Raw genomic sequence first — 56,203 nt, 5'->3', positions numbered from 1 at the left:
GCGTCGCCGCAGCGCGGGCACGGCACGGGGGGCGCGGCGGCGGTCGTCGGCGCGGCCACGGTGGTGGGCGCGGTCGCGGTTCCGGTGCGGGTGGTACCGAGGGTGAGCGCCACCGGTCCGGCCGCGGCGACGGCGGCGGTCGGGCGCGGCGGAGCGATGCCCGCCTCGGCGAGCTTGCGACGGCCCTCGGCGGTGATCAGGTCGGTGGACCACGGCGGGTCCAACCGCAGCCGCACCCGGACGTCCGGGTACCCGGCCGCGCGCAGCCGACGGTCCACGTCGGCGGCCATCTCGGCGACGGCGGGGCAGCCCGAGTAGGTCGGGGTCAGCCACGCGGTCACCGTGCCGCTGCCGCCGTCCACCCCGACCTCGGCGAGGACGCCCAGGTCGGCCAGGGTGAGCATGGGCAGCTCCGGGTCCGGCACGGCCGCGGCGACGGCCCAGGCCAGCTCGCGGGCCGTCGGGTCCGCAGTGCCCGTCCCGACCGTCGCGACCGTCCCGCCCGTCGGCTCCGCGGTGCCCGTCGGCCCCGGGCCCGTCACGACGTCGCCGGTCACCACGTCGCCCCCGGGTGGGCGCGGGCCAGCACCTGGAACTCGGCGAGCAGCGGGCCGAGCGCCTCGGTGTGCACACCGTCCCGGCCGGCCAGGCCGAGGACGGTGGCCAGCGGCGGTACGTCCGGCACGGTCAGCCCGGCCTCGGCGAGGACGGCGCCGAGCGAGCGCAGCACCGGTTCGCGCAGCGCCGCCGGGTCGACGCCCGCCCGCAGCTCCACCGGGTGCGCCGTGAACAGCTCCTCCAGCAGCGGCCAGACCGCGTCCACCCCGGCCTGCATCCGCCCGGCGGAGTACGGCGTGCCGTCGCCCAGGCGCAGGGTCCAGGCGGTGGCGTACTCCCGGTGGTAGGCCAGCTCCTTGACGCCCCGGGCGGCGACCGCGGCCAGCACCGGGTCGGGGTGCGCGCTCAGCGCCTCGTACAGGGCGCCGCGCGCGGTGGCGAACAGCAGCAGCCGGGCGATCGAGTAGGCGAAGTCGCCGTTCGGGGCCTCCACCAGGCGGACGTTGCGGAACTCGTGCTCCTCCCGCCAGTACGCCAGGTCGTCCTCGGTGCGGCCGGTACCGTCCGCCTGACCGGCCCGGGTGAGCAGCAGGCGGGCCTGGCCGAGCAGGTCGAGGCCCAGGTTGGCCAGCGCGACCTCCTCCTCCAGCTCGGGCGCCCGGGTGCACCACTCGATCAGCCGCTGCGCGAGGACCAGGGCGTCGTCGCCCAGCATCTGGCAGTAGGCGGCGAGGTCGGCGCCGTCCAGACCGGGGGGCAGCGCGGTGTCCACGCCGAGCAGGGGATCGGCGAAGCCCGTCCCGTACGCCCAGCGGCCCTCGCCCTCGGGGCCGGGGGCGGCGTCGGCGAGGCTGAGGTAGACGTGGTCGTCCTGGCCGGTGTTGGCGGTGGAGGTGGTGGAGGTGGTGTGGTCGTGCACGGTGGCTCCCCCGTCAGATGTGCGGGACATCCTCGGGGATGTCGTAGAAGGTCGGGTGGCGGTAGACCTTGTCGCCGCTGGGCTCGAAGAACGGGTCACGCTCGTCCGGGGTGGAGGCGGTGATCGCGTCCGAGCGGACCACCCAGAGGCTCACGCCCTCATTGCGGCGGGTGTAGAGGTCGCGGGCGGCGAGCAGGGCCATTCGGTCGTCGGCGGCGCGCAGCGAGCCGACGTGGACGTGGTTCAGCCCGCGCCGGGGACGCACGAACACCTCGTACAGCGGCCAGCCGGCTTTGGAACCGGCCTCGGGCCCGGCCTCGGACCCGGACGGGGAGCCAAGCTGGGGGTCGGTCACTTTCCGTTCTCCTGTTCGGTCACATTGGTGGCTTCGGAGGCTTCGGTGGCTTCCGTGGGCCCGGCGGCCTCGGCTGCGCGCTTGGCCGCGTAGGCGACGGCCGCCTCGCGCACCCAGGCACCGTCCTCGTGGGCGGTGCGGCGGCGTTCGACCCGCTGGGCGTTGCAGGGGCCCTGGCCGTGGATGACCCTGGTCAGCTCGGACCAGTCCGGCTCGCCGAAGTCCCAGCCGCCGCGCTCCTCGTTCCAGCGCAGCTCGGGGTCCGGGAGGGTGACGCCCAGGTGCTCGGCCTGCGGGACGGTCATGTCGACGAAGCGCCGGCGCAGCTCGTCGTTGCTGTGCCGCTTGATCCGCCAGGCCATCGAGCGGGCGCTGTTCGGCGAGTCGGCGTCCGAGGGGCCGAACATCATCAGCGACGGCCACCACCAGCGGTCCACCGCGTCCTGGACCATCCGGCGCTGGGCCTCGGTGCCGCGCATCAGCGTCATCAGGAGCTCGTAGCCCTGGCGCTGGTGGAAGGACTCCTCCTTGCAGATCCGCACCATCGCGCGGGCGTACGGACCGTAGCTGCAGCGGCAGAGCGGGACCTGGTTGCAGATCGCGGCGCCGTCCACCAGCCAGCCGATCACGCCGACGTCGGCGAAGGTGAGAGTCGGGTAGTTGAAGATCGAGGAGTACTTCTGGCGGCCGGAGATCAGCTTCTCGGTGAGCTCGGCGCGGTCGACGCCCAGGGTCTCGGCGGCGGCGTAGAGGTAGAGGCCGTGGCCGGCCTCGTCCTGCGCCTTGGCGAGCAGGATGGCCTTGCGGCGCAGGGACGGGGCCCGGGTCAGCCAGTTGCCCTCGGGCTGCATGCCGATGATCTCGGAGTGGGCGTGCTGGGCGATCTGGCGGATCAGGGTGGCCCGGTAGGCGTCGGGCATCCAGTCCCTGGGCTCGATCCGCTGCTCGGCGGCGACGACCGCCTCGAACCGGTCCTCCAGCGTCTGCGCGGGGACCGTCTCGGCCACCTCTGCTGTCACCACAGTCCCCTCTCGTGTCCTGCCCGGCGGCCGCCTGGAGCACCGACCAACCGACTGACCGTTCGGTCGGTACCATTCTGCGCGGAGGGGCGGAGGGATGGCAAGGTGCGCAACAGATAACAGCTGACAGATTCTGAAATCTGTCAGCTGTTATCCGTCGGCTGTCTTCTGTTCTCTGTTCGCTGCTCTACGTTCGCTGCTCTACGTCCGCTGTCCGCTGTCCGCCGTTCTACGTTCGCCGCCGCCGACTGCCGGGGGCCGGCGACCGACTCCCGGCCGTCAGCAGCTCACCGCCGGCTCAGCCCTCCGCGCGGTCGCGCAGTCGCGGCAGCGGCACCGCGAGCAGCGCCGCCAGCAGGGCGATCCGGGGAGCGATCTGGTCGACCCGGATGTGCTCGTGCCGGGCGTGGGCCCCGGCGCCCACCGCGCCGAAGCCGTCCAGGGTCGGAAGCCCGCGCGAGCCCGGCAGGTTGGTGTCCCCCGCCCCGCCCGCCGGAGCGCCATCCAACTGCTGCCCGAGCACCGCGGCGAGCGAACGCACGTGCCGCAACAGCGGGTTGCCGGTCCGCTCGGGCCAGGCCGGACGGCTGGACAGCACCTCCGTACGCACCCGGGCGCCCGGACGCAGCGCGGTGAGCCGGGCGAGGTTGTCCAGCGTACGGCGCTGCGCCTCGACGGTGGCAAAGCGCAGCCCCAGCTCGGCCTCGGCCCGGCCGGCGACCACGTTGGCGCGCGAACCACCGCTGATCCGACCGGCGTTGAGCTCGGTGCCGGGCTGACCGGCAAGGTCGCGCACCAGCACGAGCTGGTCCACCAGCTCGTCGACCGCGGACACCCCGTCGTGGGCGTCGTTGCCCGCGTGCGCCTCGCGGCCGGTCACAGTGAGCCGCACCCGGGTGCTGCCGCGCCGCGCGGTCTTCAACCGACCGTCGGGGTGCGGCGGTTCGAGACCCAGGACCGCGGCGGCTCCGCGCAGCTGGCGCTCGACCAGGCGGCGTCCGTCGGGGCTGCCCACCTCCTCGTCGGAGACCACGACCAGGCGGACGGTCCGGTGCGGGCGCTCACCCAGGTCCGCGAGCAGCGACAACGCCCCCTCCAGGATGGCGAGTCCGCCCTTCATGTCGACCACGCCGGGCCCGGTAAGTCGGCCGTCCTCCTCCGTCACCGGCCAGTCCGCGAGGGTGCCGACCGGCCACACGGTGTCGTGGTGCCCGACGATCAGCAGGTGCGGCAGGGACTCGTCCCGACCCTCCCACTCCAGTACGAGGTGGTCGCCGGCCGGTCCGGGTTCACGCCGGGCGGTGGCACCGGTGGCACAGAAGCCGGCCGCCAACTCCTCGGCGAGCGCGTCGAGTCTGGGGGCGTCCCCACTGGGCGACTCGATCCGCGCCAGGTCGACGCAGCGACGCCGGACGGCCCCGGCGAGGGTGCGGGCCCGGGTGCTGAGCGCCTGCGGCACACCGGGCAGCGCCGTGGTGACGGCGGCGGCCCCGTGGGAGGCGGTGGCGGCCGGGCCCGTCGCGGGCTTCGCGACGACGTTCTTCGCCACGACGTTCTTCGTCACAGGGCTCTTCGTCACGGGGCTCTTCGCCGCCGCGGCCTTCGCGACGACGGGTTTGGTGAGGGCGGATTTCGTGAGGGCAGACTTTGCGGCTGCGGTCGTGGTGACGGCCACCTTGGCCACGACGGTCTTCGCGGCACCGGACGCGGCCGCAGTGGCCTGGACCGAAGCGGCGGGAAGCGCAGGGGCCGAGACCGTAGTGCCCGGATCCGCAGCGGCAGTTGCGGTGCCGGCGGCGGTGCCGTTGGTGGTGGTAGCGGTGGCTGCGGCGGTAGCGGCGGCGGCGGTCGCAGTGGCCGTGGCGGCGGCAAGGGCCTCACCGTCGGTGGCGGCCGGGACGGCGACCGACGTCGGGGCGGGTTCCGCGGCGGCGCCCGGTGCGGCGGGCGACCCGACGATCTGGGGACTCAACGCTCGCCTCCGCGGCCGCCGCCGGTATACAGCGGCCGTGCCGGCCGACCGCTCCCGCCCGGGTACCAGGCCCGGCCGGACCGCACCGGCCGCCCGGGATGATGAGCGGCCCACCGAATCGGCCTGTCTGGCCCAAGTACGGTGGAACGGTTGGGCGGCGTGCTTGGCATGTGCGTCCTCCTCGCTCGATCCGGTGGCCCCGGTCCGCCCGGAGCCCCGTGGACGGCGGCTTCGTGGCGGTGGGCGCAGTGGCCGGACCGCCGCAGGGAAGCCGAGATGTGAGCCTAGAAGAACCGTTCGGTTTCCTGCGAGGTGGCCCTGTTCCCAGCGTGCCGGTACCGGGCCCCGCTTCGGACAACACCCGTCCGCTTTCGGCGCGGGCGCTCGGCGCGCGGGCCTGGATCGGCGCGCGGACGCGGTCGCCGGATCGCGCCCATCTCCACCATGGACCCGCCGCCCGAGTTCGGCAGCGCAAACGGCCAAGGCACGGCATTTCCACGCCGGATGGGTGACAGCGGCTCAGCACGCGATACGAACCGGGAGCACGCGGCGGCTCATGGAAGCCCGCTTCGACGTCCGCCCCGACTCCGGAGGAACGTCCGGGGAACGCCCGGGTGAACACCGGCCGATGCCGTGCCCCGATGTGCCCCACCGAGCCCCACCGAGCCCCGACGTGCTTCGGCTGCAACCCCTGGCACGACAGGGCGGCACCCCGGAACAGCGGGACAGCGCCCGGATATGCGCGTGCGCGAACGTTCGCGAACGTACCCGCGGGTGCACGACCGATCGGCACCCGGGCCCCCCGGCACCTGGGCACCCGAACCCGGGCCCGGCCGATCCCAGCCGTCCGTCCTCAGCCGCCGTCGCCCATCAGCCCGGCGTCGCGCGCGAGCAGCGCCGCCTGGACCCGGTTGGCGACTCCGAGCCCGGTCAGGATCCGACTGACGTGCGCCTTGACCGTGCTCTCGCGCATCCCGAGCACACCGGCGATCTCGGCATTGGAGAGCCCGTCGGCGAGTTCGCGCAGTACGTCCGTCTCCCGCGGGGTGAGTCCGGCGGCCCGGCTGCGGGCGGCCACCGACCGGGGCGCCCCGACCCGGTGGTAGCGGTCGATCAGCCGCCGAGCGGCCGCCGGGTGCAGCATCCCCTGGCCGCCGGCGACGACATGGACGGCCCGGGCGATCTCCGCGGGCGGGGTGTCCTTCAGCAGGAAGCCGTCCGCCCCGGCCGCGAGCGCCTGGTACACATACTCGTCCAGGTCGAAGGTGGTGAGGGCGATGACCCGCGGACCGTCGGGGAGTTCGCGCAGCCGCCGGGTGGCGGCGATCCCGTCGAGCCGGGGCATCCGGATGTCCATCAGCGCGACGTCGATCCGCCGACCGGCGGCGAGCTCGACGGCCTGCAGCCCATCGGCGGCCTCGGCGACCACGGTGAGCTCCGGGTCCTGGGCCAGGAGGTCGACCAGGCCGAGACGGACCAGCGCGTCGTCGTCGACCACCATAGTTCGGATCATGCGGCGTCCTTCGGCTGCGGCTTCGGTTCCTGCTCAACGTGCTTCGCCCGCGTCGGTTGCGTCGCTTGCGTCGATTGGTTCGGCTGCATCGGTTCCTCCGGTCGCTTCGGTGGCTCCGACTGCTTCACTCCTCGCGCCCCCTGCGCCCCTTCCTGCGATTGTCGCGCCCCTGGCGTCCCCTTCCCCCGCTCCGGCCGCGGCGACGCCCGCCCGGGGTGCGCCACCGCGCGCGCCGACTGTGGATCCGGACCGTCGCCACGGAGCCGGACGGAAGCCTCGTCCGGCACCGCCTGCGGCGGGCGGTCCGGCGCGGGTAACCGGGCGGAGAGCCGGAAGCCGCCGCCACCGTCCGGACCGGCGTCGAAGTGGCCGCCGAGGGCGCCGACCCGTTCGGCCAGCCCCACCAGCCCGTACCCACCACCGGTGCCCGGCCCGCCCAACGGCGCCTCGCCCGGGCCGTTGCGGACCTCGACCGTCGTCGCCGGCGCCCCGTAGCCGACCCGGACGGTGACGGGCGCAGCGTGCGCGTGCTTGCGGGCGTTGGTCAGTGCCTCCTGCACCAGCCGGTGCACGGCCAGCCGGTGGGTGGTCGGGATGGTCTCCGGCTCCCCGGAGAGGGTGAGTTCGACCCGTTGGCCGGCCTGGGTCGCCTCGCCGACGAGCTCGGTGAGGTCGCGCAGCGCGGGCGCCGGGACGCGCCCGGCCTCGACGGGCACGGACGGCTCGCCTCCCGTGGCGGGCGGGGCCGACGGGTCGGCCCGCAGCGCGCCCAGGACGTCGCGCAGGTCGTCGAGCGACCGGGCGGCGGTGGTGCGCAGCAGTTCGAGGCGGTGGGTGAGCCGGTCGGGGTCGTCGGCGACGGTGCCGGCCCTGGCCTGGTCGCGCAGCACCCCGGCGTGCAGGACCAGGAGGCTGAGCCGGTGGGCCAGCACGTCGTGCATCTCCCGGGCGATCCGGGCCCGTTCGGCGGACCGGGCCTGTTCGGCGCGCAGCTCGCGCTCGCGGCGCAGCGCGTCGACCTGCTCGTGCAGGGTGCGGATCAGCACCCGTCTGCCCCGCAGCCACAGGCCGACCGCCATCGTGGCGGCCTGGACCAGGAGTTGGGACCCGGCGGTACCCGCCCGGCCGACCAGTGAGTCCACACCCACCGCACTGGCCACCGCGATGACCGAGCCGCCCGCCATCGCCAGGCCCGGCCGGCCGAGGTAGGCGAGGTGGAAGACGCTGAACAGGCCGGGGACGGCCCGGTTGAACAGCCCGCCCGTGAGCACCGGCAGCACGGCCGAGGCCACCGGGTGGCGGCGGGCGAAGAAGAGCGAGACCGCGGCGAGCGCGGCGACGACCGTGCGCGGCAGGCGCAGCGGACCGTCGGTCTGCGTCCACTGGGCGAGGGCCTCCTCGATGGTCAGGCCGAGCAGGCCGAGCAGCAGCAACGTGTCCGTCCCGGCCCGGTGGTCCGGCCCGTACCAGCCGAGCACACTCCGGCGCATGGTGCTCCTCCTTTCCGCTCTCCTCGGCCCGAAAGCCTTCCGTACGTCCACCCTTGGGCACCTCGGGCTCGATGCTAGGGGCGCTCGGCCGCGGAGCGCCTCTGTCTTCCGGGTAACCGCACCCTCGACTTTCGTCGGGGGTCGGCGCCGCTGACCGGCCGATTCGCGGCGGCTCCGCCCTGCCTAGCGTCGACGGCATGACCAACGAACGGCTCCACCACCGTCCGGACCCCCCTTCCCCCCTGTACAGTTCGCCCGCCGGTGGCGACCACCTGCTGTTCCTCGCCGAGGCCCTGCGCACCTTCCACGACACCGGCGCGCTGGCCCCGAGCGGCCCGGAGCTGGTGAACGCCCTGGTGGTACCGGTCACCAGCCGCCCGAACCGTCCGATCTCGGTGCTGGAGGTCGGCGCCGGCACCGGCGTGGTCACCCGCCGACTGGCCCAAGTGCTGCGCCCGGGCGACCGGTTGCACGTCGTCGAGGCCAACCCGCGGTTCGCCGAACGGCTGCGGGAGGACCCGGTCCTCGCCGCACGCCACCCCGGGGTCGGCCTGCGACTGTCGGCCTGCCGGGTCGAGGAGCTGCCGGAGTGCCGTCGACCGGCGCCGGAAGGGGCCCGGGCGGAGGACCGCGGGCAGCGGTACGACGTGATCGTGTCCGGGCTGCCGTTCACCAACTTCGAGCCCGCACAGGTGCGCGACATCCTCGACCTCTACCTGCGGCTGCTGGCGCCCGGCGGCGAGCTGACGTACTTCGGGTACCTCGGCACGACGACGGCGCGCAGCCTCACCTCCGGCCCCCGCCGGGGCGCCCGCCACCGGGCGGTGGTCCGGCTGCTGCGGCGGTTCGAGGAGGCGTACGGGCTGGGCGAGCGCACGGTGTGGCGCAATGTGCCGCCCGCCCGCGCCTGCCTGCTGCGGTCGCCGGGCGGCCGCGAGACCTGGGCGCCGACCGGGAGCCCCGCTGTCGAACCCGCTGTCGGGCCGGCGGTCGAACCGGCGCCCCCGAGCAAGGCACCGAGCACGACGACCGCCACGGACACGGCAACCGGATCGGCGGGCGGGGCGGCCCCGGTCCCCCGATGATGGACCGGGGCCGGGCCCGGCTCCGACTCTCCCGCAGTGAGGAGCCGCGATGACCATCTCGGTACGTGACGTGGAAGCCCGGAACCGCTTCGAGGCCTGGGAGGACGGGAAGCCGGCGGGCTTCGCCGAGTACCTGCGCAGCGACCAGCTGGTGGTCTATCCGCACACCGTGGTCGAGCCCGCCTTCGAGGGCCGGGGCATCGGCAGCGCGCTGGCCCGCGCCGCCCTGGACGACGCCCGCGCCCGCGGCCTGTCCGTGCTGGCCACCTGCCCCTTCATCAAGGGCTGGATGCTCCGCCACCCCGAGTACACCGACCTCGCGTACGAGAACCGGAGCCGGGTCGCCGACTGATGTCGGCTTCGGTGCGGGCGTCTGCCGCCATGCCGCAGTCGCCCGCCCGTCCGCCCGTCCGCCCGTCCGCCCGTCCGCCGAACAAATGACAGTCGACAGATTTCAACTTTCAGATAACAGACGACAGCGAACAGATTTTGAAATCTGTTCGCTGTCGTGTCACAGTGAGACCCGGGTCACCCTGCTCCTGCCCCTCCGGCACCGCACCCGCCCCCTTGGAGTCACCCGTGTCCTCCCACACCCGCCCCGCCCGGCGCACCCTCGGCACCACCGGACCGGTCACCTCGGCCCTCGGCCTCGGCTGCATGGGCATGTCCGACCTGTACGGCCCGGCCGACGAGGCCGAGAGCATCGCCACCATCCACGCCGCCCTCGACGCCGGGGTCACCCTCCTCGACACCGGCGACTTCTACGGCATGGGCCACAACGAGCTGCTGATCCACGAGGCGCTGCGCGGCCGCGACCGCGAGAGCGTGCAGATCAGCGTGAAGTTCGGCGCCCAGCGCGGCCCCGACGGCCAGTGGCTCGGCTACGACGCGAGCCCCGCCGCCACCAAGACCGCGCTCGCCTACACCCTGCGCCGCCTGCGCACCGACCACGTCGACGTCTACCGCCCGGCCCGCCTGGACCCGGGCGTCCCGGTCGAGGAGACCGTCGGCGCCATCGCCGACCTGGTGAAGGCCGGCTACGTCCGCCACATCGGGCTCTCCGAGGTCGGCGCCGACACCCTGCGCCGGGCCGCCGCCGTCCACCCGATCAGCGACCTCCAGATCGAGTACTCGCTGCTCTCCCGCTCGATCGAGGCCGCCGTCCTGCCCGCCGCCCGCGAGCTCGGCATCGGCATCACCGCGTACGGCGTGCTCTCCCGCGGCCTGCTCGGCGGCCACTGGGACCGGGAACGGGCCCTCGCCGGGACCGACTTCCGCAGCCACAGCCCGCGCTTCCAGAGCGAGAACCTGGCCCACAACCTGGCACTGGTCGAGGCCCTGCGCGAGATCGCCGCCGCGCGGGGCGCCACCGTCGCCCAGGTCGCCATCGCCTGGGTGGCCTCCCGCGGTCAGGACGTCGTCCCGCTGGTCGGGGCCCGCCGCCGGGACCGCCTGACCGAGGCCCTCGGCGCCCTCGACGTCGCGCTGACCGAGGCCGACCTCGCCGCCGTCGAGGCCGCCGTACCCGCCGGCTCCGCCGCCGGTGACCGGTACGCTGCCGCACAGATGGCCCACCTGGACAGCGAGCGCTGACCGCACCACCAGCGCCGTCGCCGCACCACCGGCGCCATCGCCGCACGACCCGACCGCACGACCTAAGGACGGACCTCCCCGTGACCACGGACACCACACTCACCGCCGAGCAGATCCTGAGCGCGGCGGAGGACGTCCTCCGGCGGTTCGGCCCGGCCAAGGCCACCGTCGTGGACGTCGCCCGCATCCTCGGCGTCAGCCACAGCAGCGTCTACCGCCACTTCCCCAGCAAGGCCGCGCTGCGCGAGGCGGTCACCCAGCGCTGGCTCGACCAGGCGCACCACGAGCTGTCGACCGTCTCCAACGAGGGCGGCCCCGCCTCCGAGCGGCTGCAGCGGTGGCTGACGGCGCTGTTCACGGCCAAGCGGAAGAAGGCGCTGGACGACCCGGAGCTGTTCGCCACCTACATGGTGCTGGTCGAGGAGAACAGCGGCCTGGTGGACACCCATGTCGACACCCTGGTCGACCAGATCGCGCGGATGGTGGCGGAGGGCATCGAGACCAAGGAGTTCAAGCTCGCCCACATCCGCAACACCGCCCGCGCCGTCTTCGACGCGACCGGCCCCTTCCACGACCCGGCCTACGCGTCCACCTGGTCCACCCCCGACGTCGACGACCGGTTCGACGCCGTCTGGAAGCTCGTCCTCGGTGGCCTGAAGGCGAAGTGACGACCCGTCAGCAGATGTGGCGCCGGCGAACGGAGGAATAACCGCTCGCCGGCGTCCTGCCCCCTCCGGCAGACTGCCGCACACAGTTGATCTCACATGGAGGATGACATGCGTGCGGCCCGCCCGGTCCTGGACAGCCTGGAAGGACTCGCCCTCGGCGACGCCTTCGGCGACCGGTGGTTCTCGGTCCCGCTGGACGAGGCGCCCGCCGCGCTCGCCGCCCGGCTGGTCCGGCCCGCACCCTGGCACTGGACCGACGACACCGCCATGGCGCTCGTGCTGGTCCGCCACCTGCTCGACGCGGGCGAGGTCCGACCGGACGCGCTCGCCCGGGAGTTCGCCGCCGAGTACGCCCGCGAGTACGGGCGCAAGTACGGCCCGTCGATGCACCGGGTCCTGCGCGGGATCGGCGCCGGCGGGGACTGGCGCGCCATCACCGCGGCCCAGTTCGAGGGTCAGGGCTCGCACGGGAACGGCGCCGCGATGCGGGTCGCGCCGCTGGGCGCCTGGTTCGCCGAGGACCTCGACGCGGTGGTCCGGCAGGCCGAACTGCAGGCGCTCACCACCCACTTCCACCCGGAGGCCGTCGCCGGTGCGGTGGCGGTCGCGCTCGCGGCTGCGCTGGCGGTCCGCAGCCGGGGCGGAAACCCGCCCGGCCGGGCCGAGTTGCTGACCGAGATCGCCGGACGGCTGCCGGACAGCGAGGTCCGCTCCGGGCTCCGGATCGCCGCCCGGATGCCCGAGCACACCAGCGTCCGGCACGCCGCCACCGTGCTCGGCTCGGGAGCGCTGATCTCCGCCGCGGACACCGTGCCGTTCGCCCTCTGGTCCGCGGCCGGGCACCTGGACTCGCTGCCGGAGACCGTCTGGAACACCCTGGAGGGCTGGGGCGACAAGGACACCACCTGCGCCATCGCCGCCGGTGTGGCCGCCGCCCGGACCGGGCTCGCGGACGTGCCGCCCGGCTGGCTCGCCGCGCGCGAGCCACTCCCGGGCTGGGTCGCCGAGGCGTCCCGGACCGCCGACCGGTAACCGGGCGGTGCCGGGTGCTGACCGCCCGGCTTCAGAGCCCGGCGGTCAGCACCGAGCCATCAGTGCCGAGCCATCAGCATCGAGCCGTCAGCACCAGATGGTCAGCGCCGGGCGAGGAAGCGGAGCACCTTGTAGCCGAAGAGCAGGACCATGGCGCCGCCGATCGCCGACACCCAGGTCGTGACGTCGAGGAAGCTCACCTTCACCGTCCCGTGCATCCAGTGCGAGACGATCCAGGTGCCGATGTAGGAGCCGGTGATGCCGATCAGGGTGCTGCCGATCAGGCCGCGCTCCCCCCTCGACATCGCCATCCTGGCCAGTGTCCCCGACACCAGGCCCAGCACGATCCACGCCATCCAGCTCATCCGCCGCCCCTTGCGTCATCGGTGTGGCGACCCCGTCGAGCCCCCGGGTCCCGTTCGGAAGGACGTCCGAGGGCCTCGCACCGTTCCAGCACCGGCAAGGACCGGTTCGAACCGGCCATCCGGGCGCCGTCGTACCGGTCGGCGGAACTCCTCCCCCGGCACGCCCCGCCGTCTCCCGGACGCCGGGGCCGCACCGAACCATTCCGTCAGCGGCGCGAGTTGCCGAACAGCAGCCGGTAGGCGATCAGCAGCACCAGGGCGCCGCCGATCGCCGACACCCAGGTCGCCGCGTCGAAGAAGTGCGCGGTGATCGAGCGGTGCATGAAGTGCGACGCGATCCAGCCGCCGACGAAGGAGCCGGCGATGCCGATCAGGGTGGTCACGATCAGGCCGCCCGGGTCCTTCCCCGGCAGCAGCAGCTTGGCCAGCGCACCGGCCAGCAGGCCCAGCACGATCCACGCGACGATGCTCATCCGGCATCCCTTCCCGTCCAAGGCGCGACGGCCCCGTCCCGTCCGCTCTGCCCGCAAGGACGCCACCGCCCGCCGCCCGGTTCCGCCACCCGCGTCGGCCGCCCCGGTCGGCCACCCGCGCAGCACCGTCCGAACCCGGCGGACGAACCCAGCGGACGGGACCGGCCGACGGGACCGGCTGACGACACCGGCCGCCCAGGCCGGACCGCCCGCGCGTGGCGCCCTTCCCGCGCGTCGCCCGCGCCGAAATACTGCGGCCATGCGCATCCTGATCGCCACCGCCGGCTCCCGGGGCGACGTGGCCCCCTTCACCGGGCTCGGCGTCCGGCTGCGGGCGGCCGGGCATCAGGTGGCCGTCGCCACCCACGACACCTTCGCCGAGTCGGTACGGGCCGCCGGACTGGAGTTCCGCCCGCTGCCGGTCGACCCGCGCGCCGAACTCGCCTCCGTTGAGGGCCGGCGCCTGCTGCGGGCCGGCAGCGGACCCGGCGCCGTCCTGCAACTCCTGCGGCTCGGCCGGAGGTTCATGCCCGCACTCGGCGACGGCATCGCCGACGCCACGGCGCTCGGGACAGACCTGCTGCTGACCACCAGCACCACCAGCGCACTCGGCCAGGTCGCCGCCGAGGCGGCCGGCATCCCCAGCATCGGGCTGTACCTCCAACCCCTCGCCCCCACCCGGGAGTTCGCGCCCGCCGTCACCGGCACCCGATCGCTCGGCCGGTCCGGCAACCTGCTGGCGGGACACGCCGTCCAGGCCGCGACCGACCAGCTGTTCGTCCCGGCCGTCCGCGGGCTGCGCCGTCGGCTCGGCCTGCCGCCGCTCGGCATCGCCCGGGCCCGCCGCAACCACCCCGTCCTGCACGGCTTCTCGCCACTGGTGGTGCCCCGACCCGCCGACTGGCGCCCCCGACTGGAGGTGGCGGGCTACTGGTGGCCGGCCGACCGGCCGGACTGGCAGCCCCCGGCCCGGCTGCTCGACTTCCTGGCCGCCGGGCCGCCGCCGGTCTTCGTCGGCTTCGGCAGCCTGGTCGTCCCCGACGCCGAGCGGCTGACCGCGACCGTCCTCGCCGCCGCCCGCGCCGCCCGGGTGCGCCTCCTGCTCCAGTCGGGGTGGAGCGGACTGGCCGCCGAGGACTCGGACTCCGTCCTGACCGTCGGCGACACCCCGCACGACTGGCTCTTCCCCCGCACCGCCGCCGTGGTCCACCACGCGGGTGCCGGCACCACGGCCGCCGCCCTCCGCTCCGGGACCCCCGCCGTCCCCGTGCCCGCCCAGCTCGACGCACCGTTCTGGTCCGCCCGACTGACCCGGCTCGGCGTCTCCCCCGGCCCCGTCCCCCTGCGCGGCCTCACCCCCGCCCGCCTCGCCACCTCCCTCCGCCTGACGCTCGACGACCCCCGCTACCGCACCCGCGCCCGAGCCGTCGCCACCGCCCTGGCCGCCGAGGACGGCGCGGCCAAGGTCCTCGCCGCCGTCGAACGGGTTTCAGCGAACAACTGACAACCGACAACTTTCGAAATCTGTCAGCTGTTCGCTGTCACCCGTCAGTCGTTCGCCCTCCCCCGTCAGCCCTCCCTCTCCTCCCCGGCGCCCCTCCCGAACACCCCGCTCAGCCCCAGGTACACCACGGCCGCCGCCGTCAGCCCGACGGCCCAGCCGTAGTCGGCGAGCGGCTTGAGGACGGGGATCAGGCCGTCCGCCGGGAAGGGGCCCTGCTTCACACCGTCGGCGTCGACGGTGGAGTACGAGCCGCCGACGGCCAGCACGCCGCCCACCAGCAGCGCCGTCACGGCCCGCCAGTTCCAGCCGGCCACATACCAGTACGCCCCGCCCGGGCGGTACAGCTCGGCGAGCCGGAGGCGGGTGCGGCGCAGGGCCCAGTAGTCGGCGATCAGCACTCCGCCGACCGTGCCGAGCAGCCCGCCGACCACACCGAGCCAGGTGAAGATGTACACGTGCGGGTCGGAGATCAGCCGCCACGGGAGGATCACGATCCCGACCACCCCCGTGATCAGCGCCCCGGTCCGGAAGGTGACGAAGCGGGGCAGCAGGTTGGCGAGGTCGTACGCGGGCGACACCACGTTGGCGGCGATGTTCACCGACAGCGTCGCGACCAGCACGGTCAGCAGCGCGAACAGGATGCCGACCGGGTTCTCCATCTTGGCGGCCAGCTGGATCGGGTCCCACACCGGGGCCCCGTAGACCGCCTCGGAGCCTGAGGTGACCAGCACGGACAGGAACGCGAAGAGCGTCATCGTGGTCGGCAGGCCGAGCGCCTGCCCGCGTATCTGGGCCCGCTGGCTGCCGCCGAAGCGGGTGAAGTCGGGGATGTTCAGCGAGAGGGTGGACCAGAACCCGATCATGCCCATCAGCGCAGGGAAGAAGACCTTCCAGAAGCCGCCGCCCCACCCCAGCCTGGACGGCTGGTCGAGCAATGGCCCGAGCCCGCCCGCCTTGACGGTGATCCACACCAGCAGCGCGAGCGCGCCGACGATGACGAACGGCGCCGCCCAGTTCTCGAACCGCCGCAGCGCCTCCATCCCCCGCGCGATGATGGCCATCTCGATCAGCCAGAACAGCAGAAAAGAGAGCCACTGCGTCCACGGGTAGCCGCCGAACTCGCCGGCCGTGCGCCAGGATTCGCCGAACAGCTTGCCCGCCAGCAGGAAGATGCCCTCGCCGCCGATCCAGGTCTGGATGCCGAACCAGGCGCAGGCCACCGCCGCCCGCAGCAGGGCGGGCAGGTTGGCGCCGCGCAGCCCGAAGGCGGCCCGGGCGAAGACCGGGAACGGGATGCCGTACTTGGTGCCGGCGTGCCCGGTGAGCAGCATCGGGACCAGCACGAGGAGGTTGGCGAGCGCGATCGTCAGCACCGCCTGCTTCCAGTCCATGCCGAGCGTGACCAGGCCCGAAGCCAGGGTCCAGGACGGGATGTTGTGGGCCATGCCGACCCAGAGCGCGAGGAAGTTGTACGTGGTCCAGGTACGCCGTGCCACCGGGACCGGCCGCAGGTCGTCGCTGGTGAAGCCGTTGGGTGGCAAGTCCCCGGCGGCCGGGTCGAGTTCGACCCGGCCGTCGGGGTGGTGCCACTGTCTGCCGTCACTGGTCGCGGTTGCGGGCATGGGCAACTCCCGTCCGCCGCGGGCGGATCCGCGGCTGAGCTCGGGTGGGGGCGCCGGGCGGGGTCACAGGTGCGGGATGACGTCCGTCCCGTACGCGTCGATGGTGGTCTCGATGGCGTCGTGCATGGCGTAGACGGCGAACTGGTCGACGCCGAGCGAGCGGAGCTCCGCCAGTCGGGCCCGCTGCGCCTCCACCGGGCCGATCAGGCAGAAGCGGTCGATGATCCCGTCCGGGACGAAGGCCGTGTCCGGGTTCCCGGCCCGCCCGTGGTGGCTGTAGTCGTAGCCCTGCCGGTCCTTGATGTAGTCGGTGAGCGCCTCCGGCACCAGGTCGGAGTGCTCGCCGTAGTGGCTGACCAGGTCGGCGACGTGGTTGCCGACCATCCCGCCGAACCAGCGGCACTGCTCCCGGGCGTGGGCGAGCGCCTCGGGCGAGTCGTCGGCGGTGACGTAGGCCGGGGCGGCGACGCAGATGGTGATCGACTCCGGATCCCGGCCCGCCTCGACGGCGGCGGCCCGCACCGCCTTGACCATGAACTCGGTAAGGTAGGGGTCGGCCAACTGCAGGATGAAGCCGTCGGCCTGACGCCCAGTCAGGTTCAACGCCTTCGGCCCGTACGCCCCCATCCAGATCGACAGGGAGGCGCCGGCGCGGACCCACGGCAGGTGCATCTCACTGCCGTCCACCTCGGCGGTGCGCCCCTCGGCCAACTCCTTGATGGCGTGCATGGCTTCGGAGAGCCGGGCGAGGGTGGCGGGGCTCCGCCCGGCGACCCGCATGGCGGAGTCGCCGCGGCCGATGCCGCAGACGGTCCGGTTGCCGTACATGTCGTTGAGCGTGGCGAACGTGGAGGCGGTCACCTCCCAGGTGCGGGTGGAGGGGTTGGTGACCATCGGGCCGACGGTCATCCGCTCCGTCTCGGCGAGGATCCGGCTGTAGATGACGAAGGGCTCCTGCCACAGCACGCAGGAGTCGAAGGTCCAGCCGTGGCTGAATCCGGCCCGCTCGGCGCGGATCATCCGGTCGATGAGCAGTCGGGCGGGCGGGTCGGTCTGGAGGACGAGGCCGATGTCCATGAGGGGCTCCAGGTAAGGGTTTTGACCGCCGCCACCCGGCCGTCGACCGGATCGGTCGCCCCGGTCGAAGGGCCGGGCCGGCAGCCAGGCGGGCGGGCGACCGGACGGCCGGCAGACCGGGCGGCGGCGGGTGGACGTCGAGGAACGGGAGGAACGGGAGGGGCGGGAATCGGGAGAGGGATCAGACCAGGTACTGGCAGGTGTCCCGGCGCAGGAAGGTGCCGTGGCCGGCCCGGCCGCGCCAGTCGCCGTCGTCCAGCACGACGGTGCCGCGCGACATCACCGTCCGCACCCGGCCGGTGAGTCGACGGCCCTCGTAGGCCGAGTAGTCCACGTTCATGTGGTGGGTCGCGGCGGAGACGGTCTGCACCGCGGTGGGGTCGTAGACCACCAGGTCGGCGTCGGCGCCCGGGGCGATGGTGCCCTTGCGCGGGTGCAGGCCGAACATCCGGGCCGGGGTGGTGCAGGCGATCTCGACCCAGCGGCGCCGGCTGATGTGCCCGTCCACCACGGCCTGGTGGAGCAGGTCCATCCGGTTCTCGACGCCCGGCAGGCCGTTGGGGATCTTCGAGAAGTCGCCCCGGCCCAGCTCCTTCTGGCCGACGAAGCAGAACGGGCAGTGGTCGGTGGAGACCACCTGGAGGTCGTTGGTGCGCAGCCCGCGCCAGAGCGCCTTCTGGTGCTCGCGCGGTCTGAGCGGCGTGCTGCACACGTACTTGGCGCCCTCGAAGCCGTCGGCGCCCTCCTCGGCGAGGTTGTCGGTGGAGAGGAAGAGGTACTGCGGGCAGGTCTCGCCGAAGACGTTGAGGCCGGCGTCCCGGGCCCCGACGAGTTCGGCGAGCGCGGCGGCGGCGGAGACGTGCACCACGTAGAGCGGGCTGCCGGCCACCTGGGCGAGCTTGATCGCCCGGTGGGTGGCCTCGGCCTCCAGCAGTTCGCGCCGGACCTCGCCGTGGTAGCGGGGGGCGGTCCTCCCGGCGGCGAGCGCCTGTTCGACCAGGACGTCGATGGCGATGCCGTTCTCCGCGTGCATCATGATCAGCCCGCCGTTGGCGGCGCCGCGCTGCATGGCCCGCAGGATGCGGCCGTCGTCGCTGTAGAAGACGCCGGGGTAGGCCATGAAGAGCTTGAAGGAGGTGGACTCGCCGGAGTCCACGAGGGTGTCCATCTCCTTGAGCACGGCGTCGTTGACGTCGGAGACGATGGTGTGGAAGGCGTAGTCGATCGCGCAGTTGCCCTCGGCCTTGGCGTGCCAGGTGTCCAGGCCCTCGCGCAGCGAGCCGCCGACCGACTGGACGGCGAAGTCCACGATGGTGGTGGTACCGCCCCAGGCCGCGGCGCGGGTGCCGGTCTCGAAGGTGTCGGAGGCCGCGGTGCCGCCGAACGGCAGCTCCATGTGGGTGTGGGCGTCGACGCCGCCCGGGATGACGTAGTGGCCGGTGGCGTCGATGACGGTGTCGGCGGTCCAGGCCTCGGCGGCGGAGCTGCCGGTGGTGGCCAGGGCGGCGACGCGCTCGCCCTCGATCAGGACGTCGGCGTGGAGTTCCTCGGTGGCGGTGATGACGAGGCCGCCGCGGACGACGGTGCGCTGGTGCGGGTCGCGGGTGGCCCTCACGTCGTTGGTGGTCATCGCGCTGCTCCTCAGGCCTCGGCGAGCGGTCCGTAGGCGTCGGGCCGGCGGTCCCGGTAGAACGCCCACTGCTGGCGGACCTGTTCGATCAGGCCGAGGTCGAGGTCGCGGACGACGAGTTCCTCCTCCTTGTCGGAGGCGACGTCGCCGACGAACTGCCCGCGCGGGTCGACGAAGTAGGAGGTGCCGTAGAAGTCGTTGTCGCCGTACTCCTCGGTGCCGACGCGGTTGATCGCGGCGACGAAGTACTCGTTGGCGACGGCGGCGGCGGGCTGTTCGAGCTGCCAGAGGTAGGCGGACAGGCCGCGGCTGGTGGCGGAGGGGTTGTAGACGATCTGCGCACCGGCCAGGCCCAGGGCGCGCCAGCCCTCGGGGAAGTGGCGGTCGTAGCAGATGTACACGCCGACCTTGCCGACGGCGGTGTCGAACACGGGCCAGCCGAGGTTGCCGGGCTTGAAGTAGTACTTCTCCCAGAAGCCCTTGACCTGCGGGATGTGGTGCTTGCGGTACTTGCCGAGGTAGCTGCCGTCGGCGTCGATGACGGCGGCGGTGTTGTAGTAGACGCCGGCCTGTTCCTCCTCGTAGACCGGGACGACCATCACCAGCCCGAGCTCGCGGGCGAGGTCCCGCATCCGGCGCACGGTCGGGCCGTCGGGGACGGCCTCGGCCCAGCGGTAGTGCTCGGCTTCCTGGACCTGACAGAAGTACGGGGAGTTGAAGACCTCCTGGAAGCCGATGATCTTCGCTCCCTGGGCGGCGGCCTCGCGGGCGTACCGCTCGTGGAGCGCGATCATGCTCTCCTGGTCACCCGTCCAGCGGGTCTGGACGAGCGCGGCCCGGACGATCTGCGACATGGTTACCTCCGCAACTCCGCGGCCCGGCCGTGCGGTCGGGCCCGCGGTCTGAGGGTTGACGGGGCGGGTCTCGCCTGCGGGTCCGCTCGGGAAACCGCAGGGTCTACGTGCGTAGAAAGCGATCTGTAGACGGTAGGCCCGGCCTCGGTGGCCTGACAATACGTCGGCGGAAACGCGTCTGGGGTGATCTTGTTGCGCGGACACGCGGATGGTCCCGGGTGGGATGAAAAGCTGATCTACCCCACGCGTCGCCTTCTTACTCGTTCGAGTGAAACCGGACACCCCGGGTGCGCAATCGGCGATGGTGGGGTAAGACCCGCGTGGACATCGCGGTGGATCACTACGGATCGTCAGTCATCGGTGGTTTCCTACGAGTTCAGCGTCCCGGTCACGGGGGATCGGGGCGGCCAAGCGGGGGGTGACGATGGTGGTGTCGGATTCCGCAACGGAGACGGCGGCGGCGAAGGAAGCGGCGGAGGCGACGGGTACGGCAGGTGGCGCGGCGGGCGGAGGCCCGGCGGCGCGGCCGCCCGCCCTGCCCGCCTGGGCCGGACTGCTGCTCGCCCTCGGCGCCCTGCTGCCGGTCGTCCTCGGCGGGCTGCTGTTCCGCCACCAGGCGCCGCACGTACGGGACGTCGCCCTCCAGCTCGCCGGTTCCCGTGCGGCCGCCGAGGCCGTGGTCGGCGGCCGCGCCGCCGACCACCTGGCCGCGCTGCGCGCCGACGGCTGGCTGATCGGCAGCTACGGGCTGACGTTGCTCGCCGCCGCGCTGCTCGGCGGGTACGTGCTCGGGCCGGCCCGCCGGCGGCTGTCGGCCGTCGCGGTCGGCGGCGCCGGGCTGCTCGCGGCCTGCTGCGACCTGGGCGAGGACGCGCTGCTGCGCGCCGGGCTGGACGGCCTCCACCCGGGTGCGGGCGGTTCCGACACCCCCTTCGCCGTCGCCACCACGCTCGCCACCGTCAAGTGGCTGCTGCTCCTGCCCGCCGGGGTGCTCGCGGCGGGCATCCTGCTGGTGACCGCCACCCGCGCGGTACGCGGGCTCCGGCCGGCGCGAGCGGGCGCGAAGGCCCGCGGCACCGACTCCCCCGACCGTCCGGCGCTGATCCCGCCCTGGCCGATCGCCGCCCGGCGCGGCTCCTCGACGCCCGCCGCCGAAGCGCCGGAGGCCCCGGACACGCCCGTCCGGCACGCCCACTGGCGCGACGCCGCCCGGGTGCCGCCCGGCCGCGAACCCGCCGAACTCGGCTTCTGCGCCTCCGGCGGCGGCATCCGCTCCGCCTGCGTCACCCTCGGCGCGCTCCAGTCGCTGCGGCCGTGGCTGAAACGGGCCCGCTACCTGGTCTCCGTCTCGGGCGGCGGCTACACCGTCGGCGCGCTCCAGCTCGCGCTCAGCGACTCCGCGCCCGGCAGCCCGGTGCGCGCCGTCTCGGGCCTGACGGCCGACACCGTGATGGAGCCCGGGTCCCCCGAGGAGGACCACCTCCGCCGGCACGGCAAGTACATCGCCGACGGCGCGGGCGAATGGCTGGTCGCCCTCGGGACGCTGCTGCGCGGGGTGCTGTCCGCCCTCACCCTGCTGCTGGCCGCCGTCCTGACGCTCGGCCTCGGGCTCAGCCGCTTCTACCGGGCCGTGCCGCTCACCGACCTGAGCCGCCTGGCGGCGGCCGGGCTGCGCCACGCCGGCGCCGTACCGGGGCCGTTGGAGCTCCGGACACCGGCGCTCGCCGCCTTCGGCCTCCTGCTGGCCTCGGCCACCGGGTGCTGGCTGCTCTGGCTGCTGGCCTTCCCCTCGCTCGGCTGGCAGGCGCTGCTGCCACGGGCGCTGCGCAGGGCCAATCTCGGCCTGCTCGCCCTGGCCGCCCTGCTGGCCGTCGGGGTGCTGGTGGTACCGGGCCTGGCCTGGGGCGCGGTGCGGCTCCAGCAGGCGCTGGCGGCGGGGCCGCAGCTCACCGGCGCGGGGCTCGGCCTGACCGTGGCGCTCAGCTACCTGGCGCTGCTGCTCGGCATACTCTGGCGCGACCGCCGGACGCCCGGTCGGGGTGCCACCACGCCGGGCGCGGCGGGCCGGCGCCGTGTCAGCGGCGCCAGCCTCCCGCAGACCCTCGTGGTCTGCTCCGCCCTCCTGGCGCTGACGGCGGGTGCGCTGCTGGCCCTCGGCTGGGCGGTCGCCACCGGCTACGCCTGGCCGACGGCCGTCCAGGTGCTGCTGCCCCTGGTGCTCGGCGCGGTCGGGCTGAACCTCGACCAGACCTGGGTGAGCCTGCACCCGTTCTACCGGTTGCGGCTGGCCTCGGCGTTCGCGGTCCGGCGGGCCACCGAGGGCGGCCGGTCGGTGGCCCGCCCGTACCACTTCTTCCGGGAGCAGACGTGGCTGAGCCACTACGGCGCCCGGCACCCCGACTTCCCTCAGGTGATCTTCTCGGCGGCGGCCAACCTGTCGGGCAACTCCCGTACGCCACCGGGCCGTCCGGCGGCCTCCTTCTCGCTCTCCTACGACTACGTGGGCGGCCCGGACATCGGGTACGCGCGCACCGACCTGCTGGAGCGGCGCACCAGTGCGCACATCGCCCGGGACCTCACCGTGCAGTCGGCGATGGCCGTCTCCGGCGCGGCCTTCTCCTCCGCGATGGGGCGGGAATCCCGCGTCTACCAGCGGCTGTTCGCGGTGACCAACGCCCGCCTCGGGACGTGGCTGCCCAACCCGGCGGTGCTCGGCCCCGACTGGTCCGGTCCGCCGGACTGGCGCCGCCCCGCGCAGCCCGCCGTCCGCCGCCTCCCGTACCAACTGCGGGAGCTGATCGGGCGGTTCCCGGCCGACGACCGCTTCCTGCTCACCACCGACGGCGGCCACTACGAGAACCTCGGGCTGGTCGACCTGCTGCGGCACCGGGTGCGGACGGTGGTCTGCATCGACGCCAGCGGCGACGCGGGGTACGCCACCAACCTGGCCGCCGCGATCACCCTGGCCCGCGAGGAGCTGGGCGTCGCCATCACCCTGCACGAGCCCGAGCTGCTGATCCCGGGCACCGCCGCCGACCGGCCCGCCGAGGGTGACGACGCGGACGGCCGCTCGGACGGCCGCGCGGACGACGGCGTGCAGGGCCGCGCGGGCCGCCGGCCACCGCTGCGCGGGCTCGCGGAACAGCTCTCCGCCCGGCTCTCGGCCCGGGCGGTGGTCACCGGGGACATCCGCTACCCGGATCTGGACGAGGGGCCCGGGGCCGTCCGGCACGGCCGGCTGATCCTCCTCCAGGCGGTACTGACCCCCGGGATGCCGTACGAGCTGCACGCCTACGCCATGGCGAACCGGGCCTTCCCGAACGACCGCACCAGCGACCAGTGGTTCGACCACCAGCAGTTCGACGCCTACCAGACGCTCGGCCGCCATCTGGGAGAACAGGCCGCGCCGCTGATCGAGCAGGCACTGACTGACCAGGCGCGGGCCGAGCAGGCGAGGGCCGACCAGGCGCGGGCCGAGCAGGCACCGGCCGGACCGGCCCCGGGCCCCTCCGGGTCGGTGCCCGCACAGCCGACGCGCGACACCGACCCGGCACCGTCCGCCACGGCTCCCCCGCCACCGCGCCGCCCGGCCGAGGAGTAGCCGGGAGGCGACCGACGGATGCTCGAAGGGCGCTCGGCGAGCGGGCGACGGGTAGCCGACCGGTCCGCCGGTCGCCGGGAACGGACGGCGGCGGACGGTCGGCTCGGCTTGACTTCCTCCGCTTCGCTCGGGAAAGATCCGGCGCATGGACTCCGGCGCCACTCTGGTATGCCGCCTGCACGTCGATCTGCGACGCCAGGCGAGTTCCATCTGTGCCTGTTGACCTTGTTCTCCCCCGCCGGTCCCGCTCTGTGACGTCTGCCAGGGCCCGCGCCGCGCACCCGCACCCGTAGTCCTGACCCCGCCCAGCCCCGGCGCACCCTTGCGTGCCGGGCCGCCCCGTCGGCCCGCGCCCTCCACCACCGCCGGACACCGGGCGCTTCCCACCGACGTTCCCGCCGCACCCGAGGACGCCCTCATGACTCTGAGCCCGAGCCCGAGCATCAGCCCCGAAACCCAGCCGACCGTAAACCCCGACAACACCCGCCCCGACGCCGCAAGCCCCACGAGCGCCCCCGAGCCACCACCGACGCCGCCCGCCGGGGGCACCCCCGCGCCGCTCACCCCCAGCACCCTGCGGACCATCGTCCGCGAACTGGCCGAGCGGCCCGAGGAGTGGATCCACCACGTCCGCCTCTCCACCGAGGAGCGCTGGTACCGGCGGCTGGCCGCGGACGACGACCACGAGGTGTGGCTGATCAGCTGGCTGCCCGGCCAGTCCACCGGCTTCCACGACCACGGCGGCTCGCGCGGCGCCTTCGCCGTCGCCCTCGGCGAGTTGGAGGAGCTGTCCCTCGGCGGGCCCGAGCAGGGCCTGCTGATCCGCCGGATCCCGGCCGGCACCGCCCGCGCCTTCGGCCCCGAGTACGTGCACGACGTGCGCAACACCGCCGTCGGCCCCGCCGTCACCCTGCACGCCTACTCGCCGCCGCTGAGTTCGATGGCGCACTACGACCTGCGGGCCGGCGGGCTCGTCCGCACCTCCGAGGAAGGACCTGAACAGTGGTGACCACGATCGACGACCTGGTGGAGCGGGCCCGGGAGGGCGTCCACCGACCGCGCGCCCGCGAGGCGTACCAGGCCCAGCTGGACGGCGCGCTGCTGGTGGACATCCGTCCGGCGGCGCAGCGGGCGGCCGAGGGGGAGATCCCCGGCTCGCTGATCATCGAGCGCAACGTGCTGGAGTGGCGGCTCGATCCGACGGGCAGTCACCGGATTCCCGAGGCCTCGGGCTACGACGTCGAGGTGGTCGTGGTCTGCTCCGAGGGCTACGCCTCCAGCCTGGCCGCGGCCTCCCTGCGCGAGCTGGGACTGCACCGGGCGACCGACCTGGACGGCGGTTTCGTCGGCTGGGCGGCCGCCGGCCTGCCGACCCGTCAGGGCGGCTGAGCCTGCGGTCGCACCGCGTGCCGGGGCGGTAAATCAGGGACAGGAGATGATGCAGGTCATAGTGTGATCAGAGTTTCCGCTGGTCCAAAGCCGGGCAACCACGCGGGCGGAAGTACGCCCGGGCGCTTGAAACCGCCGCCACCGAACGACCCTGACCGAACGACCGAACGACCCAGGCGCCGCCTTTCCGGGGCGCCCTGACGAGGAAACTCCACGTGATCAGATTCGAGGGCGCGGGAATGCGCCACCCCGACGGCACCATCGCCGTCGAGGGACTGGACCTGGAGGTCCCGACCGGTCGGATAACCGTCCTGGTCGGACCGTCCGGCTGCGGGAAGACCACCCTGCTGCGCATGGTCAACCGGATGGTCGAGCCCACTTCGGGCCGGGTCCTGCTGGACGACACGGACGTCGCGGAGCTGGAACCCGCCAAGCTGCGCCGCGGCATCGGGTACGTGATCCAGCAGGCCGGGCTCTTCCCGCACCGCAAGGTGATCGACAACATCGCCACCGTCCCCTACCTGCTCGGCTGGGACCGGAAGAAGGCCCGCGCCCGCGCCGCCGAACTGCTCGAACTGGTCGGGCTCGCGCCCGAGACCGCCAAGCGGTACCCGTTCCAGCTGTCCGGCGGCCAGCAGCAGCGGGTCGGCGTGGCGCGCGCGCTGGCCGCCGACCCGCCGGTGCTGCTGATGGACGAGCCGTTCAGCGCGGTCGACCCGGTGGTGCGGGCCGGGCTCCAGGAGGAGCTGCTGCGGCTCCAGTCCGAGCTGCACAAGACGGTGCTGTTCGTCACCCACGACATCGAGGAGGCCGTCCGGCTCGGCGACCAGGTGGTGGTGCTGCGCGAACACGGCCGGATCGCCCAACTGGCCGACCCGCACACCCTGCTCACCACCCCCGCCGACGAGGGCGTGGCCGCCTTCCTCGGGCGCGACCGGGGCCTGCGCGGCCTCGCCCTGCGCCCCGCGAGCGGCGTCCGGCTCCGCCCGGTGGGCGACGGACTCCGGTACGGCGGCTGGGAGTTGGCCCTGGACGACGGGCGCCGCCCGATCGGCTGGATCGACCGCGACGCCGTCACCGCCGAGCTGCACCCGGCGGCCGCCTTCCGCCCGGACGCCGACACCCTGCGCACGGCGCTGGACGCCGCCGTCCTCTCCCCCGCCGGGGTCGCGGTCGCGCTGGACGCCGAGGGCCGGGTCACCGGCACCGCAAGCCGCGAGGCCGTCCTCGCCGCACTGCGGCCCGACGCCTCCGGTTCGCCGGCCGCTGATGCGCCCGTCCGCACCGACAAGCCCCCGGCCGCCGGCGGCCACCCGGGCGGGGCATCCGACCCGGACGGAACGGGCGGCACGGGCAGCACGGACGGAGCCGACGGTGGACGATGAACCGATCGTCCGCTGGTACTGGATCGGCGACCACCTCGGCTACCTGGGCCACCTGCTCGCCGACCACGCCGTGATCGCCCTCGTCCCCGTGCTCATCGGCCTGCTGCTGGCCGTTCCGCTCGGCCTGGCCTGCGCCCGCTACCCCCGGCTGTACCAGCCGCTCTCCGCCGTGTTCAACATCGTCTACGCGCTGCCCTCGCTGGCCGTGTTCGTGGTGCTGATCCCGTACACCGGCCTCGCCACCCAGGCGACGGTGATGATCCCGCTCACCTTCTACGCCCTCGCCGTGCTGCTGCCGACCACCGTGGACGGCCTGCGCGCCGTCCCGGACTCCGTCCGGCAGGCCGCCACCGCGATGGGGTACGGACCGTGGCACCGGCTGACCTCGGTCGAGCTGCCCGCCGCCGTGCCGTACCTGATCGCCGGACTGCGGGTCGCGGCGGTGTCCAGCATCTCGCTGGCCAGCGTCGGCGCGCTGGTCGGTCGCGGCGGGCTCGGCTACCTGTTCGTCGACGGCTTCCAGCGCACCTTCCCGACGCCGATCCTGGCCGGCATCGTGCTGATCGCCGTCCTCGCGCTGGCCGTCGACCTGGTGCTGGTGGCCGCCCGGCGGCTGCTCGCGCCCTGGGCCGTCCGGGAGAAGGGGGCGGGCTCGTGAACTGGCTGAACTGGCTGAGCGACTTCTTCACCGACCCGGACCACCTCAGCGGGCCGGACTCGATCGTGCACCGGGTCTCCGAGCACCTGCTGCTCTCCGGCGCGGCCCTGCTGTTCGCGGCGCTGCTCGCCGTCCCGCTCGGGCTGCTGATCGGTTACACCGGGCGCGGCGTCACCGTGGTGACCGCGCTCGCGGGCGCCGCCCGCGCCCTGCCCACCCTCGGCCTGGTGACGCTGGCGGTGCTGCTCGCCGGGGTCGGCGACACCGCCGTACTGGTCCCGCTGGTCGCGCTCGCCGCGCCGCCGCTGCTGGTGGCCGCCGTCGAGGGGGTGCGCGGCACCGACCCGGACGTCCGGGACGCGGCGCGCGGCATCGGGCTGACCCACCCCCAGGTGCTGTGGCAGGTCTGCCTGCCCTCGGCCGCCCCGACCCTGCTGGCGGGCTTCCGCACCGCGACCGTGCAGGTGATCGCGACCGCCACGGTGGCCGCCTACGTCGGGCTGGGCGGCCTCGGCCGCTACGTCATCGACGGGCTGGCGACCCGCAAGTACGCCGTGACCGTGGGTGGCGCGCTGCTGGTGGTCCTGCTCGCGGTCGTCGCCCAGCTGTTCTTCGCCCTGCTCGCCCGGTTCGCGCTCCCGCCCGGGGTGCGCGCCCAGCAGCGGCCCCGCTGACTCCGTTCCCCTCCCCTCCCCTCCCGTTCCGGAAGGACATCTGTCACCATGTCGACAATCAACCGAAGCCGCCGCGTCGCCGCCCTCGGCACCCTCGCCGCGCTCACCCTCGGCGCCACCGCCTGCGGTTCCTCCGGCGGCAACCCGCTCGACGGGGGTTCGAGCGCCTCGGCCGCCACGGGCAGCGCGGGCGGGTCCGGCTCGACCGTGGTGGTCGGCTCGGCCAACTTCCCGGAGAACGTCCTGCTCGGGTCGATCTACTCGCAGGCGCTCAAGGCCAAGGGCGTGAAGGTCCAGGAGAAGTTCAACATCGGCAGCCGCGAGGTGCTCTACGGGCAGTTGCAGAGCGGCAACCTCACCGTCCTGCCGGAGTACAACGGCTCGCTGCTCGCCTACCTGGACGCCAAGTCCACCGCCGTCACCACCCAGGACGTGAACGCGGAGCTCGCCAAGACGCTGCCCGCCACGCTGGACATCCTCGAGTCCTCCCCGGCCGAGGACAAGGACTCCCTCAGCGTCACCCAGGAGACGGCCGACAAGGACAACCTCAAGAGCATCGCCGACCTCGCCGCCAAGGCCGGCGAGTACACCATCGGCGGGCCGCCGGAGTTCAAGAGCCGCCGCGAGCAGCAGCTCAAGGACGTCTACGGGCTGACCTTCAAGGAGTGGAAGCCCACCGGCGACGCCACCGCGAACGCACTCAAGGACGGCAGCATCCAGGTCGGCAACGTGTTCACCACCGACCCGAAGATCGTCCAGTACAAGCTGGTCCCGCTGGCCGACCCGAAGAACATCTTCGGCGCCCAGAACGTCACCCCGCTGGTCAACAAGGCGGGCGTGGACGCGACCGCGACGGCGGCGCTCAACGCGGTGTCGGCCAAGCTCGACACGGCCGGGCTGGTGGCGCTGATGAAGCGCGTGTCGGTGGACAAGGAGGACCCGTCGGCGGTCGCCAAGGACTGGCTGAAGTCCAACGGCCTCGGCTGACGGCGATTCGGCCCGGCGGCCGTGGAGCGTGAACGCGGCGGCCCGGAGGAAGCTCCTCCGGGCCGCCGTCGGCCGTTCCGGAGGCACCGTCCCGGGGCTTTCCGGGTGCGCTCGCGTGTGCGCTCACAGGTGCGCTCACGGGTGCGTTCCAGGTGCTTTCCGACCACTGAAGGGACCTTCCCTTCTGCGGCGCGAACATGACAGTCTGGGCGCCATGCGCACTCGTCTCCTCGCCGCCACCCTCACGGCACTCGCCGCGGTGAGCCTCGCTGCCTGCTCCAGCTCCGGATCGGACTCGGGCAAGGCCACCTCCGCGGCCGGCTCCCCCACCGCCCCCGCCGCCTCGGGCGCCGCGCCCTCCGACGCCGCCACGCCCGCGGCGACGACGCCCGCGGCCCCCGGGTCCGACTCGGCCGCCCCCACGGCCGACGGCGGCACCGGCGCGCCCGCCCCCGACGCCGGCGCCTCGGGAGCCCCCGCACCGTCCAAGCCCGCGCCGCCCGCCGACGCCGGACTGCCCGCCAAGCCGGGCACCGACGTGACGGCCAAGCTGGTCTCCGCGCTGGACGCGATCGACCCGGCGATCGTCGGCGGCAAGCCGGACCAGGCCGTGGACCGGGCGCGCAACCAGTGCCAGTCGATGTACCAGTTCCCCAAGGACAAGCAGAAGCTGGCGGACCTGGCCAACCAGCGCTTCACCTCCGCCGACCACCCGCAGGGCTTCGGGCCGGACACCGCCACGAAGATCAACGACGCGCTGCTCGCCACGCTCTGCCCGCCGTCCCGCTGACCTGCCGATCCGCTGGTCCACTGGTCCGCTGGTCCGCTGGTCCGCTGGTCCGCTGGTCCGCTGGTCCGCTGGTCCGCTGGTCCGCAGCACCATGATCCGCCCGGTGTCCTGAGCGCCGGGCTGCCGTGGCCGCGCCCCTTTCCGGGTGCGCGGCCACGGTCTTCTCGTTTCCGGCGCCCCTCACCGCCGCCCCTCGCCGCCACCCGGAGCATCCGACACCGTCCTCCCAGCGGGCCCCACCGGCGGCCCACCCGTCCCGACGCCGGTCCGCCCCCCTTCCGTCGCGCGGGCCGTGTGCTGACGAACTGTTAGGACTCTTGACAGACCAGTGGTCTAGTCCAAACATAAGCATGTCGATCCGACCGGGATGCACTGTGGGGGTGTGACCACCGGCGGCTGAGGCACTGCCATGCCCTGCCATGCTCCGCTCCACCCCCGCTCCGTACGGCGCGCGCTTCCGCACGCCGCCCGCGTCCACGCGAGTCGGTGGGCCTTCGCACGCCCGCACGCCCCCGCACTTCCCCGTACTCCCGGTTCCGACCCGGTCCCGGGGCCGCCGCCGACCCCACACGGCCGCCCCACCCGGACCGACCGCACCTCCCCAACGTCCTGCCCCACCAAGTCTGTTGGAGAATCCATGCGCCTCCGCCGAACAGTCCAGGCCGTGTTGACGGCCTGCGCCACGCTGGCCGCCTCGGCCGGCCTGGTCGCCGCCGGGACGAGCTCCGCCCAGGCCGCCACCCCGCTCCCCAGCCGGGTCTTCGCCCCCTACTTCGAGTCCTGGACCGGCCAGAGCCCGGCCCAGCTGGCCGCGCAGTCCGGTGCCAAGCACCTGACCATGGCGTTCCTCCAGGCCGCCACCAAGGGCTCCTGCACGCCGTACTGGAACGGCGACACCTCCAAGCCGGTGTCCTCCTCCACGTTCGGCGCGGACATCGCGACCATCCGCGCCAACGGCGGGGACGTGATCCCGTCCTTCGGCGGCTACACCGCCGACAACACCGGCACCGAGATCGCCGACAGCTGCACCGACGTCAACCAGATCGCGGCCGCCTTCCAGAACGTGATCACCACCTACGACGTCAGCCGGATCGACCTCGACATCGAGGACAACTCGCTGACCAACACCGCCGGGATCGACCGCCGCAACAAGGCCATCAAGCTCGTGCAGGACTGGGCCGCCGCCAACGGGCGGAACATCCAGTTCTCCTACACGCTGCCCACCACCACCTCCGGGCTGGCCAGCAGCGGTCTCGCGGTGCTGAAGAACGCGGTCAGCAACAACGCGCGGATCGATGTCGTCAACATGATGACCTTCGACTACTACGACAACGCCGCCCACGACATGGCGGCCGACACCCAGACCTCCGCGCAGGGCCTCTACAACCAGCTCGCCAAGCTCTACCCGTCCAAGACCCCCGCCCAGCTGTGGGGTTCGATCGGGATCACCGAGATGATCGGTGTCGACGACTTCGGTCCGGCCGAGACCTTCACCCTGGCCAACGCCACCACCGTGTACAACTGGGCGGTCTCCAAGGGCATCAACACGCTGTCCTTCTGGGCCCTCCAGCGCGACAACGGCGGCTGCCCGGGCACGGCCGGCAACGACAACTGCTCCGGGATCGCCCAGAACACCTGGGACTTCACCCACGTCTTCGCGCCGTTCACCAGCGGCTCGACGGTGAGCAACGACTTCTCGGTGTCGGCCAGCCCGAACTCCGCCACGGTCGCGGCCGGTTCGTCCACCTCGGCCACCATCGCGACGGCCGTGACGGCGGGCTCCGCGCAGAGCGTCAACCTCACGGTCAGCGGCGCCCCGGCCGGCGTCACCGCCACCGTCACCCCGGGCAGCGTCACCGCCGGCAACAGCGCCACGCTGAACATCAGCACCACCTCCTCGGTGACGCCCGGGAGTTACCCGATCACGGTCACCGGCTCGGCGGCCTCCGGAAGCCACACCAGCACCTTCACCCTGACCGTCACCGGCACTCAGCCCGGCAATGACTTCTCGGTCGCCGTGAACCCGAACTCCGGTACGGTCGCTGCTGGTTCGTCCGTCTCGGCGACCATCTCGACGGCGGTCACCGCCGGCTCGGCGCAGAACCTCAACCTCGCGGTCGTCAGCCAGCCCGTCCCCGGCATCACCGCCACCATCACCCCCGGCAGCGTCACCGCCGGCAACAGCGCCACGCTGAACATCTCCACCACCTCGGCCGTGACTCCGGGCACCTACCCGCTGGGCATCAGCGCCACCGGGGCCTCCGGCAACCACATCGCGTCCTACACGCTGACCGTCACCGGGACCACGCCGACCACTGGCCTGGTCAACGGCGACCTGGAGAGCGGCAGCCTGGCCCCGTGGACCTGCCAGAGCGGCGGCGCCGTGGTCTCCACCCCGGTCCACTCCGGCACCAAGGCCCTCCAGGCCGCGGCCACCGCCGCCCAGACCGGCGAGTGCGCGCAGACCGTCACGCTGAAGCCCAACACCAGCTACACCCTGAGCGGTTGGGTGCAGGGCAACTACGCCTACATCGGCGTCAACGGCGGCGCCACCGCCAGCGCGTGGGCCAACTCCTCCGGCTGGACCAAGGTGTCCGTCCCCTTCACCACCGGCGCCAACGGCACCGTCTCCGTGTACCTGCACGGCTGGTACGGCCAGGGCAACGTGTACGGGGATGACTTCTCCATCGCCTGAGACCGCCCCGGGTGGCGAATGACGAGTAACGGATAACGGATGACAGCTGACAGATTTCAACATCTGTCAGCTGTCATCCGTCTTCTGTTCGTTGTTACCCGTTCGCTGTCATCCGTCCGCCGTCAGTCGTCTGGCCGCGGCCTGCCGCCCGTCTCCTGTCAGCCGCCCGCCGCCGCCCGCATCCGCTCCGGTCGGCACAGCGCCAGGTAGACCACCGTCGCGAGCACCCCGCAGACCAGGACCACCAGCGCCAGCAGCACCGCCGACGGCTGACCGCCGAGGCTGCTCAGCGGCGCGACCACCGCGGCGCACAGGAAGTTGCCCGTCCCGAGCAGCGCCGACGCGGTACCCGCCACCTGCGGCTCGACCAGGCCGAGCGCCTGGGCGGCGGTGTTCGGCAGCAGCACGCCCAGGCTGCCCATCATCACGAACAGCGGCGGGCAGAACCCGGCCAGCCCGAAGTCCCACACCGTGGTCAGCAGCACCAGCGCCACCCCGGCGGCGACCGCCGCCGCGAGGCTGCCCAGCATCAGCACCCGCTGAGTGAAGCGCGGCGCCAGTACGCGCCCGTTCACCTGGGTCATCACCACGATCGCGAACGAGTTCAGCCCGAACAGCAGACTGTAGGTCTGCGGCGAGACCTGGTACACGTGCTGGAGCACCGTCGACGACCCGCTGATGTAGCCGAACAGCGCCCCGAAGGCGAGGGAGCTGGTCAGCGCCAGCCCGAGGAACGGCAGGTTGCCCAGCAGCCGTCCCATCGTCCGCAGGGTCGCGCCCACCCCGCCGCGGTCCCGGGTCTCCGGCGGCAGCGTCTCGCGCAGCACCCCGAACGAGACCAGGGTGAGCAGCAGCCCGAGCGCCGTCAGCACACCGAAGGTGCCGCGCCACGAGGTGAACCGCATCAGCTGCGCGCCGATGATCGGCGCGAGGATCGGCGCCAGCCCGGATATCAGGGCGATCGAGGCGAGGAAGCGCAGCAGCGCGACGCCTTGGAAGCGGTCCCGGGAGACGGCGCGTCCGATCACCAGCCCGGCGGAGCCGGCCGCGCCCTGGACGAAGCGGGCGGCGATCAGCACGGCCAGGTTCGGCGCGAACACGCACACCACGCTGGACAGGGTGTAGAGGACGAGCCCGGCGAGCAGCGGCACCCGGCGCCCGTAGCGGTCGCTGAGCGGCCCGAAGAGCAGCTGCCCGACGGCGACCCCGAACATCGAGAAGGTCAGGGTGAGCTGGACGGCGGCCGGCTGGGCAACCAGGTCGTCGGCGATCGCGGGCAGGCCCGGCAGGTAGAGGTCGGTGGTGAGCGGGCCGAGCGCGGTGAGGCCGCCGAGGGCGGCGATCACGGCCCAGCCGGGACGGGTCTGGCCGGTGGCGGGTGCGGCGACGGATGCGGGGGCGGCGGTGGTGGCGGCAGCGGTCGACGTGTCGTCGGTGGGGCCGACGGTCGGGCCGGGCATGGTTCTCCTTACGGACGGGCGACGTGGGGTTCGTTCGCGCTCCGTCCTACCGCAGCACGGTCCGGTTCCGACAGCGGGGGTACGTGCTGTCCGGCTGCGGGGGTGCGCCGGGCGGATCGTCCGCCGCCCGTTTCCGGCCCGCACACGGCGACGGCCCGCCCGCACCTTCCGGTGCCCGGCGGGCCGTTCCGTTCCCCGGTCGCGGCGACCAGGAGTGCTCAGAGGTGTTCAGGGGTGTTCAGGGATTCCCGGGAATGGTCAGGAGTACTCGGGTGCCCGCCGGACTCAGCGCTTGGCGACGTGCTCGGCGCGCAGCGCCGCCTGAACCGCCGCGCCGTCCTGCCACGCGTAGAGCTGGTTGCCGGTCAGCGCCACGTTGTAGTACCCGCAGGTGCCGATGACCTTGGTCGCGACGCCCTCGGGGAACCAGCCGGCCTTGAGCGACTCCGGCACCGGGTGCGCGCTCTTGCCCGGCTGCCCGGCGGTGCAGCCGACGGGCAGCCGCTCCTCCGGGAGGGTGGCGCGCAGCAGGCGGTCGTCGCCCCTGGTGGACATCAGGTACTTCACCCCGGAGGCGTTGTCGGGCAGCCAGGTCGGCACCGACCGGCGGTCGGCCTTGGCCTGGGTGCCGGTCTCGTACGAGCCCTGCTGCTGGTGGTGCTCGTCGTACCAGTCGGACACCCGCGGGCCGATTGCCACGGCCGCCACGGCGACGGCCATGCCGGTACCAGCGACTCCCAGCGCGACCTTGCTCACGATGCCCTTCATGCCCGGCTGTCCTCTCCGTGTCGTGACCGGTGCGGCCGTCGCCGACCGCTCGTCTCCGCCGCCGGCGGCCGCTCAGGTCCGCGTCGCCGGCCCGGTCGGCGTGCTCCACCGTCCGGTGCAACCATCGTGGCCCGTCCCGACCCGTCGGATCGTCACCACCAGGTCGCGATCTTGTCTCCAACCCACGGGGTACCTTCTCCACCTTCAGGCGTATGTCCTTCGGCAGGGACCCTGAGGCCCGCAGGTCCGGGGCCCCGCGGTCTCGGACGCGTGCCGCTCCGGCGCCCAGGCCGGCACGCCCGGGTCGAGCGCGGCCCGAGCCCCGGTCGAGCCTCGCTCAAGCCCGGCGCCGCCGCAGCCCGGCCTGCTGCACCCGGGGGCACCGGTACCCCCGGATCGCGGACCGCCCGTCGCTCAGACCGCCGCCGGTACCGGCCTGGCCAGCGGGAACGGGCGGCCGTCGAGGGTCCAGTGCGGGTCGATCGGGCGCAGCAGGGAGGCGTACACCTGCGCGGCGACGTCCGGGTGGCGGATCTCGCCGGTGGGCGGGCCGGCCGGGATGCCGTGCCCGGCGCAGGCGACCCAGGCCGTCCGCTCCTCGACCGTACGGCCGCCGTGGCCGCCGGCGTCCACGTGCCCGTGGTCGGTGACGACGATGACCGTCCACTGCTCCTCGGCGTAGGTCGCCCGGCCGCGGACCGCGTCGAGGAGGCGGCCGAGGCGCTCGTCGGCGGTGCGCATGGACGCGCGGTACTCGTCGCCGCAGCCCAGGAAGTGGGCGGTCTCGTCGACGGCGCCGAGGTAGACGAAGGAGGCCTCGGGGTCGGCGGCGCCGAGGACGTGGACGGCCTCCCGGACGACCTCCTCGTCCACCGCCTCCCAGGCCTCGGGGGTGTCCTCGGCGGGGGCCACGTAGGAGAGCCGGCCGGGGGCGCGGAACAGCGGGCCGCCGGACTCGTTGATCATCAGCGGGTCCCAGCCGGCCGCGACGAAGGTGCGGCGCCGGTCGCCCCGGGCGAGGCGGGTGGCGAAGTCGGGGAACACGTCGAGCCGGTTGCCGCCCAGGTGGTTGCCCCAGACCCCGTGCTTGGCGGGCTCGACCCCGGTCACGATGGTGGTCCAGCACGGCCCGGACATGGTGGGCGTGCCGTCCGCGACGGTGACCGGCACCAGGAACCCGGCCTCGGCGACCTCCTCCAGGCGCGGCATCTGCACCTGCGCCAGGTAGTCGTGGCGGACACCGTCGATCCCGACGACGAGAACGCGGGGGCGGGGCCACTGGGCAGCGGACATGGGACGTTCCTTTCGGTCGTGCGCACCCGGCCGCGCCCGCCGAGGGCGCCGCCGACCGCGCCATGCTCCACCGACCGCCGTACCGGTCGGCGTCACCTCACCGAACGCCGGGTGTCCACGAGGTGTCGGAAGAGCGCCGGGAAGCCGCCGGGGCGGTCCGCGGCCGACGGGGACCGTACGGAACGGGCCGCCCCGCCGACCGTGCCGACGCCGCGGGCTCCGGGCGGCGGGCTCCGGGCGACTGGGCGGCAGGCGGGGAGGCGACAGATCGGCGCTACGGACGGCGGGGCAGGTCGGGGCTGCCGGCGGCGGGGCGGGTCACGACTGCGGGCGGAACTCGTGGACCACCTCGATGCGGCCGACGATGTGCCGGTTGAACTCGGCCAACTCCTCGGCGGGCACCCAGAGTTCGAGGATCGTCCGGCCGCCCGCCCGCTGGACGGGGTAGCGGGCGAGGAAGGCGGTGTCGACCTCGAAGCGGGTGACGTAGCCGACGCCGGAGGCGGGCACGTTCCAGTCCCGGGCGATCCGGATCGCGTAGTCCTCGTTGAGGACGGGGTAGAAGATCGGCTGCTCGGGCAGGCGGGGCGGCCAGGCGCGCCGGTCGGCGGCCTCGACCAGGGCCAGCTCCTCCGGGCCGGTGGGGCGCCAGAGGGTGGTGGTCGGGGGCCGCGGCGGGACGTACTGGCTGGTCATGGCAGGGACGGTAGCCGGGCCGCGACGGGCCCGGCCACCGGTTTTCCCGGGCCGGGAAGGGCGGGCGGCGGCCCGTCAGCGGTAGGCGGACTCGCCGGTGATGGCCTCGCCGAGGACCAGGGTGTGGATCTCACTGGTGCCCTCGTAGGTGAGCACCGACTCCAGGTTGTTGGCGTGCCGCAGCACCGGGTACTCGGTGGTGATGCCGTTGGCGCCGAGGACGGTCCGGGCGCTGCGGGCGATCTCCAGCGCGGTGCGGACGTTGTTGAGCTTGCCGAAGCTGATGTGCGGCGGGCGGGCCGCGCCCTGCTCCTTGAGCCGGCCGATCCGCAGGGCGACCAGGTAGGCCTTCTCGACCTCCAGCATCATCTCGACCAGCTTCTGCTGGGTCAGCTGGAAGCCCGCGATCGGGCGGTCGAACTGGATCCGGCTCTTGGCGTAGTCCAGGGCGGCGGTGTAGCAGTCGCGGGCGGCTCCGACGGTGCCCCAGAGGATGCCGTAGCGGGCCTCGTTGAGGGAGGAGAGCGGGCCGCGCAGGCCGACCACCCCGGGCAGCACGGCGTCGGCGGGCAGCACCACCTCGTCGAAGGCCAGCTCGCTGGTGACGGAGGCCCGCAGCGAGAGCTTGCCGTGCACGTCGGTGGCGGTCAGGCCGCGGCTGCCGCGCTCGACCAGGAAGCCGCGCACGCCCTCCTCGGTCTGCGCCCAGACCACGGCGACGTCGGCGATGCTGCCGTTGGTGATCCACATCTTGCTGCCGGACAGCACCCAGTCGCCGCCCTCACCGCCCTTGCGCACCGCCCGGGTCCGCATGTTGGCGGGGTCGGAGCCGAAGTCCGGCTCGGTGAGGCCGAAGCAGCCGATCAGTTCACCGGCGGCCATGCCGGGCAGCCAGCGCTGCTTCTGCTCCTCCGAGCCGAAGGCATGGATCGAACGCATGGCGAGCGAGCCCTGGACGGAGACGAAGCTGCGCAGCCCGGAGTCGGCCGCCTCCAGCTCCATGCAGGCCACCCCGTACGCCACCGCGTCGGCGCCCGCGCAGCCGTAGCCGTCGAGGTGCATGCCGAGCACGCCCAGGGCGCCGAGCTCGGGGGCCAGCTCGCGGACCGGGAAGACCCCGCGCTCGAACCAGTCGCCGATGTGCGGGCGGATGTGCTCCTCGGTGAACCGGCGGACGGTGTCGCGGATCAGCCGCTCCTCGTCCGAGAGCAGGTCGCCGACGGCGAGCAGGTCGGACGGGTCGATCCGGGTCGGCTTCGTCATCGAAGCTCCTTGTACTCTCGGCGGAATACCAGCGGAATACCGGCGAGTATCGCGCACCCGGCCGAGCGGTGGGCGGGCGCGAACGAGTGAGGATGGCGACATGTCCGACGGTGCGTACGTGATCGGCGAGGTGACGGCCCAGGAGCTGGACGACTCGGCGGAGGAGTTCGCCGGGCTCCTGGTGGAGACCGTGCACGGCGGCGCCTCGATCGGGTTCCTCGCCCCGCTGGCGCCCGACGAGGCCAGGACGTGGTGGCGGGCGCTCGGCCCGGACCTCGCGGCCGGCCGGCTGGTGCTGTGGACCGCCCGGAACCGGGCCGACGGACGGCTGGCCGGCACGGTGCAGCTGCGGCCCGCCACCACCGCGAACGGCCGCCACCGGGGCGAGGTGGCCAAGCTGATGGTGCACCCCGCCGATCGCGGGCACCGGCTGGCGGGACGGCTGCTGGCGGCCCTGGAGGAACGGGCGGTGGAGCTGGGCATCCGGCTGCTGGTGCTGGACACCGAGACCGGGAGCCCGGCGGAACGGCTCTACGAGGGGGCGGGCTGGACCCGGGTCGGCTCGGTGCCGGACTACGCGGCCGATCCGGCGGGCGTGCTCCGGCCGACCACCATCTTCTTCAAGTCGCCGACGCGCTGACGGGTCGACGGCCCGAGCGGGCGAAGCGGGCCGGGCGGGCCGAGGGAACACGACGGAACGGGAGCAGGGCATGGCACGTTGGGCGCTGGTCGTGGAGGAGACGGTGGGCACCGGGCACGACCGGACCTGGGGCAGCAAGGTGCTCGCCGAGGTCGAGGGCAGCCGCGAGGAGGCCGTCGAGGAACTGAAGCGACTCGTCCCCTCCTACACCCCGCAGCACCCGTTCAACAGCCGACGGCGGACGCTGCTCCGCGACGGGGACACCTACCTGCTGGTCTCGCAGGGGAGCATGCGCGACTACCACTGCGTGTTCAAGGTGTGGGAGCTGCTGTGGGACAGCGAGCGGCCGGACGTCCAGGCGGAGCGCCTGGCCGAGGGGGACGCGGAGGGCGGGTGACGGAGGGCGGGTGACGGAGGGCGGGTGACAGCGAACAGATGACAGCCGACAGATAACAGATAACAGATTTCAAACTCTGTCAGCTGTCAGCCGTCACCCCACCCCGCAGAGCCGCAGCACCGCCGTCGTCGCCGCACCGGCGACCACCACCACCGGGAACGGTGCCCGGCGCAGCGCGAGCACCCCTGCGGCCAGCACGCCCGCCGGGCGGGCCCACCCCGCGAAGCCGTGCCCCTGGGTCAGCGCGCCGGTCGCGACCAGGGCCACGAGCAGCACCGTCGCCGCGACGGCCAGCAGGTGCCGCAGTCGCTCCGAGAGGGCAAGCCGGCCGGCGAGCAGCGGCCCGGCGAGCCGGTAGGCGTACGTTCCGGCCGCGAGCAGCAGAACGGCGTACAGCGGCATCATCGAACCGTCTCCTTCTCGCTCTTCACGGCACTCTCCCCGCCCACCGCGTTCTCCACGTTCTGCTCGTCCGCGGCACTCCGGGCCGCCTCCCCCGCCGCCGGCCGTCCGGCGAACAGCAGCCCGACGAGGGCCAGCAGCACCGGCAGCCCGGCCGGGACGAACGGCGTGGCGGCGACCGCGACCACCGCTCCCACCAGCGCCGCCGTACGGATGCGGCGGTCCACGAGCGAGGGCAGGACGAGGGCGAGCAGCACCGCCGGGAAGGCGGCGTCCAGGCCGAGCGCGTCGGTGTCGCCGATCAGCCCGCCCGCGAGCGCGCCGAGCAGCACCGAGACGTTCCAGACGACGAACAGCGCGATCCCGCAGAGCCAGTACACGGCGCGGCGCCGGCGCGGCTCGTTCTGCTGCAGGGCGAAGGCGGCGGTCTCGTCGGTGAGCAGCTGCGCGCCCAGCAGGCGCCGCCACCAGGGGCCGTCGAGCACATCGGCCACGGTGAAGCCGAAGGGCAGCAGCCGGGCGTTGAGCACCAGCCCGGTGGCGACCGCGGCGAGGGCGCCGCCGCCGGAGAGCACCACGCCGACCGCCGCGAACTGGGAGCCGCCCGCGAACACCAGGACGGAGAGGGCGACCGGCACCCAGAGCGGCAGACCGCCGGAGACGCTGATCGCGCCGAAGGAGGCGCCGACGAGGGCATCGGCCAGGCAGACCAGAGCGACGTCCCGGAGGGTGGCGCGCTCCAGTGTTCGGAGTAGCGAACGCATGTTCATTAGAGTGAACCGCTCCAGCCTCGTTCGTCAAGGCGAACAGGCGGACCGATCCGGCGAACGATGGCCGACGCGGTCGGTACGGTCGGCGCGACCGACCGTGGCAGCATGAACGGCGGCATCGGCCGCACCGGGAGCCGTGGACGTGGAAGGGGCCAGGAGGAAGCGTGAGTGGCGAGCATGAGTGACCAGACCACCCCGACCACGGGCCCCGACGGCAGCACCGGCAACCGCCCCGGCGGCGGCAGCACCGGCGGCAGCGGCAACGGGAACGGCACCGAGCTGATCGGCCAGATCGCCGCCTCGATCCGGCGCGAGCGCGAGCGCAGCGGCCTGTCGATGGCCGAGCTGGCCCGGCGTGCGGGCATCGCCAAGTCCACCCTGTCCCAGCTGGAGTCGGGCGCGGGCAACCCCAGCGTGGAGACGCTCTGGGCACTCGGGGTCGCGCTGAACGTGCCGTTCAGCCGGCTGGTCGACCCGCCTCGCCCGGTGGTCAAGGTGATCCGGGTCGGCGAGGGCCCGGTGACCCACTCCGAGCGCGCCGACTACGCCGCCACCGTGCTCTCCTCCTGCCCGCCCAACGCCCGGCGCGACATCTACCGGATCGAGGCGCAGCCGGGCGAGACCAGGGCCTCCGACCCGCACATGCCCGGCACCGTCGAGCACGTGCTGATCGGTGCCGGGCGGGCGCTGGTCGGGCCGACGGAGGCGCCGGTGGAACTGGGCCCGGGCGACTACGTGAGCTACCCGGGCGACGCTCCGCACGTGTTCCGCGCCCTGGCCCCGGACACCCTCGCGGTGATCGTCATGGAACACATCTGACGATCAGTCAGCATCCCCTGACGGGCACGGACTACTTCAACAGCCCGTCCAGGAAGGGATTTCCGAACACCCGGTGCGGGTCGTGGCGGTCCAGGACGGCGACCGCCTCGTCCCAGCCGGGCCCGCCACCGGCCCGCAGGCTGTCGGGGATGGCCCGGCCGATCATGTCCGGGTCGGACCAGGCGGCGGCGTCGGTGTAGGCCCAGCCCTTGGACCACTCGACCCGCAGGCCCGCCCGGGTGCCGTCGAAGGTGCGCAGCAGCCACTGCTCCAACTCCCGGGCGAAGCGCTCCAGTCCGGGGGTGCCGGGGAAGGCCAGGACGTCCAGCCAGACCGCCGTGTCCCACTCGGGACGGTCGGCGCGCGGGCGCAGTGCGGACAGCAGCGGGGGCCGGGCGCCGGGGACGCCGGAGGCGGCCGGGTCGTCCAGGCCGGTGACCCGGATCTCCACCGCGCCGTTCACCGGGAACTCGCCCCGGGCCTGGTAGGCGGCGAGCAACTCCCGGTAGTAGGCGGCGAATTCGCTCACCACCCACTGGAGGTCGGCGCGCTTGGTGAGGATCGCGTAGCCGTTGGCGGTGACCCGCAGGGTGGTCGGGCGGACGTACTGGAGCAGGGCGCGGGAAGGGCCCCAGAGGTCGGAGTGCAGTCCGCCGGCGAGCAGGTGGGTGAGCACCTCGCCGCTGAGCAGCCGGCGCAGCAGGTCGCCGGAGAGCAGGATGTCCGTGATGTCGCCGGTGAGCCCCACCTTCGCGACCAGGTACTGGAGTTGGCCGAACAGCGGGGCCGATGCCCAGGCGCCGGCGACGATCTCCCCGGCGAGCCGGGCGACCGGCTCCGGAATGCTGTCCGAGAAGGGGTAGTTGTAGGGGCGGTCGACGGAGAGGGAGCCGAGCGGCTTGTTCGGGGTGACGCTCCAGGTCTTGAGCCAGGGGTACTCGGTGTAGGCGAACCAGATCGCCTCGACCCGGCCGTCGCGGTCCACGAACTCGGCGAGCGTGCGCGGGCCGCTCCCGCCGCCGAGGACGCCGCCCAGCACTCCCCCGAGCACTCCGCCGAGCCCGCCGCCGGTCCCGGTGCCGCTGCCGCTGCCCGGGCGGGCGAAGAGCTCGCTCGCCGGGATGTCGAGCCGGCTGACGCAGCGCAACGGGCGGTCGGCGCCGGCCCGCAGCACCACCTCGGTGAGGAAGGCGCGGCCCAGGTGCACCAGGAAGGCGGCGCTGTCGGCCTCGGAGCGGTCGAAGGTGCGCAGCGTGTAGCGGCCGGTGGCCGGGTCGAGGACGACGGCGGTGAGCCGGACGACCTGGTTGCTGACCGAGCCGTAGCCGTGCCCCTCCGGCCGCGCCTCCCCGACCGCCGTGGTGGCGGTGCCGTGGCCGCCGATGGCGAGCACGCCGCCGACGGTGAGCTCGCCAGGGGCCGGGCAGGCGGTCAGGCCCAGGCCGCGCTGGGCCAGGTGCGCTAGCAGGGCCTCCATGGTGGCGCCGGTCTGCACCCGGACGGTGCCGGGCGAGTCGGCGCTGATGGCGGTGAGGTACCGGCTGGTGTCCACGAGCAGGACCCGGGCGCTCTCCGGGGTCCCGGCGGCGACGGTGAGCGGCGCCCAGGTGTGCCGGTAGCCGGAGGCGCGCAGCCGCCAGCCGTTGGCGTGCGCCCAGTCGGCGAGGGCCGGGACCTCCTCGGGGGTGCGCGGCGCGCAGGTCCACAGCTGGTCGGTGCGGATCTCGCCGGACCAGTTCTGGAAGACCCGCTGGTAGAGCTCGGTGCCGGCGGGCAGCCCGGGCGGTACGGGCCCGGCGGCCTCGGCGCTGTCCGGGCCGACGGTGCCGCGCAGCAGCCAGGCCGCGCCGCCGAGCACCGCCGACGCGCCCAGCAGCTGTCGGCGGGTGAGGCCGTCGGTGGTGCTCCTCCGCGTGCCCACGGGGCCCGCCGGGGCCGTCGACGAGGCTCTCGCCGGGGCCTGCGCCCGGGCGCCCGCGGAGGCCTCCGTCGGGGCGTCCGCAGCGGCGTCCACCTGGGCGTTCATACGGGTATTCATGGGGGTCATCCCCTCCGGTGTCGCCCCGTCACCCGTTCCGCCCCTCTGGCCGTGTCCTGTGGTCATCCGTCCGTCCGCCCCTTCGCGCTGGTCCCCCCGGGCCGAGCTGCGGCGATCCGGGTCCGGCCGGAGTCCGCCCGGCCCGGTCTGGAGCGTATGGAGGGGCGTACGGCCGTTTGAAGCACCCGCCGGGGATCTCACTCCTTCGAGTGAGATCGGTCCGATCCGCCCCGGGAACCCCGTCCACCTGCACAGCTCCTCGTCCGGACTCTGTTGCCCGGTTCCTCGGCGGGCGCATAGGTTGATCGCGATCACCCCACCCCGCCCGCCGGAGGCCCCGCCATGCCCTCGTCCGCGAACCCGCCCGTGCCCGCGCGTCCCGTGCCCGGGCCGCTGACGGTCGCCGTCGCCCAGCCCGTCTGCGCCGCCGCCGGCCGTCCGGACACCGTGTCCGAGAACGTGGCCCTGCACGCCGAGGCGGTACGGGAGGCGGGCACCCGGCTGGTGGTGTTCCCCGAGCTGTCGCTGACCGGCTACGACCTGGCCGCACCGGCCGTCGACCCGGCGGACACCCGGCTCGCACCGCTGGTGGCGGCCTGCGCCGCCGCCGGCGCCGTCGCCCTGGTCGGGGCGCCGGTGGTCGAGGCCGACGGGCGCGAGTCCATCGCCACGCTGGCGGTCACCGGGGAGGGCGCCGAGGTCGTCTACCGGAAGATGCGCCTGCACGGCGCCGAGGTCGAACGCTTCACCCCGGGCGGGAAGCCCGTCGTCCTGGAGCTGGACGGTCTGCGACTCGGCCTCGCCGTCTGCGCGGACGCCGCCGATCCGACGCACGCCGAGGAGACCGCCGCGCTCGGCATCGACGCCTACGTCGCCTCCACCCTCTACGGGCCCGGCGCCGCCCAGGCCGAGCGCCGGGACGGCCACGTCCGCGACCGGGCCGCCGCCCACGGGGTGTGGTGCGTGCTCGCGACCTGCGCCGGGGCCACCGGCGAGTACCCGGACAGCTCGGGCGGCTCCGGCGTCTGGGCCCCGGGCGGCGGCCTCGTCGCCCAGGCCGGTACCGCCCCGGGCGGGCTGGTCCGCGCCGAGGTGGCCCGTACCGGCCTGCCCCGGCAGTAGGCGCCGGGCCCGAACCGGGACCAGAACCGGAACCGGGTCACCCCCACCGGAAATACCCGGGCCCCGCTCGCGGCTGTGGTGATCGGAGATCCGTTCCGGGCCCGGTCGGGCCCGTACAGGAGGTGCAGCGCGCGATGGGTGGCCAGCAGGAGAAGCCGCAGGAGTACCGGATCGAGCACGACTCGATGGGCGAGGTCCGGGTGCCGGCCGACGCGAAGTGGCAGGCGCAGACGCAGCGGGCGGTGGAGAACTTCCCGGTGTCCGGTCAGCGGCTGGAGCGGGCGCACATCGCCGCGCTGGCCCGGATCAAGGCGGCAGCCGCCCGGGTGAACGCCCGGCTCGGGGTGCTGGACGAGGAGACGGCGGAGGCGATCGCGGCGGCGGCCGAGGAGGTCGCGGAGGGGCGCTGGGACGACCAGTTCCCGGTGGACGTGTTCCAGACCGGCTCGGGCACCTCGTCCAACATGAACACCAACGAGGTGATCGCCACCCTGGCCGGGGAGCGGCTGGGCCGGCCGGTCCACCCGAACGACCACGTCAACGCCAGCCAGTCGTCCAACGACGTCTTCCCGTCCTCGATCCACATCGCCGCCACCGGCGCCGTCACCCACGACCTGGTCCCGGCTCTGGAGCACCTTGCGGAGGCGTTGGAGCGCAAGGCCGCCGAGTTCGCCCGGGTGGTCAAGTCGGGCCGCACCCACCTGATGGACGCCACGCCCGTCACGCTCGGCCAGGAGTTCGGCGGCTACGCGGCGCAGGTGCGGCACGGGCGGGAGCGGCTGCTGGCCACCCTCCCCCGGGTGGCCGAACTCCCGCTCGGCGGCACGGCGGTGGGCACCGGGATCAACACCCCGCCCGGCTTCCCGGAGGCCGTCATCGCGGAGGTCGCCCGCGCCACCGACCTGCCGCTGACGGAGGCCAGGAACCACTTCGAGGCGCAGGGCGCGCGGGACGCCCTGGTCGAACTGAGCGGTCAACTGCGCACGGTGGCGGTCGGGTTCACGAAGATCGCGAACGACCTGCGGTGGATGGGCTCCGGTCCGCGCACCGGGCTCGGCGAGATCAACCTGCCGGACCTCCAGCCGGGTTCGTCGATCATGCCGGGCAAGGTGAACCCGGTGCTGCCCGAGGTCGTGCTGATGGTCGCCGCCCAGGTGGTGGGCAACGACGCGACGGTCACCCTGGCGGGCGCGAGCGGCAACTTCGAGCTGAACGTGATGCTCCCGGTGCTCGCCCGCAACGTGCTGGAGTCGGTGCGGCTGCTCGCCAACAGCGCCCGGCTGCTGGCCGACCGGACGGTGGACGGCATCACCGCCAACGTCGAACGGGCCCGGGAGTACGCGGAGTCCTCGCCCTCGGTGGTGACCCCGCTGAACCGCTACATCGGGTACGAGGAGGCCGCGAAGGTCGCCAAGCAGGCGCTGGCCGAACGCAAGACGATCCGTCAGGTGGTGCTGGAGCGCGGCTACGTCGAACAGGGCAGGCTCACCGTGGAGCAGCTGGACGAGGCGCTGGACGTGCTGCGGATGACGCACCCCTAGCGGGCCGGGCCGGCCGGCGGCTGTGACACGGCTTGGTCCCGGTCGCCGGCCTCGCCTTCGCCGGAGGACGCGCGCCGGGGCGCGGCGGGCGGTTGCGCCCTCCGCGCCCCGGTCACGGGCTGCGGGGAAGATCAGCCCTTGGCGCGACCGGCCCGGCCGCGCCGCATCGATGCTCCGTTCGACGTCATGGTCGCCATCGAGATCGCCGCGAGGCCGAGCAGGAACATCACGGCGCCCACGATGACGCAGGTCACGATGTTCTTGCCGTGCGCGACGGACCCGGAGACGACCCACGGGGAGATGATCGTCCAGGCACCGAGCGCGGCGGCCGCCCAGGCCCGCGCGTGGGTGCGTTCGTAGGCCGACCCGTAGCCGGCCATCAGAGCCGTGTAGGCCAGCCCGACGATCAGGCAGGTCACGGTCAGGGTGTTGTACGCGGTGAAGCCGACGATCCACGGCGATGCCGCCAGGAAGAGGCCGGCCAGGACGGCCAGGGCCTCGATGCCCTGAGCGCGGGGGGTCGAGGTGACCCGCTCGTAGCGTTCGCGCAGTTCGACGATGTCCGGATGGTGCTCCATGCCCGTCGTCGGGATATGGGTTGCCACCGATACCACCTCCTGTGGTCGGAACCGGTAAGGCGCTTGCCCCGTACCCATTCTGGCTCTTATCCAACGATTTGCACCCAATAGTCCGGAATAACCGATAACCATCGGATCACGCCGGTGACCTGCGTCTCAACCGTCCGGGTCGCCATTGCCTATGCAACTCGTTGCATAGCAGGATGCGGGCCATGGCACTGGAGCACGCGATCCTCGTCTCACTGCTGGAGCAGCCCGGCTCCGGCTACGAGCTGGCCCGGCGCTTCGACCGCTCGATCGGGCGCTTCTGGACCGCCACCCACCAGCAGATCTACCGGGTGCTGCGGCGGATGGAGGCGGACGGCTGGGTGGCCGCGCAGGAGGTCAGCCAGGACGGACGCCCGGACAAGAAGGTCTACTCGGCGGCCGAGGCCGGACGGGCCGCGCTGGCCGGCTGGCTGCGCGAACCGGTCGAACCGGAGACCGTCCGGCACGAGCTCGCGGTCAAGATCCGGGCCGCCGCCTTCGACGACCCGGCCGCGCTGATCTCCGAGGTCGAACGGCACCGCGAGGGCCATGCCGCCCTGCTCGCCCGCTACCTGCACGGCGAGCAGCGGGACTTCCCCGACGCCACCGCGCTCGACGCGGGGCAGCAGCTGCAGCACGTGGTGCTGCGCGGCGGCATCGAGTACGAGCGGATGACCCTCGCCTGGCTCGACGACGTGCTCGCCACCCTGCGCCGCCTCTCCTCCGCCGGCTGACGGCGGACGGCGGACAGCCGACGACTGACGGATGTCAGGCGACCGCCGAACCCTGCCGCCCGCCCCTCCTCACACCCTCGACCCCCGGGAGCCCCTCGATGCTCTTCAACCCGCGCAACTACGACCCCGCACAGTTCGACGAGCCGACCCGCCGGCTGCTGCGCGCGACGGTGGACTGGTTCGAGTCCCGCGGCAAGAAGGCGCTGATCGACACCTACATCGACCGCAGCTGGTACGCCGACTTCCTGGACTTCGCCGCGAAGGAGGGCCTGTTCGCCGAGTTCCTGACCCCCGCCTCGGCCGACCCCGACAAGCGCTGGGACACCGCCCGCATCGCCGAGCTGAACGAGATCCTCGGCTTCTACGGCCTCGGCTACTGGTACACCTGGCAGGTCACCATCCTGGGCCTGGGCCCGGTCTGGCAGAGCGGGAACGAGGCGGTCCGCGCCCGCGCCGCCAAGCTGCTGACCGAGGGCCACGTGATGGCCTTCGGCCTCTCCGAGCGCACCCACGGCGCGGACATCTACTCCACCGACATGATCCTCACCCCGGACGGCGAGGGCGGCTTCACCGCGACCGGCTCCAAGTACTACATCGGCAACGGCAACGTGGCCGGCCTGGTCTCGGTGTTCGGCCGCCGCTCGGACGTCGAGGGCCCGGAGGGCTACGTCTTCTTCGCCGCCGACAGCCGCCACGACGCGTACCACCTGGTCAAGAACGTGGTGAACGCGCAGATGTACGTCAGCGAGTTCCGCCTGGAGGACTACCCGGTGCGCGCCGAGGACGTGCTGCACACCGGCCAGGCCGCCTTCGACGCCGCGCTCAACACCGTCAACGTCGGCAAGTTCAACCTCTGCACCGCCTCGATCGGCATCTGCGAGCACGCGATGTACGAGGCCGTCACGCACGCCCACAACCGGGTGCTGTACGGCAAGCGGGTCACCGACTTCCCGCACGTCAAGCGGGAGTTGACCGACGCCTACGTCCGCCTGGTGGCGATGAAGCTGTTCAGCGCGCGGGCCGTGGACTACTTCCGCACCGCCTCCCCCGAGGACCGCCGCTACCTGCTGTTCAACCCGATGACCAAGATGAAGGTCACCACCGAGGGCGAGAAGGTCATCGACCTGATGTGGGACGTCATCGCCGCCAAGGGCTTCGAGGCGGACACCTACTTCGACAAGGCCGCGAAGGACATCCGCGGCCTGCCGAAGCTGGAGGGCACCGTCCACGTCAACCTGGCGCTGATCCTCAAGTTCATGGGCAACTACCTATTCGCCCCGGCCGACTACGCCCCGGTGCCGAGCCGCCTGGACGCCGCCGACGACGACTTCCTGTTCCGGCAGGGCCCGGCCCGCGGCCTCGGCGCGATCCGCTTCCACGACTGGCGCGCCGCCTACGACCGCCACGCCGCGCTGCCCAACGTCGCCCGCTTCCGCGAGCAGGCCGACGGCTTCTGCGCGCTGCTGCTCGAGAACGCGCCGAGCAAGGAGCAGCAGGCGGACCTGGACTTCCTGCTGGAGATCGGCCAGCTGTTCGCGCTGATCGTCTACGGCCAGCTGGTGCTGGAGCAGGCCGAGTTGACCGGCCTGACCGCCTCCGAGGACGGCGGCGACGTGCTGGACCGGATCTTCGACGCGCTGGTCCGCGACTTCTCCGCGCACGCCACCGAGCTGCACGGCAAGGCCTCGGCCACCGAGGAGCAGGCCGCCTGGGCGCTGACGAACGTGCGCCGCCCGGTCGCCGACCCGGCGCGGGACGCGCGGGTGTGGGAGCGGGTCGAGGCGCTCTCCGGCGCGTACGAGATGCGGCCGTAGGGCGGAGCGGCAGGACTCCGGGGGTGCCGGTCGGCGGGCCGGCACCCCCGGTTCACTTCTCCGGCCCACCGCCCGCGTTCACCTTCCCCGTTCGCCCCTCGGTTCACCGCCCCGGTGCGCCCCTCGGTTCACCGCTCCGGTTCACCGCTCCGGGGAGGTCCGGCCGTCGCCGAGGCCCATGTCGCGGGCCCGGGCGACCGCCTCGGCGCGCGTGGCGACGTGCAGCTTCTCGAAGATGTGGGTGATGTGGTTGCGGACGGTCTTCTCCGCGACCACCAGCTCCCGGGCGATCCGCCGGTTGTCCAGCCCGCGCGCGACCAGGCCCAGCACCTCGGCCTCGCGGGCGGTGAGTTCGGGGAAGAGCTGCCCCGCCTCCCGCATCCTCGCCCCGGCCAGCAGGGCGGTGATCCGTCCGGCCACCTCGCCGCCGAACACCGCGCCGCCCGTCGCGACCGTCCGCACCGCGTGCAGCACCTCCTCCCGCCCGGCCCCCTTGACCAGGTAGCCGCGCGCGCCCGCCTGGAGGGCGGCGAGCAGGTTCCCGTCGTCGTCCGACATGGTCAGCATCAGCACCGGCGGCGGCGCCTCCCGGGTGGCGAGTTGCCGGACGGCCTCCAGTCCGGAGCCGTCGGGCAGCGAGAGGTCCATGATCACCACGTCGGGGTGGTGCCGGGCGACCGCCCCCGGAACGTCGGCGACCCGCTCGGCCTCGGCGACCACGAGGACGCCCTCGGCGCTCTCCAGTGCCGCCTTGAGCCCCTCCCGGAACAGGGGGTGGTCGTCGACGATCAGCACACGGACGGGCGGGTCTCCGGCCGGGTCCGCGGGTTCCACCGGCTGTTCTTCATCCACCCGGCCGACACTATCAGCGGCGATCGCGTGACTTTCCGTGACGTGCGCGTGAAGCCCTCCGCGTGTCGGCCCGCCGCCCGCCGCACCCGACGGCGATGGACGGGCGACGGACGGGCGGGCGGACGGATAACAGATGACAGTCGACAGCTGACAGATTTTGAACTCTGTCAGCTGTCGACTGTCATCTCGCCGCGGCCTCCCGGCCTCGCACTCTCACCCCTGCGAATCGGCCTGCCCCGAGCGCATGGGCCTGCTGTCCCACTCCGGCCCCAGGGCGGCGCCGGGGGTCCCGACGCGGCCCAGGACGGCGGTGACCGGTCCACGGCGGCCGGCCCGGAGGCCGTACCGCTCCCCCGCCCGGACGTAGACCAAGTCGCCGGAGAGCAGCGGCACTTCACCGAGCTCGCCGAGGAAGGAGGAGGCTCCGGAGAGGACCACCAGGAAGGCGTCGGCGGCCCGGTCCGCGTACGGTCCGCAGACACCGACCGGGTCGAGCCGTACGGTGCCCACCTCCACCTGCCGCCAGCTCGGGGCGGGTGCGGAGCCCGACCGCTGGGCCGGGATGACGGCCCGGGGCGGGGTGGGGCGGACGGTGAGCACGGCGGTCGGCGCGCCGCGGACGGCGGTGAGCCGGTAGGAGGTGCCGGGCCGGTGGTGCAGCGCCTCGCCCGGGGAGAGGATCCGGCCGGCCGCGAGCAGCCGACCGGAGAGCACCACCGTCACCGATTCGACGGATTCGTAAGGGAGTTGCTCGACCCGGACGCCCGGCGGCAGCGCCTCGACGGTGAGTCCGGCGCGGACGGCCGGCCGCTGCTCGGGGTCGATCAGCCGCTGGAACGCGGGCGCGGTGCGGGGGACGGCAGCGGGGACGAGTATCACGAGGGGTCTCCTCGGATCGAGAACTGGCAGGACCCGTCGGGGCCGGTCAGGGCCGGTCGCGGCGGGTGGCGCGGCGGCGGGCCGGGGCGGCCCGGGCGCCGGCGGTGTGCCGGGGGACGGCGAGGGTCAGGCAGAGCAGTTCCGCGCCGAGCGGTCCGGCTTCAAGGTGCAGCGTGCGGCCGCGGTGGGCCATCAGCAGGTCCCCCACGGAGGCCAAGTGGTCGGTCTCGTCGGAGAGTTGCCCGATGACGGCGGCTCCGCGCAGCACGTGCAGGACGGTCTCGATGTCGGGTCGGCCCGGGATCACGTGGTGCGCGCCGGGGCTCAGCCGCAGGTGGTCGAAGGTCTCGCAGGCACTGGCGAGCATCGGGCGCCGGGCGAGGGAGCGGATCCGTACCCGCTCGCCGTTCGGGCCGATGACGACCATGGCCGCGCCGGTGTCGGTGGTGACGATCACCTGGGGTCACCTTCTTCGGAGGAGGGCGGGACGGCGAGGACGGCGTGGAAGTACTCCAGTCCGGCCGTGCCAGCGGTCAGCACGGTCCGCGAGCCGAGCGGCAGCACGATCGCGGTGCCCTCGACCAGCGGCAGGCCGGCCTCGGCACGCTCCGGCTGGTCCTGGCGGTCCTGGTGGTCCGGCTGGTTCGGCTGGTTCGGGTGCACGGCGCCCTCGGGCAGTTCGGCGAGACCGGAGCCGGCGGTGACGTAGAGCGCGTGCTCGACGCCGTCGGCGGCCACCTCGGTGCGCCGGCCCGGGTCGAGCCGTTGCAGGCCGACGCCGCGCAGCGGTCCGGCGAGCAGGCGGCCGGGGTCGACGGCGCCTCGGCGGCGCAGGTCGGTGATCACGGTGCCCGACATGACGGGCGCTCCTTCCGGTCGCGGGCGGGCGCTGCGGTCCGCCTCTGTGATCCACCGTGCGCCGCCCGTTGTCCCGGCCACACGGGGGTGTCGTCCCGTCCGGCTCCCGACCCGATCCCACCCGGGATCCCGGCCCCGTCCCGGCCGGATCCCGCTCCGGTCCCGCCCCGGTCCTGCCCTGGTCGCGCCCTGGTCGCGCCCCCGGTCCGGTCGCGGCTCCCGATCCCTCGCACCGCCCTCCGCGCGCACCCCGGGAGCCCCCGTCCGCGACCGCCCCGAGCCGCCCGGAACGACGTACGGTGGAACCGGAGGCCGTGTCATGCACGTCACCGGAACCCACTTCACCCGCTTCGCCGACCGCACCGAGGCGGGCCGTCGGCTGGCCGCCCGGCTCGGCCACCTGGCCGGCCCCGACACCGTGATCGTGGCGCTGCCGAGGGGCGGCGTGCCGGTGGCCGCCGAGGTCGCCGCGGCGCTCGGCGCACCGCTGGACATCTGCGTGATCCGCAAGCTCGGCGTGCCGTACCAGCCCGAGCTGGGCATGGGGGCGATCGGCGAGGACGGCGTCCGGGTGCTGAACGAGCAGGTGATCCGGTTCTCCTCGGTCACGGACGGCCAACTGGCCGAGGTGGAACGGCGCGAGCGCACCGAGCTTGCGCGCCGGGCCCGCCGCTACCGGGGTGACCGGCCGCCCGCCGACCTGCGCGGACGGACGGTGGTCGTGGTGGACGACGGCATCGCCACCGGGTCCACCGCCCGGGCGGCCTGCCGGATCGTCCGGGAGCGCGGCGCGGCCCGGGTGGTGCTCGCGGTGCCGGTCGCGCCCGCGGACTGGGCCGAGCGTCTCGACGAGGTCGCCGACGAGCTGGTCTGCGTCGACACGCCGTCCCCGTTCTACGCGATCGGCGAGTTCTACGCCGACTTCTCGCAGACCGAGGACGAGGAGGTGCTGCGGCTGCTGGCCGAGGCCGCCCGTGGCGACCCGCCCGGGGCCTCCGCCGGGGTCGACCGGGAGCTGCCGCTACCCGGCGCCGGGGTCCGCCTCGCGGGCCGGCTGACCGTCCCGGCCGGCGCGCGCGGCGTCGTCGTCTTCGCGCACGGCAGCGGCAGCAGTCGGCACAGCCCGCGCAACCGGCACGTCGCCGAGTACCTGAACCGCACCGGGCTGGCCACGCTGCTGTTCGACCTGCTCACCGAGGCCGAGGAGCCCGACCGGCGGAACGTGTTCGACGTGGCGCTGCTGGGCGGCCGGCTGACGGCCGTCGCCCGGCGGCTGGGCCCGGCGGAGGGCGGCCCGGACGCCACCGTGCCCGAGACCCGGGGCCTGCCGCTCGGCCTGTTCGGTGCCAGCACCGGCGCCGCGGCCGCGCTGCACACCGCCGCCGAACTGGGCCCGGCGGTGCGTGCCGTGGTCTCCCGGGGCGGCCGCCCGGACCTCGCCGCGCCCGACACCCTGGCCCGGGTCCGCGCCCCGACCCTGCTCGTGGTCGGGTCGCTGGACCCCACCGTGCTCGACCTCAACCGGCGGGCCCGGGGCCGACTGCGCTGCGAGACCGGGCTCGCGGTGGTACCGCACGCGAGCCACCTGTTCGAGGAGCCGGGGACCCTGGACCGGGTCGCCGAGCTGGCCGCGGACTGGTTCCTCCGCCACCTCCCGCGCCCCGTCGGCCCCGGGAGCGCGTGACCGTCCCATTGCGCAGACTTCGTGCTTCACCCCCGGTGAGCAGCGCATTTTGCGCAGCTGACAGCGGGAATTTCTGATCAGCTTGTACACATTGAGCAGTCAAAATCCGACCTGTTGCCCAACCACCCCGACAGGAGCAAGCTCTCCGCAACCACACCGCCCACCCGTTCGGTGCGGTCGCGATCCAGCGGAAGCCTCGACGGCGAGGCCCGAAGTGGAGGAACGAGCGATGACCCCGCAGTCCCACGCCCTTGAGTTGACCCCCGAGGAGCGCGAGGCCGGTCTTGACGCCGACCAGCTGCGCCGCCTCGTCGGCCTCGTCGAGCACGACGCCGCCGCCGACCCCTTCCCGGTGACGGCCCAGGACGCGGTCGTCTTCGTGGTCGGCAACGCCACCCAGACGGCGCAGTTCTACCAGGTCGTCTTCGGCATGGAGCTGGTCGCCTACTCCGGCCCGGAGACCGGCCGCCGCGACCGCAAGGCGTACGTGCTCCGCTCCGGCTCCTGCCGCTTCGTGATCAAGGGCGGCGTCCAGCCGGACAGCCCGCTGCTGGACCACCACCGCCGCCACGGCGACGGCGTCGTCGACCTCGCTCTGGAGGTCCCGGACGTCGACAAGTGCATCGAGCACGCCCGCGCGACCGGCGCCACCCTGCTGGAGGAGCCGAACGACGTCTCGGACGAGAACGGCACCGTGCGCCGCGCGGCCATCGCCACCTACGGCGAGACCCGCCACACCCTGATCGACCGCTCCCGCTACCACGGCCCGTACCTGCCGGGTTACGTCGTCGCGGAGAGCCGGGTCACCCACCCGGAGGGCTCGCCCAAGCGTCTCTTCCAGGCCCTCGACCACGCCGTCGGCAACGTCGAGCTGGGCCGGATGGACGAGTGGGTGGCGTTCTACAACCGCGTCATGGGCTTCGTGAACATGGCCGAGTTCGTCGGCGACGACATCGCCACCGACTACTCCGCGCTGATGTCCAAGGTCGTCGCCAGCGGCAACCACCGGGTGAAGTTCCCGCTCAACGAGCCGGCCATCGCCAAGAAGAAGTCCCAGATCGACGAGTACCTGGAGTTCTACACCGGCCCCGGCTGCCAGCACATGGCGCTCGCCACCAACGACATCCTCACCACCGTGGACGTGCTGCGGGCACGCGGCGTGGAGTTCCTCTCCACCCCGGACTCCTACTACGACGACCCGGAGCTGCGCGCGCGGATCGGCAAGGTCCGGGTGCCGGTCGAGGAGCTGAAGAAGCGCGGCATCCTGGTCGACCGCGACGAGGACGGCTACCTGCTGCAGATCTTCACCAAGCCGATCGGCGACCGCCCCACCGTCTTCTACGAGTTCATCGAGCGGCACGGTTCGCTCGGCTTCGGCAAGGGCAACTTCAAGGCGCTCTTCGAGTCCATCGAGCGCGAGCAGGACCGACGCGGCAACCTGTGAGCGTCCGAGGGCTCTGACGGGCCCCAACGAGCTCTGTAGAAGCCCGGACGGACCCTGACAAGGGTCTGTCCGGGCCCTGACAGGCTCTGGCAGGCTCTGACGAACGGATCTCTGCCGAACGGTCGAGGAGGACCACGGAGATGGCGTACTACCGGCAGCTGGGAAGCATCCCGCCCAAGCGGCACACCCAGCACCGCACCCCCGAAGGCGGGCTGTACTACGAGGAGTTGATGGGCGAGGAGGGGTTCTCCTCGGACTCCTCACTGCTCTACCACCGGGGCATCCCCTCGGCGGTGGTCAACGCGGTGCCGTGGGAGCTGCCGGACCAGTCCACGGTGCCCAACCACCCCCTCCTCCCCCGCCACCTCAAGCTGCACGAGCTGTTCGCGGACCAGGACTGGAAGTCCGCGGACGTCGTCGGCAGCCGCCGGCTCGTCCTCGGCAACGGCGACGTGCGGATCTCGTACGTCGCCGCCGGGGCCCCGAGCGAGCTCTACCGCAACGGGCTCGGCGACGAGTGCGTGTACGTGGAGTCCGGCTCCGGCACGGTCGAGACGGTGTTCGGCTCGATCGAGGTCGGGCAGGGCGACTACGTGGTCATCCCCCGTGCCACCACCCACCGTTGGGTGCCGGCCGGGGACGAGCCGCTGCGCGCTTACTGCATCGAGGCGAACAGCCACATCACCCCGGTCAAGCGCTACCTGTCCAAGTACGGGCAGCTGCTGGAGCACGCGCCGTACTGCGAGCGGGACTTCCGCGGACCGGTCGGCCCGCTGGTCGTGGACGCCCCCGGGGACGTCGACGTGCTGGTCAAGCACCGCGGCCCGAACGGAGTCGCGGGCACCCGCTACACCGTGCCGCACCACCCGTTCGACGTGGTCGGCTGGGACGGCTGCCTGTACCCGTACGCGTTCAACATCAAGGACTTCGAGCCGATCACCGGCCGGATCCACCAGCCGCCGCCGGCCCACCAGGTCTTCGAGGGCAACGGCTTCGTGATCTGCAACTTCGTCCCGCGCAAGGTGGACTACCACCCGCTGGCGATCCCGGTGCCGTACTACCACGCCAACGTGGACAGCGACGAGGTCATGTTCTACTGCGGCGGCGACTACGCGGCCCGCAAGGGCTCCGGCATCGGCCAGGGCTCGATCTCGCTGCACCCGGGCGGGCACACCCACGGGCCGCAGCCGGGGGCGTACGAGCGCAGCATCGGCGCGGAGTTCTTCGACGAGCTGGCCGTCATGGTGGACACCTTCCGCCCGCTGGAGCTCGGCGAGGGCGGCCGGGCCACTGAGGACGCCAACTACGCCTGGACCTGGGCCGGTCGGGGGCCCGGGCGATGAACGCGCTGCCTTCGGGGGGTGTGATCCCCGAGCTGTTCCGCGGACTGTTCGACGACGCGGCGGTGTTCCCGCCCGGGAACCTGCCGCTCGCCGAGGCGGTGCCCGCGCACCGGGCGCACCGTGCGGCCTGGTACGCCGAGGCGGTCGGGCCCTTCCTCTGCGGGGCCGGCCGACTGGGTGAGCTGGCCGCGGCGGTCTCGGCCGGCACGGTTCCGGGCGCCGCGGGGGCGGACGACTCGGTGGTGGCGGGCGACCGGCCGCTCAAGGTCGGGCTGGTGCTGCCGGGGGGCAGCATCGAGCTCGCCCCGGCGCTCGCCGCCGCCGCACCGTTCGAGCTGGCCGGCGTCGAGCTGGCCACCCGGGACGCCGCCGAGGCGGTGGCCGCGCTGGACCGGCTGCTGCCCCCGGACGTCCCCGCCGCCGTCGAACTCCCGCGCGAACTGCTGCGCGGGGACGGGCTGGACGCCGTCCTGGACGTGCTGGTGGACAGCCCGTACCGGGCGAAGTTCCGCACCGGCGGGCTGGTCGCCGAGGCCTTCCCGGACGAGGAGGAACTGGCCGCCTTCCTCACCGGCTGCGCGCAGCGCGGACTGCCGTACAAGTGCACGGCCGGACTGCACAACGCCGTCCGGCACACCGACCCGGAGACCGGCTTCGAGCACCACGGCTTCCTGAACGTGCTGCTGGCCGCGCAGGAGACCGACCGGGCCGCCGCGGCGGCGGTGCTGGCGGAACGCGACGGCGAGGTGCTGGCCAAGGCGGCACGTGCACTGACGGATCGTCAGATCGTGGTGATCCGCAACTCGTTCACCGCGTTCGGCACCTGTAGCATCGCCGAGCCCCTGGGTGACCTGGCCGCGCTCGGCCTGCTGT

At 73.6% G+C, this 56,203-nt stretch carries 53 protein-coding genes (2 of these 53 only partly in view); 27 read left to right on the top strand and 26 right to left on the bottom strand.

The window, feature by feature from the left end:
* The 7 genes from paaD to ACFCY1_RS03720 all read right to left on the bottom strand — a co-directional run.
* Positions 1-449 carry the 5' portion of a 1,2-phenylacetyl-CoA epoxidase subunit PaaD gene (gene paaD / locus ACFCY1_RS03750; protein ID WP_375873496.1) on the bottom strand. 100 nt of this gene lie to the left of the window's left edge, so 449 of the gene's 549 nt are visible here — the first part of the coding sequence; its start codon is at positions 447-449; its stop codon lies beyond the left edge, outside the window.
* 104 nt (positions 450-553) lie between these two features.
* Positions 554-1,477, bottom strand: a complete 924-nt coding sequence (paaC, locus tag ACFCY1_RS03745) for a 1,2-phenylacetyl-CoA epoxidase subunit PaaC (RefSeq protein WP_375873378.1) — start codon at positions 1,475-1,477, stop codon at positions 554-556.
* 13 nt (positions 1,478-1,490) lie between these two features.
* Positions 1,491-1,832 carry a 1,2-phenylacetyl-CoA epoxidase subunit PaaB gene (gene paaB, locus ACFCY1_RS03740; RefSeq protein ID WP_375873377.1) on the bottom strand — a complete coding sequence of 114 codons (342 nt, stop codon included), beginning with the start codon at positions 1,830-1,832 and terminating at the stop codon, positions 1,491-1,493.
* Positions 1,829-2,839, bottom strand: coding sequence for a 1,2-phenylacetyl-CoA epoxidase subunit PaaA (gene paaA, locus ACFCY1_RS03735; protein WP_375873495.1), 1,011 nt, complete (start codon positions 2,837-2,839; stop codon positions 1,829-1,831). Before paaA ends, paaB begins: the two co-directional genes overlap by 4 nt.
* Before the next feature lie 310 nt (positions 2,840-3,149).
* A complete protein-coding gene (locus ACFCY1_RS03730; RefSeq protein ID WP_375873376.1) occupies positions 3,150-4,430 on the bottom strand; it encodes a M20 family metallopeptidase in 1,281 nt (426 codons plus the stop codon).
* A 1,246-nt stretch (positions 4,431-5,676) separates the two neighbouring features.
* Positions 5,677-6,336, bottom strand: coding sequence for a response regulator transcription factor (locus ACFCY1_RS03725; protein ID WP_049649719.1), 660 nt, complete (start codon positions 6,334-6,336; stop codon positions 5,677-5,679).
* A complete protein-coding gene (locus ACFCY1_RS03720) occupies positions 6,333-7,826 on the bottom strand; it encodes a histidine kinase (protein WP_375873375.1) in 1,494 nt (497 codons plus the stop codon). Before ACFCY1_RS03720 ends, ACFCY1_RS03725 begins: the two co-directional genes overlap by 4 nt.
* Before the next feature lie 197 nt (positions 7,827-8,023).
* On the opposite strand from ACFCY1_RS03720, the gene ACFCY1_RS03715 reads away from it, so the two are divergent.
* The 5 genes from ACFCY1_RS03715 to ACFCY1_RS03695 all read left to right on the top strand — a co-directional run bounded on the left by ACFCY1_RS03715 (position 8,024) and on the right by ACFCY1_RS03695 (position 12,204).
* A complete protein-coding gene (locus ACFCY1_RS03715) occupies positions 8,024-8,911 on the top strand; it encodes a class I SAM-dependent methyltransferase (RefSeq protein WP_375873374.1) in 888 nt (295 codons plus the stop codon).
* A gap of 49 nt (positions 8,912-8,960) precedes the next feature.
* The gene (locus ACFCY1_RS03710; RefSeq protein ID WP_049649718.1) at positions 8,961-9,263 is read left to right on the top strand and encodes a GNAT family N-acetyltransferase; all 303 of its coding nucleotides are present in this window, start codon (positions 8,961-8,963) and stop codon (positions 9,261-9,263) included.
* Positions 9,264-9,490: 227 nt separating this feature from the next.
* The gene (locus tag ACFCY1_RS03705) at positions 9,491-10,504 is read left to right on the top strand and encodes an aldo/keto reductase (RefSeq protein WP_375873373.1); all 1,014 of its coding nucleotides are present in this window, start codon (positions 9,491-9,493) and stop codon (positions 10,502-10,504) included.
* A gap of 80 nt (positions 10,505-10,584) precedes the next feature.
* Positions 10,585-11,172: a TetR family transcriptional regulator gene (locus ACFCY1_RS03700; RefSeq protein ID WP_074004228.1), complete on the top strand. Its 588-nt coding sequence runs from the start codon at positions 10,585-10,587 to the stop codon at positions 11,170-11,172.
* 108 nt (positions 11,173-11,280) lie between these two features.
* Positions 11,281-12,204: an ADP-ribosylglycohydrolase family protein gene (locus tag ACFCY1_RS03695; RefSeq protein WP_375873372.1), complete on the top strand. Its 924-nt coding sequence runs from the start codon at positions 11,281-11,283 to the stop codon at positions 12,202-12,204.
* A 101-nt stretch (positions 12,205-12,305) separates the two neighbouring features.
* On the opposite strand, the gene ACFCY1_RS03690 is transcribed toward ACFCY1_RS03695, so the two are convergent.
* The gene (locus ACFCY1_RS03690; protein WP_063780048.1) at positions 12,306-12,569 is read right to left on the bottom strand and encodes a GlsB/YeaQ/YmgE family stress response membrane protein; all 264 of its coding nucleotides are present in this window, start codon (positions 12,567-12,569) and stop codon (positions 12,306-12,308) included.
* Positions 12,570-12,775: 206 nt separating this feature from the next.
* The gene (locus tag ACFCY1_RS03685; protein WP_049649713.1) at positions 12,776-13,042 is read right to left on the bottom strand and encodes a GlsB/YeaQ/YmgE family stress response membrane protein; all 267 of its coding nucleotides are present in this window, start codon (positions 13,040-13,042) and stop codon (positions 12,776-12,778) included.
* Positions 13,043-13,301: 259 nt separating this feature from the next.
* Between ACFCY1_RS03685 and ACFCY1_RS03680 the strand changes: the two genes are divergently transcribed.
* Positions 13,302-14,546, top strand: coding sequence for a glycosyltransferase (locus ACFCY1_RS03680; protein ID WP_375873371.1), 1,245 nt, complete (start codon positions 13,302-13,304; stop codon positions 14,544-14,546).
* Between the two features lie 65 nt (positions 14,547-14,611).
* On the opposite strand, the gene ACFCY1_RS03675 is transcribed toward ACFCY1_RS03680, so the two are convergent.
* From ACFCY1_RS03675 to ACFCY1_RS03660, 4 genes are all read right to left on the bottom strand, one after another.
* Positions 14,612-16,168 carry an NCS1 family nucleobase:cation symporter-1 gene (locus ACFCY1_RS03675; RefSeq protein WP_375873370.1) on the bottom strand — a complete coding sequence of 519 codons (1,557 nt, stop codon included), beginning with the start codon at positions 16,166-16,168 and terminating at the stop codon, positions 14,612-14,614.
* 63 nt (positions 16,169-16,231) lie between these two features.
* Positions 16,232-17,245, bottom strand: a complete 1,014-nt coding sequence (locus ACFCY1_RS03670; RefSeq protein ID WP_375873369.1) for a TIGR03842 family LLM class F420-dependent oxidoreductase — start codon at positions 17,243-17,245, stop codon at positions 16,232-16,234.
* A 181-nt stretch (positions 17,246-17,426) separates the two neighbouring features.
* A complete protein-coding gene (gene hydA, locus ACFCY1_RS03665) occupies positions 17,427-18,875 on the bottom strand; it encodes a dihydropyrimidinase (RefSeq protein WP_375873368.1) in 1,449 nt (482 codons plus the stop codon).
* Between the two features lie 11 nt (positions 18,876-18,886).
* Entirely contained in the window at positions 18,887-19,729 is an 843-nt protein-coding gene (locus tag ACFCY1_RS03660; protein ID WP_049649708.1) for a nitrilase-related carbon-nitrogen hydrolase, read from the bottom strand.
* A 430-nt stretch (positions 19,730-20,159) separates the two neighbouring features.
* Here ACFCY1_RS03660 and ACFCY1_RS03655 point away from each other — a divergent pair, with 430 nt between their 5' ends.
* From ACFCY1_RS03655 to ACFCY1_RS03610, 10 genes are all read left to right on the top strand, one after another.
* Complete coding sequence (locus ACFCY1_RS03655; RefSeq protein WP_375873367.1) at positions 20,160-23,330, top strand: hypothetical protein; 3,171 nt, start codon at positions 20,160-20,162, stop codon at positions 23,328-23,330.
* Between the two features lie 145 nt (positions 23,331-23,475).
* On the top strand, positions 23,476-23,553 hold the full coding sequence (locus tag ACFCY1_RS03650) for a putative leader peptide (protein WP_107086570.1): 78 nt from the start codon (positions 23,476-23,478) through the stop codon (positions 23,551-23,553).
* Between the two features lie 195 nt (positions 23,554-23,748).
* Entirely contained in the window at positions 23,749-24,339 is a 591-nt protein-coding gene (locus ACFCY1_RS03645) for a cysteine dioxygenase family protein (protein ID WP_375873366.1), read from the top strand.
* Positions 24,333-24,719, top strand: a complete 387-nt coding sequence (locus ACFCY1_RS03640; RefSeq protein WP_049657033.1) for a rhodanese-like domain-containing protein — start codon at positions 24,333-24,335, stop codon at positions 24,717-24,719. Before ACFCY1_RS03645 ends, ACFCY1_RS03640 begins: the two co-directional genes overlap by 7 nt.
* A gap of 215 nt (positions 24,720-24,934) precedes the next feature.
* A complete protein-coding gene (locus tag ACFCY1_RS03635) occupies positions 24,935-26,104 on the top strand; it encodes an ABC transporter ATP-binding protein (protein WP_375873365.1) in 1,170 nt (389 codons plus the stop codon).
* A complete protein-coding gene (locus tag ACFCY1_RS03630; protein WP_049657035.1) occupies positions 26,094-26,762 on the top strand; it encodes an ABC transporter permease in 669 nt (222 codons plus the stop codon). Before ACFCY1_RS03635 ends, ACFCY1_RS03630 begins: the two co-directional genes overlap by 11 nt.
* On the top strand, positions 26,759-27,436 hold the full coding sequence (locus ACFCY1_RS03625) for an ABC transporter permease (RefSeq protein ID WP_049657036.1): 678 nt from the start codon (positions 26,759-26,761) through the stop codon (positions 27,434-27,436). The genes ACFCY1_RS03630 and ACFCY1_RS03625 overlap by 4 nt, the downstream gene beginning before the upstream one ends.
* A gap of 48 nt (positions 27,437-27,484) precedes the next feature.
* Complete coding sequence (locus ACFCY1_RS03620) at positions 27,485-28,423, top strand: ABC transporter substrate-binding protein (RefSeq protein WP_375873364.1); 939 nt, start codon at positions 27,485-27,487, stop codon at positions 28,421-28,423.
* A 214-nt stretch (positions 28,424-28,637) separates the two neighbouring features.
* A complete protein-coding gene (locus ACFCY1_RS03615; RefSeq protein WP_375873363.1) occupies positions 28,638-29,213 on the top strand; it encodes a hypothetical protein in 576 nt (191 codons plus the stop codon).
* A gap of 637 nt (positions 29,214-29,850) precedes the next feature.
* Complete coding sequence (locus ACFCY1_RS03610; RefSeq protein ID WP_375873362.1) at positions 29,851-31,908, top strand: glycosyl hydrolase family 18 protein; 2,058 nt, start codon at positions 29,851-29,853, stop codon at positions 31,906-31,908.
* A 158-nt stretch (positions 31,909-32,066) separates the two neighbouring features.
* On the opposite strand, the gene ACFCY1_RS03605 is transcribed toward ACFCY1_RS03610, so the two are convergent.
* The 5 genes from ACFCY1_RS03605 to ACFCY1_RS03585 form a co-directional block, all read right to left on the bottom strand.
* Positions 32,067-33,368: a multidrug effflux MFS transporter gene (locus tag ACFCY1_RS03605; protein WP_375873361.1), complete on the bottom strand. Its 1,302-nt coding sequence runs from the start codon at positions 33,366-33,368 to the stop codon at positions 32,067-32,069.
* Positions 33,369-33,653: 285 nt separating this feature from the next.
* Positions 33,654-34,136, bottom strand: coding sequence for a hypothetical protein (locus ACFCY1_RS03600; RefSeq protein WP_375873360.1), 483 nt, complete (start codon positions 34,134-34,136; stop codon positions 33,654-33,656).
* A 414-nt stretch (positions 34,137-34,550) separates the two neighbouring features.
* Positions 34,551-35,429 carry an alkaline phosphatase family protein gene (locus ACFCY1_RS03595; RefSeq protein WP_375873359.1) on the bottom strand — a complete coding sequence of 293 codons (879 nt, stop codon included), beginning with the start codon at positions 35,427-35,429 and terminating at the stop codon, positions 34,551-34,553.
* Between the two features lie 318 nt (positions 35,430-35,747).
* Positions 35,748-36,125, bottom strand: a complete 378-nt coding sequence (locus tag ACFCY1_RS03590) for an ADP-ribosylation/crystallin J1 (protein ID WP_375873358.1) — start codon at positions 36,123-36,125, stop codon at positions 35,748-35,750.
* Positions 36,126-36,200: 75 nt separating this feature from the next.
* Complete coding sequence (locus tag ACFCY1_RS03585) at positions 36,201-37,388, bottom strand: acyl-CoA dehydrogenase family protein (RefSeq protein WP_375873357.1); 1,188 nt, start codon at positions 37,386-37,388, stop codon at positions 36,201-36,203.
* 100 nt (positions 37,389-37,488) lie between these two features.
* Between ACFCY1_RS03585 and ACFCY1_RS03580 the strand changes: the two genes are divergently transcribed.
* Complete coding sequence (locus ACFCY1_RS03580; RefSeq protein WP_375873356.1) at positions 37,489-38,028, top strand: GNAT family N-acetyltransferase; 540 nt, start codon at positions 37,489-37,491, stop codon at positions 38,026-38,028.
* Between the two features lie 70 nt (positions 38,029-38,098).
* Positions 38,099-38,425: a hypothetical protein gene (locus ACFCY1_RS03575; protein ID WP_375873355.1), complete on the top strand. Its 327-nt coding sequence runs from the start codon at positions 38,099-38,101 to the stop codon at positions 38,423-38,425.
* 93 nt (positions 38,426-38,518) lie between these two features.
* On the opposite strand, the gene ACFCY1_RS03570 is transcribed toward ACFCY1_RS03575, so the two are convergent.
* Positions 38,519-38,827, bottom strand: a complete 309-nt coding sequence (locus tag ACFCY1_RS03570; protein ID WP_369808302.1) for an AzlD domain-containing protein — start codon at positions 38,825-38,827, stop codon at positions 38,519-38,521.
* A complete protein-coding gene (locus ACFCY1_RS03565) occupies positions 38,827-39,591 on the bottom strand; it encodes an AzlC family ABC transporter permease (RefSeq protein ID WP_375873354.1) in 765 nt (254 codons plus the stop codon). Before ACFCY1_RS03565 ends, ACFCY1_RS03570 begins: the two co-directional genes overlap by 1 nt.
* Positions 39,592-39,774: 183 nt before the next feature.
* Between ACFCY1_RS03565 and ACFCY1_RS03560 the strand changes: the two genes are divergently transcribed.
* Positions 39,775-40,416, top strand: a complete 642-nt coding sequence (locus tag ACFCY1_RS03560) for a helix-turn-helix domain-containing protein (RefSeq protein ID WP_375873353.1) — start codon at positions 39,775-39,777, stop codon at positions 40,414-40,416.
* A gap of 31 nt (positions 40,417-40,447) precedes the next feature.
* On the opposite strand, the gene ACFCY1_RS03555 is transcribed toward ACFCY1_RS03560, so the two are convergent.
* Positions 40,448-42,454, bottom strand: coding sequence for a cholesterol oxidase substrate-binding domain-containing protein (locus tag ACFCY1_RS03555; protein WP_375873352.1), 2,007 nt, complete (start codon positions 42,452-42,454; stop codon positions 40,448-40,450).
* A gap of 342 nt (positions 42,455-42,796) precedes the next feature.
* On the opposite strand from ACFCY1_RS03555, the gene ACFCY1_RS03550 reads away from it, so the two are divergent.
* Positions 42,797-43,576 carry a carbon-nitrogen hydrolase family protein gene (locus ACFCY1_RS03550; protein WP_375873351.1) on the top strand — a complete coding sequence of 260 codons (780 nt, stop codon included), beginning with the start codon at positions 42,797-42,799 and terminating at the stop codon, positions 43,574-43,576.
* Positions 43,577-43,710: 134 nt separating this feature from the next.
* Positions 43,711-45,117, top strand: a complete 1,407-nt coding sequence (locus tag ACFCY1_RS03545; protein ID WP_074004214.1) for an aspartate ammonia-lyase — start codon at positions 43,711-43,713, stop codon at positions 45,115-45,117.
* Positions 45,118-45,248: 131 nt separating this feature from the next.
* Here ACFCY1_RS03545 and ACFCY1_RS03540 read toward each other — a convergent pair whose 3' ends face one another.
* Entirely contained in the window at positions 45,249-45,722 is a 474-nt protein-coding gene (locus ACFCY1_RS03540; protein ID WP_310593178.1) for an SPW repeat protein, read from the bottom strand.
* A gap of 185 nt (positions 45,723-45,907) precedes the next feature.
* On the opposite strand from ACFCY1_RS03540, the gene ACFCY1_RS03535 reads away from it, so the two are divergent.
* On the top strand, positions 45,908-46,456 hold the full coding sequence (locus ACFCY1_RS03535) for a PadR family transcriptional regulator (protein WP_074004213.1): 549 nt from the start codon (positions 45,908-45,910) through the stop codon (positions 46,454-46,456).
* Positions 46,457-46,554: 98 nt separating this feature from the next.
* Positions 46,555-48,270: an acyl-CoA dehydrogenase family protein gene (locus tag ACFCY1_RS03530; protein WP_375873350.1), complete on the top strand. Its 1,716-nt coding sequence runs from the start codon at positions 46,555-46,557 to the stop codon at positions 48,268-48,270.
* A 141-nt stretch (positions 48,271-48,411) separates the two neighbouring features.
* Here the strand turns inward: ACFCY1_RS03530 and ACFCY1_RS03525 are convergent, their stop codons facing one another.
* The 4 genes from ACFCY1_RS03525 to ACFCY1_RS03510 all read right to left on the bottom strand — a co-directional run bounded on the left by ACFCY1_RS03525 (position 48,412) and on the right by ACFCY1_RS03510 (position 50,859).
* Positions 48,412-49,122, bottom strand: a complete 711-nt coding sequence (locus tag ACFCY1_RS03525; protein ID WP_234348413.1) for a response regulator transcription factor — start codon at positions 49,120-49,122, stop codon at positions 48,412-48,414.
* Positions 49,123-49,335: 213 nt separating this feature from the next.
* Positions 49,336-50,001, bottom strand: coding sequence for a hypothetical protein (locus ACFCY1_RS03520; RefSeq protein WP_375873349.1), 666 nt, complete (start codon positions 49,999-50,001; stop codon positions 49,336-49,338).
* 46 nt (positions 50,002-50,047) lie between these two features.
* Positions 50,048-50,458, bottom strand: coding sequence for a hypothetical protein (locus ACFCY1_RS03515; protein WP_375873348.1), 411 nt, complete (start codon positions 50,456-50,458; stop codon positions 50,048-50,050).
* On the bottom strand, positions 50,455-50,859 hold the full coding sequence (locus ACFCY1_RS03510; RefSeq protein WP_375873347.1) for a hypothetical protein: 405 nt from the start codon (positions 50,857-50,859) through the stop codon (positions 50,455-50,457). The genes ACFCY1_RS03515 and ACFCY1_RS03510 overlap by 4 nt, the downstream gene beginning before the upstream one ends.
* 319 nt (positions 50,860-51,178) lie before the next feature.
* On the opposite strand from ACFCY1_RS03510, the gene ACFCY1_RS03505 reads away from it, so the two are divergent.
* The 4 genes from ACFCY1_RS03505 to ACFCY1_RS03490 form a co-directional block, all read left to right on the top strand.
* Complete coding sequence (locus ACFCY1_RS03505) at positions 51,179-52,543, top strand: phosphoribosyltransferase family protein (protein WP_375873346.1); 1,365 nt, start codon at positions 51,179-51,181, stop codon at positions 52,541-52,543.
* Between the two features lie 229 nt (positions 52,544-52,772).
* Complete coding sequence (gene hppD / locus ACFCY1_RS03500; RefSeq protein WP_375873345.1) at positions 52,773-53,987, top strand: 4-hydroxyphenylpyruvate dioxygenase; 1,215 nt, start codon at positions 52,773-52,775, stop codon at positions 53,985-53,987.
* Positions 53,988-54,127: 140 nt separating this feature from the next.
* Positions 54,128-55,330 carry a homogentisate 1,2-dioxygenase gene (locus ACFCY1_RS03495; protein WP_375873344.1) on the top strand — a complete coding sequence of 401 codons (1,203 nt, stop codon included), beginning with the start codon at positions 54,128-54,130 and terminating at the stop codon, positions 55,328-55,330.
* Positions 55,327-56,203, top strand: partial view of a hypothetical protein gene (locus ACFCY1_RS03490; RefSeq protein WP_375873343.1) — the 5' portion only. The gene runs 35 nt beyond the window's last position; only the first 877 of its 912 coding nucleotides appear in the window; it begins with the start codon at positions 55,327-55,329; its stop codon lies off the right edge, out of view. Before ACFCY1_RS03495 ends, ACFCY1_RS03490 begins: the two co-directional genes overlap by 4 nt.

This window comes from Kitasatospora sp. NPDC056273 (assembly GCF_042268845.1).
Taxonomy (GTDB): Bacteria; Actinomycetota; Actinomycetes; order Streptomycetales; family Streptomycetaceae; genus Kitasatospora.
This window is presented reverse-complemented; position numbering and strand designations above follow the sequence as displayed.

Excerpts from the sequence above, each read along its gene's own strand:
- ACFCY1_RS03675 (WP_375873370.1), bottom strand. The coding sequence starts at position 16,168 with ATGCCCGCAACCGCGACCAGTGACGGCAGACAGTGGCACCACCCCGAC.
- ACFCY1_RS03565 (WP_375873354.1), bottom strand. The coding sequence starts at position 39,591 with ATGCGTTCGCTACTCCGAACACTGGAGCGCGCCACCCTCCGGGACGTC.
- ACFCY1_RS03560 (WP_375873353.1), top strand. The coding sequence starts at position 39,775 with ATGAGTGACCAGACCACCCCGACCACGGGCCCCGACGGCAGCACCGGC.
- ACFCY1_RS03555 (WP_375873352.1), bottom strand. The coding sequence starts at position 42,454 with ATGAATACCCGTATGAACGCCCAGGTGGACGCCGCTGCGGACGCCCCG.
- ACFCY1_RS03585 (WP_375873357.1), bottom strand. The coding sequence starts at position 37,388 with ATGACGAAGCCGACCCGGATCGACCCGTCCGACCTGCTCGCCGTCGGC.
- ACFCY1_RS03605 (WP_375873361.1), bottom strand. The coding sequence starts at position 33,368 with ATGCCCGGCCCGACCGTCGGCCCCACCGACGACACGTCGACCGCTGCC.
- ACFCY1_RS03510 (WP_375873347.1), bottom strand. The coding sequence starts at position 50,859 with ATGTCGGGCACCGTGATCACCGACCTGCGCCGCCGAGGCGCCGTCGAC.
- ACFCY1_RS03535 (WP_074004213.1), top strand. The coding sequence starts at position 45,908 with ATGGCACTGGAGCACGCGATCCTCGTCTCACTGCTGGAGCAGCCCGGC.
- hydA (WP_375873368.1), bottom strand. The coding sequence starts at position 18,875 with ATGACCACCAACGACGTGAGGGCCACCCGCGACCCGCACCAGCGCACC.
- ACFCY1_RS03710 (WP_049649718.1), top strand. The coding sequence starts at position 8,961 with ATGACCATCTCGGTACGTGACGTGGAAGCCCGGAACCGCTTCGAGGCC.
- ACFCY1_RS03610 (WP_375873362.1), top strand. The coding sequence starts at position 29,851 with ATGCGCCTCCGCCGAACAGTCCAGGCCGTGTTGACGGCCTGCGCCACG.
- ACFCY1_RS03725 (WP_049649719.1), bottom strand. The coding sequence starts at position 6,336 with ATGATCCGAACTATGGTGGTCGACGACGACGCGCTGGTCCGTCTCGGC.
- ACFCY1_RS03680 (WP_375873371.1), top strand. The coding sequence starts at position 13,302 with ATGCGCATCCTGATCGCCACCGCCGGCTCCCGGGGCGACGTGGCCCCC.
- ACFCY1_RS03600 (WP_375873360.1), bottom strand. The coding sequence starts at position 34,136 with ATGAAGGGCATCGTGAGCAAGGTCGCGCTGGGAGTCGCTGGTACCGGC.
- ACFCY1_RS03615 (WP_375873363.1), top strand. The coding sequence starts at position 28,638 with ATGCGCACTCGTCTCCTCGCCGCCACCCTCACGGCACTCGCCGCGGTG.
- ACFCY1_RS03580 (WP_375873356.1), top strand. The coding sequence starts at position 37,489 with ATGTCCGACGGTGCGTACGTGATCGGCGAGGTGACGGCCCAGGAGCTG.
- ACFCY1_RS03650 (WP_107086570.1), top strand. The coding sequence starts at position 23,476 with ATGGACTCCGGCGCCACTCTGGTATGCCGCCTGCACGTCGATCTGCGA.
- ACFCY1_RS03570 (WP_369808302.1), bottom strand. The coding sequence starts at position 38,827 with ATGCCGCTGTACGCCGTTCTGCTGCTCGCGGCCGGAACGTACGCCTAC.
- ACFCY1_RS03720 (WP_375873375.1), bottom strand. The coding sequence starts at position 7,826 with ATGCGCCGGAGTGTGCTCGGCTGGTACGGGCCGGACCACCGGGCCGGG.
- ACFCY1_RS03590 (WP_375873358.1), bottom strand. The coding sequence starts at position 36,125 with ATGACCAGCCAGTACGTCCCGCCGCGGCCCCCGACCACCACCCTCTGG.
- ACFCY1_RS03690 (WP_063780048.1), bottom strand. The coding sequence starts at position 12,569 with ATGAGCTGGATGGCGTGGATCGTGCTGGGCCTGGTGTCGGGGACACTG.
- ACFCY1_RS03715 (WP_375873374.1), top strand. The coding sequence starts at position 8,024 with ATGACCAACGAACGGCTCCACCACCGTCCGGACCCCCCTTCCCCCCTG.
- ACFCY1_RS03530 (WP_375873350.1), top strand. The coding sequence starts at position 46,555 with ATGCTCTTCAACCCGCGCAACTACGACCCCGCACAGTTCGACGAGCCG.
- ACFCY1_RS03645 (WP_375873366.1), top strand. The coding sequence starts at position 23,749 with ATGACTCTGAGCCCGAGCCCGAGCATCAGCCCCGAAACCCAGCCGACC.
- ACFCY1_RS03695 (WP_375873372.1), top strand. The coding sequence starts at position 11,281 with ATGCGTGCGGCCCGCCCGGTCCTGGACAGCCTGGAAGGACTCGCCCTC.
- ACFCY1_RS03620 (WP_375873364.1), top strand. The coding sequence starts at position 27,485 with ATGTCGACAATCAACCGAAGCCGCCGCGTCGCCGCCCTCGGCACCCTC.
- hppD (WP_375873345.1), top strand. The coding sequence starts at position 52,773 with ATGACCCCGCAGTCCCACGCCCTTGAGTTGACCCCCGAGGAGCGCGAG.
- ACFCY1_RS03550 (WP_375873351.1), top strand. The coding sequence starts at position 42,797 with ATGCCCTCGTCCGCGAACCCGCCCGTGCCCGCGCGTCCCGTGCCCGGG.
- ACFCY1_RS03595 (WP_375873359.1), bottom strand. The coding sequence starts at position 35,429 with ATGTCCGCTGCCCAGTGGCCCCGCCCCCGCGTTCTCGTCGTCGGGATC.
- ACFCY1_RS03660 (WP_049649708.1), bottom strand. The coding sequence starts at position 19,729 with ATGTCGCAGATCGTCCGGGCCGCGCTCGTCCAGACCCGCTGGACGGGT.
- ACFCY1_RS03545 (WP_074004214.1), top strand. The coding sequence starts at position 43,711 with ATGGGTGGCCAGCAGGAGAAGCCGCAGGAGTACCGGATCGAGCACGAC.
- ACFCY1_RS03670 (WP_375873369.1), bottom strand. The coding sequence starts at position 17,245 with ATGGACATCGGCCTCGTCCTCCAGACCGACCCGCCCGCCCGACTGCTC.
- ACFCY1_RS03685 (WP_049649713.1), bottom strand. The coding sequence starts at position 13,042 with ATGAGCATCGTCGCGTGGATCGTGCTGGGCCTGCTGGCCGGTGCGCTG.
- ACFCY1_RS03505 (WP_375873346.1), top strand. The coding sequence starts at position 51,179 with ATGCACGTCACCGGAACCCACTTCACCCGCTTCGCCGACCGCACCGAG.
- ACFCY1_RS03495 (WP_375873344.1), top strand. The coding sequence starts at position 54,128 with ATGGCGTACTACCGGCAGCTGGGAAGCATCCCGCCCAAGCGGCACACC.
- ACFCY1_RS03575 (WP_375873355.1), top strand. The coding sequence starts at position 38,099 with ATGGCACGTTGGGCGCTGGTCGTGGAGGAGACGGTGGGCACCGGGCAC.